The organism is Streptomyces sp. NPDC127084 (assembly GCF_042724175.1).
Lineage (GTDB): Bacteria > Actinomycetota > Actinomycetes > Streptomycetales > Streptomycetaceae > Streptomyces.
Genome location: NZ_JBHXFA010000025.1, coordinates 1 through 57,671 on the forward strand (window position 1 = coordinate 1; position 57,671 = coordinate 57,671).

Annotated in this window: 42 protein-coding genes and 2 CRISPR repeat arrays (1 of these 44 running past the window's edge); of the genes, 40 read left to right on the top strand and 2 right to left on the bottom strand. The window is 67.5% G+C overall.

From position 1 onward, the window contains the following. The first annotated feature begins 372 nt into the window (after positions 1-372). A CRISPR array of direct repeats spans positions 373-1,315; the repeat unit is 29 nt; unit sequence CTGCTCCCCGCACCCGCGGGGATGGTCCC. A gap of 389 nt (positions 1,316-1,704) precedes the next feature. The 30 genes from cas3 to ACFWI9_RS08950 all read left to right on the top strand — a co-directional run bounded on the left by cas3 (position 1,705) and on the right by ACFWI9_RS08950 (position 45,720). Then, the gene (gene cas3, locus ACFWI9_RS08805) at positions 1,705-4,494 is read left to right on the top strand and encodes a CRISPR-associated helicase Cas3' (RefSeq protein WP_387160089.1); all 2,790 of its coding nucleotides are present in this window, start codon (positions 1,705-1,707) and stop codon (positions 4,492-4,494) included. Then, the gene (gene casA, locus ACFWI9_RS08810; RefSeq protein WP_387160025.1) at positions 4,487-6,214 is read left to right on the top strand and encodes a type I-E CRISPR-associated protein Cse1/CasA; all 1,728 of its coding nucleotides are present in this window, start codon (positions 4,487-4,489) and stop codon (positions 6,212-6,214) included. The genes cas3 and casA overlap by 8 nt, the downstream gene beginning before the upstream one ends. Beyond that, a complete protein-coding gene (gene casB / locus ACFWI9_RS08815; RefSeq protein WP_387160027.1) occupies positions 6,211-6,900 on the top strand; it encodes a type I-E CRISPR-associated protein Cse2/CasB in 690 nt (229 codons plus the stop codon). The genes casA and casB overlap by 4 nt, the downstream gene beginning before the upstream one ends. After that, on the top strand, positions 6,897-8,111 hold the full coding sequence (gene cas7e / locus ACFWI9_RS08820) for a type I-E CRISPR-associated protein Cas7/Cse4/CasC (protein ID WP_387160029.1): 1,215 nt from the start codon (positions 6,897-6,899) through the stop codon (positions 8,109-8,111). Before casB ends, cas7e begins: the two co-directional genes overlap by 4 nt. Continuing rightward, complete coding sequence (gene cas5e, locus ACFWI9_RS08825) at positions 8,108-8,839, top strand: type I-E CRISPR-associated protein Cas5/CasD (RefSeq protein WP_387160030.1); 732 nt, start codon at positions 8,108-8,110, stop codon at positions 8,837-8,839. Before cas7e ends, cas5e begins: the two co-directional genes overlap by 4 nt. Beyond that, a complete protein-coding gene (gene cas6e, locus ACFWI9_RS08830) occupies positions 8,839-9,615 on the top strand; it encodes a type I-E CRISPR-associated protein Cas6/Cse3/CasE (RefSeq protein ID WP_387160031.1) in 777 nt (258 codons plus the stop codon). Before cas5e ends, cas6e begins: the two co-directional genes overlap by 1 nt. A gap of 4 nt (positions 9,616-9,619) precedes the next feature. Beyond that, complete coding sequence (gene cas1e, locus ACFWI9_RS08835) at positions 9,620-10,597, top strand: type I-E CRISPR-associated endonuclease Cas1e (RefSeq protein WP_387160032.1); 978 nt, start codon at positions 9,620-9,622, stop codon at positions 10,595-10,597. Beyond that, positions 10,594-10,953: a type I-E CRISPR-associated endoribonuclease Cas2e gene (gene cas2e, locus ACFWI9_RS08840; RefSeq protein WP_387160034.1), complete on the top strand. Its 360-nt coding sequence runs from the start codon at positions 10,594-10,596 to the stop codon at positions 10,951-10,953. The genes cas1e and cas2e overlap by 4 nt, the downstream gene beginning before the upstream one ends. A gap of 80 nt (positions 10,954-11,033) precedes the next feature. Then, positions 11,034-11,916: a CRISPR direct-repeat array (repeat unit 29 nt; unit sequence CTGCTCCCCGCGCCCGCGGGGATGGTCCC). A 925-nt stretch (positions 11,917-12,841) separates the two neighbouring features. Next, positions 12,842-13,576, top strand: a complete 735-nt coding sequence (locus ACFWI9_RS08845; protein WP_387160036.1) for a hypothetical protein — start codon at positions 12,842-12,844, stop codon at positions 13,574-13,576. Between the two features lie 940 nt (positions 13,577-14,516). Further along, complete coding sequence (gene fxsT / locus ACFWI9_RS08850; protein WP_387160038.1) at positions 14,517-18,041, top strand: FxSxx-COOH system tetratricopeptide repeat protein; 3,525 nt, start codon at positions 14,517-14,519, stop codon at positions 18,039-18,041. A 407-nt stretch (positions 18,042-18,448) separates the two neighbouring features. Further along, positions 18,449-19,714: a ParA family protein gene (locus ACFWI9_RS08855; protein ID WP_387160040.1), complete on the top strand. Its 1,266-nt coding sequence runs from the start codon at positions 18,449-18,451 to the stop codon at positions 19,712-19,714. Beyond that, positions 19,711-20,853: a ParB/RepB/Spo0J family partition protein gene (locus tag ACFWI9_RS08860; protein WP_387160042.1), complete on the top strand. Its 1,143-nt coding sequence runs from the start codon at positions 19,711-19,713 to the stop codon at positions 20,851-20,853. Before ACFWI9_RS08855 ends, ACFWI9_RS08860 begins: the two co-directional genes overlap by 4 nt. 283 nt (positions 20,854-21,136) lie before the next feature. Continuing rightward, positions 21,137-22,594, top strand: coding sequence for a DUF2637 domain-containing protein (locus ACFWI9_RS08865; protein ID WP_387160043.1), 1,458 nt, complete (start codon positions 21,137-21,139; stop codon positions 22,592-22,594). Between the two features lie 455 nt (positions 22,595-23,049). After that, on the top strand, positions 23,050-23,946 hold the full coding sequence (locus ACFWI9_RS08870) for a hypothetical protein (protein ID WP_387160045.1): 897 nt from the start codon (positions 23,050-23,052) through the stop codon (positions 23,944-23,946). Between the two features lie 51 nt (positions 23,947-23,997). After that, positions 23,998-24,264, top strand: a complete 267-nt coding sequence (locus tag ACFWI9_RS08875; RefSeq protein ID WP_387160047.1) for a hypothetical protein — start codon at positions 23,998-24,000, stop codon at positions 24,262-24,264. Then, positions 24,261-25,385, top strand: a complete 1,125-nt coding sequence (locus ACFWI9_RS08880; RefSeq protein ID WP_387160049.1) for a conjugal transfer protein — start codon at positions 24,261-24,263, stop codon at positions 25,383-25,385. Before ACFWI9_RS08875 ends, ACFWI9_RS08880 begins: the two co-directional genes overlap by 4 nt. A gap of 15 nt (positions 25,386-25,400) precedes the next feature. Beyond that, positions 25,401-25,688, top strand: coding sequence for a hypothetical protein (locus tag ACFWI9_RS08885; protein ID WP_387160050.1), 288 nt, complete (start codon positions 25,401-25,403; stop codon positions 25,686-25,688). Next, positions 25,685-26,302, top strand: a complete 618-nt coding sequence (locus ACFWI9_RS08890) for a hypothetical protein (protein ID WP_387160052.1) — start codon at positions 25,685-25,687, stop codon at positions 26,300-26,302. The genes ACFWI9_RS08885 and ACFWI9_RS08890 overlap by 4 nt, the downstream gene beginning before the upstream one ends. A gap of 1 nt (position 26,303) precedes the next feature. Further along, positions 26,304-28,847 (top strand): ATP-binding protein, encoded by a 2,544-nt coding sequence (locus ACFWI9_RS08895; RefSeq protein ID WP_387160054.1) that lies wholly within the window; start codon positions 26,304-26,306, stop codon positions 28,845-28,847. Then, positions 28,844-31,135, top strand: coding sequence for a hypothetical protein (locus ACFWI9_RS08900; RefSeq protein ID WP_387160055.1), 2,292 nt, complete (start codon positions 28,844-28,846; stop codon positions 31,133-31,135). Before ACFWI9_RS08895 ends, ACFWI9_RS08900 begins: the two co-directional genes overlap by 4 nt. After that, a complete protein-coding gene (locus ACFWI9_RS08905; RefSeq protein ID WP_387160057.1) occupies positions 31,132-32,271 on the top strand; it encodes a C40 family peptidase in 1,140 nt (379 codons plus the stop codon). The genes ACFWI9_RS08900 and ACFWI9_RS08905 overlap by 4 nt, the downstream gene beginning before the upstream one ends. Before the next feature lie 633 nt (positions 32,272-32,904). Further along, positions 32,905-37,731 (top strand): polymorphic toxin-type HINT domain-containing protein, encoded by a 4,827-nt coding sequence (locus tag ACFWI9_RS08910; RefSeq protein ID WP_387160058.1) that lies wholly within the window; start codon positions 32,905-32,907, stop codon positions 37,729-37,731. A gap of 40 nt (positions 37,732-37,771) precedes the next feature. Continuing rightward, complete coding sequence (locus ACFWI9_RS08915) at positions 37,772-38,440, top strand: hypothetical protein (protein WP_387160059.1); 669 nt, start codon at positions 37,772-37,774, stop codon at positions 38,438-38,440. Positions 38,441-39,253: 813 nt separating this feature from the next. After that, positions 39,254-39,505 (top strand): hypothetical protein, encoded by a 252-nt coding sequence (locus tag ACFWI9_RS08920; RefSeq protein WP_387160060.1) that lies wholly within the window; start codon positions 39,254-39,256, stop codon positions 39,503-39,505. A 194-nt stretch (positions 39,506-39,699) separates the two neighbouring features. Further along, complete coding sequence (locus ACFWI9_RS08925) at positions 39,700-40,164, top strand: hypothetical protein (protein ID WP_387160061.1); 465 nt, start codon at positions 39,700-39,702, stop codon at positions 40,162-40,164. Next, positions 40,161-42,329, top strand: coding sequence for an ATP/GTP-binding protein (locus ACFWI9_RS08930; RefSeq protein ID WP_387160063.1), 2,169 nt, complete (start codon positions 40,161-40,163; stop codon positions 42,327-42,329). Before ACFWI9_RS08925 ends, ACFWI9_RS08930 begins: the two co-directional genes overlap by 4 nt. Positions 42,330-42,342: 13 nt before the next feature. Then, entirely contained in the window at positions 42,343-43,287 is a 945-nt protein-coding gene (locus ACFWI9_RS08935; protein WP_387160064.1) for a replication-relaxation family protein, read from the top strand. Positions 43,288-43,311: 24 nt separating this feature from the next. Further along, complete coding sequence (locus tag ACFWI9_RS08940; RefSeq protein ID WP_387160065.1) at positions 43,312-43,686, top strand: hypothetical protein; 375 nt, start codon at positions 43,312-43,314, stop codon at positions 43,684-43,686. Between the two features lie 1,092 nt (positions 43,687-44,778). Next, entirely contained in the window at positions 44,779-45,258 is a 480-nt protein-coding gene (locus ACFWI9_RS08945; protein WP_387160066.1) for a hypothetical protein, read from the top strand. Positions 45,259-45,306: 48 nt separating this feature from the next. Beyond that, positions 45,307-45,720, top strand: a complete 414-nt coding sequence (locus ACFWI9_RS08950) for a hypothetical protein (protein ID WP_387160068.1) — start codon at positions 45,307-45,309, stop codon at positions 45,718-45,720. Positions 45,721-46,240: 520 nt separating this feature from the next. Here ACFWI9_RS08950 and ACFWI9_RS08955 read toward each other — a convergent pair. Further along, positions 46,241-47,518: a PQQ-binding-like beta-propeller repeat protein gene (locus tag ACFWI9_RS08955; protein WP_387160069.1), complete on the bottom strand. Its 1,278-nt coding sequence runs from the start codon at positions 47,516-47,518 to the stop codon at positions 46,241-46,243. A gap of 470 nt (positions 47,519-47,988) precedes the next feature. Here ACFWI9_RS08955 and ACFWI9_RS08960 point away from each other — a divergent pair, with 470 nt between their 5' ends. The 10 genes from ACFWI9_RS08960 to ACFWI9_RS09005 all read left to right on the top strand — a co-directional run bounded on the left by ACFWI9_RS08960 (position 47,989) and on the right by ACFWI9_RS09005 (position 56,454). Continuing rightward, complete coding sequence (locus ACFWI9_RS08960; RefSeq protein WP_387160071.1) at positions 47,989-48,870, top strand: hypothetical protein; 882 nt, start codon at positions 47,989-47,991, stop codon at positions 48,868-48,870. A gap of 418 nt (positions 48,871-49,288) precedes the next feature. Continuing rightward, positions 49,289-49,816, top strand: coding sequence for a hypothetical protein (locus tag ACFWI9_RS08965; RefSeq protein ID WP_387160073.1), 528 nt, complete (start codon positions 49,289-49,291; stop codon positions 49,814-49,816). Positions 49,817-49,902: 86 nt separating this feature from the next. Beyond that, complete coding sequence (locus ACFWI9_RS08970; protein WP_387160074.1) at positions 49,903-50,730, top strand: ATP/GTP-binding protein; 828 nt, start codon at positions 49,903-49,905, stop codon at positions 50,728-50,730. Between the two features lie 37 nt (positions 50,731-50,767). Next, positions 50,768-51,454 (top strand): SAF domain-containing protein, encoded by a 687-nt coding sequence (locus ACFWI9_RS08975; protein ID WP_387160076.1) that lies wholly within the window; start codon positions 50,768-50,770, stop codon positions 51,452-51,454. A 2-nt stretch (positions 51,455-51,456) separates the two neighbouring features. After that, positions 51,457-52,326 (top strand): hypothetical protein, encoded by an 870-nt coding sequence (locus tag ACFWI9_RS08980; RefSeq protein WP_387160078.1) that lies wholly within the window; start codon positions 51,457-51,459, stop codon positions 52,324-52,326. Continuing rightward, complete coding sequence (locus tag ACFWI9_RS08985; RefSeq protein WP_387160079.1) at positions 52,319-53,878, top strand: CpaF family protein; 1,560 nt, start codon at positions 52,319-52,321, stop codon at positions 53,876-53,878. Before ACFWI9_RS08980 ends, ACFWI9_RS08985 begins: the two co-directional genes overlap by 8 nt. Positions 53,879-53,966: 88 nt before the next feature. Then, a complete protein-coding gene (locus ACFWI9_RS08990; protein WP_387160080.1) occupies positions 53,967-54,890 on the top strand; it encodes a type II secretion system F family protein in 924 nt (307 codons plus the stop codon). After that, on the top strand, positions 54,887-55,783 hold the full coding sequence (locus ACFWI9_RS08995) for a type II secretion system F family protein (RefSeq protein ID WP_387160081.1): 897 nt from the start codon (positions 54,887-54,889) through the stop codon (positions 55,781-55,783). Before ACFWI9_RS08990 ends, ACFWI9_RS08995 begins: the two co-directional genes overlap by 4 nt. Before the next feature lie 23 nt (positions 55,784-55,806). Beyond that, positions 55,807-55,995 (top strand): LPXTG cell wall anchor domain-containing protein, encoded by a 189-nt coding sequence (locus ACFWI9_RS09000; protein ID WP_387160083.1) that lies wholly within the window; start codon positions 55,807-55,809, stop codon positions 55,993-55,995. A gap of 36 nt (positions 55,996-56,031) precedes the next feature. Then, positions 56,032-56,454 carry a TadE/TadG family type IV pilus assembly protein gene (locus ACFWI9_RS09005; RefSeq protein WP_387160084.1) on the top strand — a complete coding sequence of 141 codons (423 nt, stop codon included), beginning with the start codon at positions 56,032-56,034 and terminating at the stop codon, positions 56,452-56,454. A 25-nt stretch (positions 56,455-56,479) separates the two neighbouring features. Here the strand turns inward: ACFWI9_RS09005 and ACFWI9_RS09010 are convergent, their stop codons facing one another. Next, positions 56,480-57,671, bottom strand: the 3' portion of a protein-coding gene (locus ACFWI9_RS09010) for an RNA-guided endonuclease InsQ/TnpB family protein (RefSeq protein WP_387160086.1). It continues 5 nt past the right edge of the window; the window shows 1,192 of its 1,197 coding nt (coding positions 6-1,197); the start codon falls outside the window, past its right edge; the stop codon is at positions 56,480-56,482.

Here is a 57,671-nt window from a genome sequence, read left to right on the forward strand (position 1 = left end):
CAGCTCCACTCCACAACCGGAGGCCTTCGTCGTCAGCCAGATTCAGACCGTGTCGTCGCACAAACTCGACCAACCTGCCTGGGCAGTACATCTAGAACAGCGCTGAACGCCGTCGGCCCGGCAATGTTCACGGTGCCGGACCGGCCAGTACGACCGGTGAGCCAATACCCGAGGAGAGCGAGTGCGGAGAGCAGACTCCGCGACTGCGAAAGTAGCCTCTGGGGCACTTTCAACGCTGCGGATGGAGCGGTCATTTAATGGAAACGGCCTGGCAGAACGGAGGTACTAACGAAGTAGATGACCGAAATGTCGATTTCTGCGGAAGTGCGTTAAACCAGCGTCCCCTGGCGTCGAACATGCAGGTCAGCCAGACTGCTCCCCGCACCCGCGGGGATGGTCCCGCGGGTGGGCCCCCACTGCCGTGAGGGCCCACCTGCTCCCCGCACCCGCGGGGATGGTCCCGGAGGTGGGGTCCCCGAAGTCGGTCTCGGTCACTGCTCCCCGCACCCGCGGGGATGGTCCCGACTCCCCATGCTGGTTCTCAGCCGGATGATCCTGCTCCCCGCACCCGCGGGGATGGTCCCGGCAACCCGCTCCTCGACGACGGGCCCCGCCTCTGCTCCCCGCACCCGCGGGGATGGTCCCTTCAGCGCCAGCAGCGCGAGCGTCTCGACGACCTGCTCCCCGCACCCGCGGGGATGGTCCCTCGCCTGGATGTCACTGCTGGTCGAACACACCCTGCTCCCCGCACCCGCGGGGATGGTCCCATCAGCAGCGTCTACGGCGGGGGCACCGCGCTCTGCTCCCCGCACCCGCGGGGATGGTCCCTACTGGCTGTGCAAAGGGGACTGAGGGTGGCACTGCTCCCCGCACCCGCGGGGATGGTCCCCCGCCGGAGCCGACCTCGCACAGTGGGAAGCCCTGCTCCCCGCACCCGCGGGGATGGTCCCGCCGTGCCGCCCTGCTGGCCCAGCCTCTGAAACTGCTCCCCGCACCCGCGGGGATGGTCCCACCACGGACGGCATGGAGGCTGACGACGTGGGCTGCTCCCCGCACCCGCGGGGATGGTCCCAAGCTCGTCCGCAAGGTCACCACGTGACCCTGCGCTCCCCGCACCCGCGGGGATGGTCCCGACGCGCTGGTGGACGAGGCCGCCACGCTGCGCTGCTCCCCGCACCCGCGGGGATGGTCCCCACGTCGAAGAGCCACCACGACAGGATCGACACTGCTCCCCACACCCGCGGGGATGGTCCCCACTCGCCCACGCTGCGGATTTCGGTGTGCTGCTGCTCCCCGCACTCGCGGGGATGATCCCACCACCCGTGCGAGAACGGCACTCGGAAGTGTTGCTCGACTCACCGCGGGAGACGGTTCCTGCCGGTAGTCCGAAGCTTCGGATTGCAGCGACTGCCGTGTCCGTGGGGGGGTTCCCGCCTGCCAGGAACTGGTCAGGCGTTCTTTCTGCTCCGCGCGCCCGGGCGGGCGACAGCCCACTAACTCATGGACTACCAGGGCGTGGGGCGGCGTGCGCATTCCAGTTGAAACGCTGCTTTAGGTGCCTTCTTTCCTGTACCTATCTTCAGATAGGACGCTATTGGGGGCGAGTTGAGGTCTGGTTTGAGCGCGCGGCTCAGCGGCGTGGCCCGGACGGTGTGGGCCAAGCACGACCGGGATGGGCAGGGCTGGCTTCCGTTGTGGCGGCACATGGAAGACAGCGCCGCAGTGGCGGCGTTGCTCTGGGACGAGTGGCTGCCGGACAACGTGCGGTCCCTGATTTCAGGGGCGTTACCGGGTGGGCCGGATGATGGGCGTTGTCTGGTCGTGTGGCTGGCGGGGGTTCACGACATCGGGAAGGCGACGCCAGCGTTTGCGTGCCAAGTCGAAGAGCTCGCCTACGCCATGCACCAGCAGGGCCTGGAGATGAAAACCCACGGTCAGTGGGGGACGGATCGCCGGATGGCTCCGCACGGTCTGGCGGGACAGGTGTTGCTGTCGGAGTGGCTGGAGCGACGGTGTGGCTTCACGGTGCGGCAGTCGGGACAGTTTGCGGTCGTCGTGGGGGGGCATCATGGAGTGCCGCCGGAGCACGGTCAGATCAAAGGGCTCTGCGACCGTGACGACCTCCTGCGGACTCCGGGAGCAAGCCGAGCACTGTGGCTGCAGGTGCAGGAGGAGCTGCTAGACGGGTGCGCAGAGGAGTTCGGGGCGGCGGGGCGGCTGGACGATTGGCAGTCAGTTAAGTTGCCGCAGCCCGTGCAGGTGCTGTTGTCGGCAATGGTGATTGTCGCCGACTGGATCGCCAGTAACCCAGACTTGTTCCCGTACTTTCCGCAGGCCGCGCACCTGGCCAGCGAAGAGCGTGTGGAGGCTGCCTGGCGGGGTCTGCGGTTGCCCTCACGCTGGTGTGCCGAGGAGCCGTCTGGGACCGTACAGGAGCTGTTTGCGTCGCGGTTTGATCTGCCTGCCGGTGCCAAGGTCCGTCCAGTGCAGGAGTCGGCCGTTCGGCTGGCGCGCACCATGCCGGAGCCCGGTCTGCTGGTGATCGAGGCGCCGATGGGTGAGGGGAAGACGGAGGCCGCGCTGGCGGCTGCGGAGATCCTGGCGGCCCGTTCGGGTGCGGGTGGGGTGTTCTTCGCCCTGCCGACGATGGCGACGGGCAGTGCGATGTTCCCGCGGCTTCTGGACTGGCTCGAGCGACTGCCTACCAGGGAGGGCACGCGGCTCTCGGTACTCCTGGCGCACTCCAAGGCAGCCTTGAACGAGGACTACATGGACCTGCTGCGGGCGAGCGCGCAGCGGTTTGCGGCCGTGGGGGTCGATGAGAATGATCTGATGCCGCGACCGGGGCGTGAGCAGGTTTCGGCGTCGGCGGAGCTGGTGGCACATTCCTGGCTGCGTGGCCGGAAGAAGGCGATGCTCTCGTCGTTCGTCGCGGGGACTGTGGATCAGCTGCTGTATGCGGGGCTGAAGAGCCGGCACCTGGCCCTGCGGCATCTTGCTGTCGCAGGCAAGGTCGTGATCATCGACGAGGCGCACGCCTACGACGCGTACATGAGCACCTATTTGGACCGGGTGCTGTCGTGGCTGGGTGCTTACCGGGTACCGGTTGTGGTGCTGTCCGCGACGCTCCCCGCGTCGCGGCGGCGGCAGCTCGCCGAGGCTTACGCGGGCGAGAGCGCGGCTGGCGCTGCCGACGGGTTTGACGCGGTGGAGGAGGCCAATGAGTATCCGCTGCTGACGGCAGTCGTGCCTGCCTCGGTGCCCGTCGTGGAGGCGCCTTCCGCGTCCGGTCGCGCCAGTGAGGTGCAGCTCGAATGCTGCGAGGACGATCTGGACGTGCTCGTGGCCCGGCTGGAAGCCGAGCTGGTGGATGGCGGGTGTGCCCTGGTTGTGCGCAACACGGTCCGACGAGTGCTGGAAGCCGCCCGGGTGTTGCGAAAGCGCTTCGGTGAGGACGCGGTCACGGTCGCCCACTCCGCCTTTATTGATGTGGATCGGGCTGCCAAGGACAAGGCGCTGCTCTCGCGGTTCGGTCCTCCGGGCAAGGCGGAGGAGCGGCCGGCCGGGCGGCACATCGTGGTTGCCAGCCAGGTAGCCGAACAGTCCCTCGACGTCGACTTCGACCTTCTGGTCAGCGACCTGTGCCCGGTGGACCTGCTGCTGCAGCGCATAGGGCGACTTCATCGACACCACCGCGGTGAGGGACAGGCGGACCGACCGTTGAGGTTGCGCACGGCGCGTTGTCTGCTCACCGGCGTGGAGTGGGCAGATGTTCCAGCACCGGTGGCCGGCTCGGTCGCTGTGTACGGGGAGCACTCACTGCTGCGCTCTGCAGCTGTGTTGCTGGACCGTCTGGATGGGAACCGCCGTCCGGTGCATCTGCCGCAGGACATCAGTCTGCTTGTCCAGGGTGCGTATTCGCAGGACACTTCGGCGCCTGCAGGGTGGGAAGAGGCGATGGCCCGGACACAGCAGAGAGACGCGGCCTTTCGGCGGGATCAGGCCGAGCGGGCGGCCGTGTTCCGGCTCGATCAGGTGGGACGGCCTGGCCGGCCCCTGATCGGCTGGGTTACCGCAGGGGTGGGCGATGCGGATGACACGCGTGCCGGGCGCGCCCAGGTCCGTGACGGTCGGGAGAGTCTGGAGGTCGTTGTGGTGCAGCGGCGCGTCGACGGAACCTTGGCCACCGTTGACTGGCTCGAGCGCGGACGAGCTGGACTTGAGCTGCCTGTGGACCGGGCGCCTGATCCGCGGGCGGCGAAGGCCGCGGCGTCCTGCGGCCTGCGATTGCCGTATCAATTCTCCTTCCCTGAGGTCCTCGATCGCGCTATCGGTGAGCTGGAGCAGTTCTGCCCGCAGGCATGGCAGGGCAAGGAAAGCCACTGGCTGGCAGGCGAGTTGATTCTCGCCCTCGACGCCGATTGTCAGACCCGTCTGGCAGGGTTCCAACTCCGCTACAGCGACGTGGACGGACTTGAGGTGACGCATGACTGACACCCAAAGCATGGGCGGCTTACCGTCGTTCGACTTGACCTGTGAACCGTGGATTCCGGTGATACGCCGGGATGACAGGCAGGGCGAGTTGTCCCTATGCGATGTCTTCGCCCAGGCCTCGGGTCTGGCGCGGATCGTCGGTGATCTGCCCACGCAGGAGTTCGCGCTGCTGCGACTGTTGCTGGCGATCGCGCACGACGCCCTCGACGGACCGCAGGACGCTGACCAATGGGCCGAGTGGTGGGAGGACGAGAGATGCTTCGATACGGTCCCTGACTACCTGGAGGATCACCGGGACCGGTTCGATCTCCTCTGCCCCGATGTGCCGTTCTACCAGGTGGGTGGTCTGCGGACATCTCGGGACGAGGTGTTCCCGCTGAACCGCATCGTCGCCGACGTCCCCAACGGGGAGCCGTTCTTCACCTCGCGCATGCCGTCTGTCGTGAGGCTCGGCTTTGCTGAGGCCGCACGCTGGGTGGTCCACGCCCACGCCTACGACACCTCGGGGATCAAAACCGGCGTCGTCGGAGACAGCCGAGCCAAGAACGGCAAGGCATACCCGCTCGGTGTCGGCTGGGCCGGCAATCTGGGAGGGGTGTTCGTCGAAGGCGACACGCTGCGCGAGACGCTGCTGCTGAACATGGTCGCCCGCCATACGAATCGGCACCATTCTGACCCCGATGACCGACCGGCCTGGCGGCGCGAGCCTTGTGGTCCGGGCCCTGCACCCGAGCGGCGGCCGGTAGGCGTGCGGGACCTGTATACCTGGCAGGGACGCAGACTGCGGCTGCATTTCGATGGCGCCGGCGTGCACGGGGTGGTGCTCACGTACGGCGACCCGCTGCCCCTGCCCAACTTGCACGAGCGTGAGCCGATGACTGTGTGGCGGCGTAGCAAAGCCCAGGAGAAGAAGCTCGGCGAGCCGCAGGTCTACATGCCCAAGGAACACAAACCAGAGCGTGCCGTGTGGCGAGGTCTGTCCTCTCTGCTTGCCGAGCGCCCGACAGCGTCCCAGACCACCGAGGCCGCCCCTGAACTTGGTGCCGGTGTCCTGGAATGGATCGCCCAGCTGGCTACCGCTGAGGGAATACTGCCGCGTGGTACTCGCTTCCGGGCCCGGATCGTAGGGGCCGCCTACGGCACCCAGCAGTCCGTTATCGACGAGATTGTCGATGACCGCCTGTCCATGGCCGTGGTCTTGCTGAACCGCCGGGATCCCTGGTACGCGCAGCAGGCGATCCGCGCGGTAGCGGACGCCGACGAGGCAGTGACTGTGCTCGGCGACCTGGCTGTCGACCTCGCTCGAGCCACCGGAGCAGACACCGAGGGGCCTCGTCGCCGGGCGTACGAGCGAGGCTACGGCGCGCTGGACGCCCCATACCGGTCCTGGCTCGAGAAGCTGGGCGGCGCCACTGATCCGGATCGACACCGTTCCCAGTGGCGATCCGACGCCCATCGCATCATCCGTCGCATAGGCGAACAACTGATCGCGGACGCCGGGAACGCGGCGTGGCAAGGCCGCACCATCAACACCGGCAAAGGTGACCTGTGGCTCAACTCAGCTTATGCCGAACGTTCGTTCCGGTTCCGGCTCGGCAAGGTGCTCGGGCACCCGCTGGACTCCATGAGCAATGCATCCACCCTGGATACCCAAGACGACGGCGGTGGCGGCCCCGAGTCCACATCCCATGCAGAACAAGCAGAAGGTGCCCAGACATGACCACCGCTACCTCTGCGAAGTCCATGGCCGACCGAGTCAGGGATCTCGTAGCCGATGAAATCGGCGCGATGCAGCACGCGCTTCTGCGTGACGACCCCAAGGCTGTGGCGACGCTTGCCAGGCTGCGCCGTGGAGCGGGCAAGCAGCCCTACCAAGTGCCCGACATGCTCGGGCTGATCAACATGGGACCGCTTTACGACGCCTTTGACGGGCGACCTCCCGGCGAGAGTACGCTGACCCGCGCCGAGGATGCCGTGCATGTCGCGATGACCATGTGGGCGCTGCACCAACAATCTCGCAGCACAGGCATGCACCAGTCCCACCGCACGGACGCACCGTGCGGGCTGGGAGCCGCTGTGCGACGTCTGGTGGCTGAGAGGGTCGCGAGCGACGCCGTCCTGAAGCGATTCGTTCGCATCGGCACCGCACCGGACCTCCCGCTGCTCGCGCAGCGACTGAGAGAGATCGTCCTGCTGCTGCGCGATGAGGACATCGTCCTCGATTACGCGCTCCTAGCCCGGCAGCTCTACCAGTGGCAGTGGCCCCAAGGCCCTGAGGTAGTTCGCCGTGCCTGGGGCAGCTCCTTCCACGCCTACCGTGCCGCCCTCCATGGCGATCGCTCCACCGACGCTCCCGGCTCGGGCAACCCTTCCGACTCCGACACGACCCTCAAGGACGCTTCGTGAACCGCATCTTTCTCGACGTGCACGCCCTGCAGACCGTGCCGCCCAGCAACCTCAACCGAGACGACACCGGAGCGCCGAAGTCTGCCGTGTATGGCGGAGTTCCACGGGCACGAGTCTCCAGCCAGGCGTGGAAGCGCGCCACTCGCACTTACTTCAAGGACGCACAGCTGCTTGATCCGTCAGAGCTGGGCGTCAGGACGAAGAAGGTCGCCGAACTCCTGGCTGCCCGCATTGTCGGACTCGACGCCTCGATCGCGGAGACCGACGCGGTGCGCCTGGCAACCGCCGTCATCGAGGCGGCCACCGGCATGAAGCTCGCTGTCCCCGAGCGCAAGACACGGGGCACCAAGGCCAAAGCTGCTGCGGAGGCGGGCGAGGCCGAGGAGACACCCAGGTCAAAATACCTGATGTTCCTCAGCGCTCGGCAGCTCGACGGCTTGGCAGCCCTGGCCATTGACGGCGCCACCGATATCGCGGCCTACCTGAAGGACAAGGACAACAAGGCGCGCGCCAAGCAGATCGCGGACACTGGCCACTCCGTCGACATCGCCCTGTTCGGCCGTATGGTCGCCGATTCAACCGACTTCAACGTCGACGCCGCCTGCCAGGTAGCCCACGCCATCAGCGTGCACCGTGTGGAGACCGAGTCCGACTACTTCACCGCCGTCGACGACGAAAACACCGATGCTGAGAGCGGTGCAGGCATGATCGGCACCGTCGACTTCAACTCCGCGACTCTCTACCGCTACGCCTCCGTCAACGTCCACCAGCTCGCCGCCAACCTCGGCGAGGGATTGCGCGACGACCAGACGATTTCCACCCCCGTACGGCGTGCGGTGGAGGCATTCGTGCACGCCTTCATCGCCTCCCTGCCCACCGGGAAGATCAATACCTTTGGGCACCACACACTGCCTAACGCCATCGTCGTCACGCTGCGCACCACCCGCCCTATCAGCTTCGTGGCCGCCTTCGAGGAGCCCATTATCGCCGGGGCCGGTAACGGACACGTGCGTGAAGCCTCCGCCCGGCTCGCCGCGTACATCCCCGAAATCGAACGAGCCTACGGCGAGGAGTCCACCCGCACCTGGGTCCTGCGTGTCGGCTCTGCCACAGAAGGTCTGGCCGACATCGGCGATCAGGCTTCCACGATGTCCACGCTCATCAAGGCCATCGGCAGCGCTGTCGCCGAACGCATGGAGAAGCCCGCATGAGCGTGCTCACCCTGCGCCTGGACGGCCCATTGCAGGCGTGGGGAGCCTCGGCCCGTTTCGCTCGCCGAACCACCGAGTCCGCCCCCACCAAGAGCGGCGTCATCGGCCTACTCGCCGCCGCCCGTGGCATGCACCGCGGTGACGACACTCAACTGATGCAGCTCGCTGCCCTCCGCTTTGGCGTCCGTATCGACCAGCCCGGCACCCGGGTACGCGACTACCAGACGGCACAACATCAGATCACGAAAACGTCCATGCCCATCTCGGAGCGGTACTACCTGGCCGATGCCATCTTCGTCGCCGCCGTCGAGGGCCAAGACGAACTCATCAACGAACTAAACGCCGCACTGAGCGCTCCCGTTCACGCACCTTTCCTCGGCCGGCGCTCCTGCCCACCGGCCCGCCCCGTCCAGCTCAGCGTGCACCGAGACGCAGACATCACCCAGGCGTTGCGGGACGAGCCATGGCAGGCAGCACACTGGTACCGCAAAGCACGCGGTTGGCAGAACCCCGTCTCCCTGACCGCTCTGATCGAGGCCCTTCCTGACGACGATGGCGCGGACCTTCTCCGTGACCAGCCCATCAGCTTCGCAACCGAGCACCGCCGGCACGCCCTGCGCCCCGTGATCACCAAGACCGTGGAAGTACACGCCGAAATGCACCTCCCGACGGCCGCGCCTCACGTGCCTGAGCACGACCCTCTCACTGCGTTGGAGGAGAGCAACTGATGCACCTGACCCGCTTTCGATTCAACACCGCACGCCCTGGGGCCCGGCGTCTGCTCACCTCCCCCCAGTCGCTGCACGCGGCAGTGATGTCATCGTTCCCTCACCTGCTGCCCACCGACAGCGGCATAGGCGACGGACCGCGGGTGCTGTGGAGGCTGGACCGCAACCCACCCGCCGAAGTTCTGCTGTATGTCGTCAGCCCCGACCAGCCCGACATGACCCACCTCGTCGAGCAGGCCGGCTGGCCCGCGGTAGCCACCGCCGAAGCCCCCGGCTGGCAGTCCCGCCCCTACAGCCCTTTCCTCGATCGATTGAACGAAGGCAGCAACTGGGCCTTCCGCCTCACTGCCAACCCCGTCCACCACATCCGAAGGAAAGACGGCGAACCGACAAAGCGGACCGCGCACCTGACCACGACCCACCAGATCGGCTGGCTGCTCGACCCGGGACGCCAGGAGCGCAGCGGATTCCTCATCCGCGAGAAGCCCGCAGGCAAACGTCTCCTGCCCGCTGGCACCGGCCACCGGAACAGTCAGCACGGCGGCGATCAGTACGAACTGACCGTCCGAGACCAGCGCAACCTATCCTTCACGAAACACGGATCGGACGCCGCCTCCCGACAGCACCGAGTCACGCTGGTCACCGTCACCTACGACGGTCGGCTCACCGTCACCAACCCCGAACGGCTACGCGCCACCCTCACACAGGGGCTCGGCAAAGCCAAAGCGTATGGCTGCGGGCTCATGACACTCGTTCCCCTCACCACAGCTGAGTGAGCCCATGAGCACCGTAGGGCGGCGTCCCGCGCTCACCCCCAGGTACTTGACGCGCACCGGTGAGCGCCTGTCCTTCGTGTACCTGGAACGGTGTGTCATCCACCGTGACGCTAACGCCATTACGGCTGAGGATGCCGACGGTACGACCCACATCCCCTCGGCGACCATCGGCACACTGCTCCTGGGCCCGGGGACACGCATCACCCACCAGGCGATGAGCGTCCTCGGCGAGACAGGAGCGGCCGTCGCCTGGGTCGGTGAGCACGGCGTGCGCTACTACGCGTCAGGTCGAGCCCTGACGCGCTCAGCGGCGCTAGCCGAGGCCCAGGCCTCCAAGTGGGCCAACCCTCGCACCCGACTTGCCGTCGCACGCGCCATGTACCAACTCCGCTTTCCCGACGAGGACCCTGCCGGCTTCACCCGGCAGGAACTCCTCGGCCGGGAAGGGCGCCGGGTGAAAGACTGCTACCGGGAGCATGCGGCGCGCACAGGTGTCTCCTGGCGAGGCCGCCATTACATCCCCGGCGACTTCACCAGCGGCGACGCGGTCAACCAAGCCATCACCGCCGCCGCTCAGTGCATGTATGGCGTTGCCCATGCCGTTGTGGCCTCTCTTGCCTGCAGCCCAGCACTGGGATTCATTCACTCGGGACATGAACTGTCCTTCGTCCTCGACATCGCCGACCTCTACAAGACTGAGGTCGGCATCCCCATCGCCTTTGACATCGCCGCCGAGGACGACCAAGACATTGGCGCTCGTACCCGCCGGGCCCTGCGGGACCGCATCAACCAGACCTCCCTGCTGGATCGCTGCGTTGATGACATCAAGACCCTGCTCTTGCGGGATGCCGTGGGAGGGCGCACGGGCGCCGACCCCGATATGGACCGTGTCGCCCTCCACAGCGACGGCGGGCGACGAGTGCCCGCTGGCCGCAACTATGACGACGCAGACACCCGGGACATCGAAGAGGTGCTCTGGTGACCGTCATCGTCCTGACGAACTGTCCGCCTGGCCTTCGTGGGTTCCTCACCCGCTGGCTCCTGGAAATATCAGCTGGTGTCTTCATCGGCAACCCCTCCGCCCGCGTCCGCGACGCTTTGTGGGACGAGGTCCGCCAATACGCAGGCCAAGGCCGCTGCCTCCTCGCACACACCACCAACAACGAGCAGGGCTTCACTTTCCGCACCCACGACCACGCTTGGCACCCCGTGGCCCACGAAGGACTCACCCTCATCCGACGCCCCAACGCTGAAACACAGCAGACCGCCGGTACCCCCAAGCCAGGCTGGAGCAAGGCTTCAAAGCGACGCTACTACGGCAGACGTACCCAACGATGAATCATTTGTCCACATTGTCGGAATCGGCAATAGTGCAGAAAAGTGACTCCTCATAGCATCAAATGTGCAGGTCACGGAGTCTGCTCCCCGCGCCCGCGGGGATGGTCCCCATTCCATTGCTGAATCAGGCGGGGCTCATTGCTGCTCCCCGCGCCCGCGGGGATGGTCCCCAAGAACCCACCGCCACGATGCGGATCAGAGCCTGCTCCCCGCGCCCGCGGGGATGGTCCCAACGCACTCGCTGCGGAAGCCCTGGTCCACTCCTGCTCCCCGCGCCCGCGGGGATGGTCCCGAGTTCTCCTCGAACTGATACGGGAAGGGGATCTGCTCCCCGCGCCCGCGGGGATGGTCCCTGCGGCCAGCACCTCTACGGGGTTCTCCCCCGCTGCTCCCCGCGCCCGCGGGGATGGTCCCCGGGACCGGGCGCTTGAAGTGCTCGAAGTGCTCTGCTCCCCGCGCCCGCGGGGATGGTCCCGACGGAGCCGAGGCCATCAAGGTCTGGACACACTGCTCCCCGCGCCCGCGGGGATGGTCCCTCTGATGAGGCTGTGGCATGGCTCTCGACCCGCTGCTCCCCGCGCCCGCGGGGATGGTCCCTGACGGCGTGGCGGTAGCCCAGGCGTAGTTCCCTGCTCCCCGCGCCCGCGGGGATGGTCCCAAGGAGCTCTTGCCGTGCGACGGCTGGTAGGTCTGCTCCCCGCGCCCGCGGGGATGGTCCCACCACGGCGGAGGCCGGGTCGTCCTCGAAGAGCTGCTCCCCGCGCCCGCGGGGATGGTCCCAAGCGTTCCTTTGAGGCCGCGTACATCACGGGCTGCTCCCCGCGCCCGCGGGGATGGTCCTTCATCGTTCGTCATCCGCACTTTGGCTTCATGCTGCTGCCCGCGCCCGCGGGGATGGTCCCAAGGACAGGGGGCCGTCAGGTTGTCGCACGAGCTGCTCCCCGCGCCCGCGGGGATGGTCCCAAGGAGCCGACTCAGCCGGAGCTGGAGCGGTTCTGCTCCCCGCTGATTACGGCGTAATCACACGTGGACGCCGCTGCTCCCCGCGCCTGCGGGGATAGTTCCTACCCCAGCCACTGACCTTATGACGCAGCATCCGGCACCCGGCACCCGCGGGGTGGTCCCTGCTCCCACGCGCCGCAGGTCGCGAAAGCGCTGCTCCCGCGCCTACGGGATGGTCCCAGCGCCCGTCGCAAGGATGGGGCGCACGAAGGCAGTACTCCCCCGCGCCTGCGGGATATCCCGTCCTGGCCGTCGACGGACCCGCCGGGCACCGCTGATCCCCGCACCCGCAGGGTTAGTCCCCGACAGCTCGAAGCGGTGGCCCGACGTGATTACGGCGTAATCACGCGTACGGCTCCGTGAGGTAACCCGCGCGTCTGCCGCCTCTAGGGCAGCGATTCCGGGGCCATGTCCGCCACGGGCCGTCTGTCGGCTAGACGACACGATGCTCGGCATAGCGCAAAGAGGCGGTCAGCACACTTCGGGCACCGGAAGGCGGCCCGAGCTCCCGAGCGACCGCGACTCCCCCATGGGCGTCACGCTGATCCACCCCTATACGTCTTGGCCCTCGAATGGCTGCGCGAGCTCCTGAATGGCCGAGTACATGCCGCGCTCGTTTCGGTGCGGGCCAGCGGGTGTCTTGTACGAGCACAGACGGGGGGCCGCACACGAGCGCAACCCGGTACCTGTGAGTCCCGCAGACTGCGCGTTGCAGGTCAGCGGTCTGCTCGTGGCTGTGAGCGTTGACGCTTCTACAGCATCTGCTGCGCGTTTCACAGACTGTGAATCTGCCCTGTCGGGCACAATCACGGTTATGCACAAGAGGCGACGGGCGGCTCAGCGAGCGGACGCTCCCCTGGTTAGACATCCAGTGCGCGTGGGGTCAGTGGACGTCACAGCAGCGGTTGGGGAGTTGCGTGATGTCTTCGAGAAGGCAGGAAGCGCGGATGGCATGCCGGGAGACGACGAGTTGTATGGCGCGCTTCTTTGGGCGGAGAGGAACGTCGGGGTCCTCAACGCCGCTACGGATGCTGTCCGGCGATCTGCCGCCCTCACGAGGGTCCGGCTGTGGCAATACCTGCGTGAACAGATTGATCAGCACCAGTTGCGAGCGGTGGACGATGCGCGCAACGCTCGTGCCGAGTGGGCCGATCTCGCAGCCCCTCTGGCTGTCACCGCAGCGAGCGCGGCATACAACAAAGCCCAGCGGATGAGGACCGCGACGCTGGCCGATCCCGAGCTGGGGGCGGGAAGAGTCCGCCGTACTCCCGAAGCTGCTGCTCTGGCGCAACGCAGGATCGCTGCCGCCGAGTTTGCCGAGCGCCGACGTGCCGAGCGAGCCGGCCGGAAGCACGCTCTCACTCTGCGGGTTGCTCGTCAGCTCCTTATTCATAGAGGGGACTTCGTTCAGGATGAGGATGTGAACGACTGGTTGGACGAGATTGCTGCCGTCGTCGATGACTGCAATACGCCGACCCGTCAGGTCAGCCTTGGGACGTACGTTGCTGCCACCGTGCGTGCCCTCAAGGCTGTGGAGCGGCGCACCGCCCACTCGTCAGCCGGCACTGAGGAGTCACGCGCGGTCCTCGCGACGGCACTTGCACTCCTGAACGAGAACTGATGGTCACTGACTCCCCTACCTCTGGCAGCCTGGTCCCGCAGGTACTTCAAGAGCCCGGGTGAAGACATGGACACGCGGTGACGGCCCATGTGAGCTCACCAGCGCCTCCCCTATGCCGTGCTGATGTGAGGGGGCGTCCAGGTGATTACGCCGTAATCACTTGAGGGCAAGGCAGCCTCCCGGGCCGGGGTGATTACGGCGTAATCACTCGCTCATCGAGGGAGCTGCCCGTCTCATCGATCCGAGTCGTCGCAAAGAGGCCGGCTCGATGCAGGTAGGGGGAAGGACCTGAAGCCCGCCTTTGCGAGAGGCCGACAGCCCCCTGCTGCTGGCATGGCACCCGAAGAACAGCGATGACACGCTTCGCCAGGCGCAGACAGCTGGTCAAATTTGCGCAGATGTTGTCATCCGGGATCGATATCGGCGAATCCGTAGTTCCGGCTGAACTCGCTCCATAACTTCTGCATCGGACGCTGCCAGCCGGGCACAAACGGTTATGTGCTTGGGCAGCCCGAGCCGGCTGAGCGATGGGGGAGGGGTGGGTGGCGTGACACCGGGATGGAAGTTTGCCGTCATCGTGCTGGCGACGGTGGGGATCGTTTCGACACCGCTGGTGTGGTTGCTGGGGAGCCCCAACTCCGGTCAGCTCGTCGGTGCCTCGGTCCAGGCGGCGGTAGGCATCGGGGCACTCCTTTGGGCCTTGCTTTCGGGCCGGGACAACCCATCTCAACACGTAGTCGAGCGGACCGGGGATGCGGAAGCCGCCCACGGCGGCACCGCCCTGTCCGGCGCCAGGGTCCGTGGAAGGTGGTGGCGCTGGTCGGTGACAGCTCGGGACACCGGGAAGGCCACAGCCACTGGTGAGAGGAGCACGGCCGTCAGTGGACTCGACGAGAGCTGAGCTGCTGAGACAAACGAGCTAGGGGGCGAGGGAGTACCTATGGCTAGGTGGTGGAAGCGGGAGGACGATCCCGCCGCCGACCGCGACGAGCAAGAGGTCGTCATCGCGGAGCCCCAGAACCCGGACGTGGTGGTCGCAGCCACCGGTGACGCGGAGGCGGAATCCGGGGGGACCGCCGTGACGGGGTACCGCGGCCTCTTACGGGGGATCGATCCTGAAGCGATCGCCCGCGTTGAGGTGTCCGGGACGGGAGATGCGAACGCCTCCGAAGGCGCAGTCGCCAACACCGGCTACATCCACGAAATGAACGTGGGAAGCCTGACAGTGGTGCGTCAGAGTGCGCCGCGTAAGCCGGCTGCGTGGCCCCACCGTGTCGGTGTCGTTCCCCGCCGGGCGCGGTGCTTTCAGCGCCGCAGTGAAGTCGAGCGACTCCTCGCGGCGGTGGAAGGCGGGGGCACCACCGTGCTCTCCCAGGTGCTCACGGGCATGGGAGGAGTAGGCAAGACGCAACTCGCTGCCGACTATGCACACAGCGCCTGGACGGCCGGGAGTCTGGACGTCCTCGTGTGGATCACCGCGAGCAGACGCTCCGCCGTTGTCTCCGGATACGCGCAAGCCGGGGTCGAGCTGTGCGGTGCGGATCCAGCGTCTCCCGAAGACGCCGCCCGGACCTTTCTCGCCTGGCTCGCGACTGCGCCCCCGCACCCGCCCACGCCGCAAGCGGCATGCCGGTGGCTCGTCGTCCTGGACGATGTCGCGGACCCTGGCGATCTGCGTGAGCTTTGGCCACCGGACGACAACCCGCGGGGCCGGACCGTGGTCACCACCCGCCGTCGCGACGCGGCTCTGACTGGGCGAGGGCACGTGCTGCAGGTCGGGCTGTTCACCCTCGATGAGGCGGTCGCCTACCTCACCGAGTCCCTTGCCGCTCACGATCTGGCCGACCAACCCGAGGAAATCCGCGGTATCGCCGAGGACCTGGGGCATCTGCCGCTGGCTCTGTCCCAGGCCGCGGCGTACATCGTCGACACCGGGATCAACTGCGCCTCCTACCGTCGGCGGCTATCGGACCGCGCCCGTCTTCTGAGCGACGTCATGCCGGACCCAAGCGGGCTGCCGGATGACCAGGCCACCACTGTGGCTGCCGCCTGGTCCCTGTCCATCGAGCGGGCAAACCAACTGCGGCCCGTGGGCCTGGCCAGTCCCATGCTGGATATCGCCGCGCTGCTCGACCCAAACGGCATCCCAGCCAGCGTCTTGTCTTCCTCCGGCGTGCTCAGCTACCTCGACCTCCATCGCCCGGCAAACTCCGGGGTCGGCCCCAGCCCTCGGCCCCTGGGTGAGGACGACGCGTACGACGCCTTGCGCGTCCTCCATCGCCTGAGCCTCGTCGAGCACACCCCCGAGACACCGCACCAGGCCGTACGCGTGCACGGTCTCATTCAGCGCTCGGTCCGTGAGTCCATGCCTGCCGAACTGCAGAGTCCAACGGCCCGCTTGGTGGCAGGCGTGTTGATGCAGGTATGGCCTGACGTCGAGCGGGACACGGCCCTAGCGGCAAGTCTGCGCGCCAACGCTACCGCTCTGTGCACGTATGCCGGCAGCGCGTTGTGGAGCGATGGCAAAGGCCCCAAGCTTCTCAGCTACGTGGGCATGAGTCTCGGCGAGTCTGGCCTTGTCGCCGCCGCGGCTGAGCACTTCGCGGACTTGGCGGACACAGCGGCCGAACATCTGGGACCCGACCATTCCGACACGCTTACGGCCCGCGTCCACGCCGCCCGTTGGAAGGTGGAGACGGGTGAACTAACCAAAGCGATGAACGCGACCGATCGGGCGCTGGAGGACGCACTTCGCGTCTGGGGACCCGACCATCGAAGCACCCTCGTCCTGCGAGGACTCCGAGCCCGCTGCCAGGGCGAGGCCGGAGACAACCCCGGCGCTGTGGTCGCCCTCGCAGAACTGCTCAGGGATCACCTCCGTGTGCTGGGCGCCGACGACCAAGAGACGCTGACGGTGAGAGCCAACCTTGCCCGGTTCAGAGGGGAAGCAGGAGACGCAGCCGGAGCAGCTGCCGACTTTGCCAAGCTACTGGCCGATCGGCGCCGCGTGCTGGGCCCCGACCACTCGGACACCATCAGCGCCTGGGCCCGGCACGTGCGATGGCGAGGGGAGGCCGGTGATCCCCCCGGGGCTATCGCAGCCTCCGCCGAACTGGTGCGGCAGTCGATCCACGTGCTGGGGCCCGACCATCCGGAGACATTAACCAACCGGGCCAACGTTGCCCGCTGGTATGCGGAGATAGGTGATCTCGAGGGGGCAATGGCCGCCTTCGCCGAGGTGCTGGCCGACCGGCAGCGCGTACTGGGTCCCGACCACCCCAGCACGCTGACCACCCGCAACAATCTCACCCTGCTGAGGGGGCAGACTGGCGATCCGGCCGGCGCCATAGCCGACCTCCGGGAACTTCTCCGCGATCAGAAACGTGTCTCCGGTCCCAACCATCCGGACACTTTCCTCGTCCGCTACAACCTCGCTCAGTGGACCGGAGAGGCCGGAGACGCGGCAGGTGCAGCTGCCACCATGACCGAGCTACTGGCCGATCAGCGGGGCGTGCTGGATCCGGACCACGCCGTAACCCTGAACACCCTGGCCAGCCTCATCCATTGGAAAGGCAAAGCGGGGGACCCGGCCGGGGCCGCTGCCGCCTGCGCAGAGCTCCTGGAGCGGCGGCGGCGCGCCCCAGGCCCTGATCACCCCGACACCTTGGACACCTGGGCCGACCTGGCTCGCTACCAGGGCGAGGCAGGTGACCCGTCGACTGCCGCAGACACGTACGCCCAGCTCCTTCAAAGCGTGATCCGCGTACTTGGCCCTGACCACCCGCACACTCTTGTCGTCTATGGCAATGTGGCCGCCACCCGGAGCGAGGCAAGGGAGGCCGCAGGAGCCGTAACCGCGTACGAAGACTTCCACGCTGCTCAGCAAAGGGCACTGGGCCCGGACCACCCGGACGTATTGAGCACGCGAGCGATCTGGGCACGATGGCAGGCAGAAGCGGGAGACACCGTCGGCGCCCTGGCCGCCCACGTGCAACTCCGCGAGGACACACTGCGGATTCTGGGACCCGACCACACGCTCACACAGGTCATCCTGCGCAACCTCGCCCACCTGCGCGGCGAGGCGGGCCACACGACGGAAGCTCTGGCTGACTCCCAGCAGCTCGCGATTGACCGGGAACGCGTCAACGGCCCCGACCACCCGGACACCCTGGACGCCCTTGCCGACCTTGCCCGCCGGCAAGGTGAGGGACAAGACCCAGCCGCAGCCGCAGCCACCTTCACCGATCTATTGGAGCGTCTGCTGCGCGTCTACGGGCCAGATAACCCGCTGACCCTCGGGTGCCGGTTCGCCCTCGCCATACACCGTGGAGCGGCCGGCGACGCCGCGTGGGCCGCAGAGGCTCTGGCCGAACTGTTGGCAGACGTGACTCGGCTCCACGGCATCGACCACCACTTCACTGCCGCAGTCCGAGAGGGGCTCACCTACTGGAGAGCGCAGAGCTGAACGCCTGGCGAACGCGGGGCATCACGCTGAATCCACCCGGAGCGCTCGCGGCAAGGCCAGGGACGGGCATCCTGCGAGGACGTTCCCGCCGTGCTGGCTGCTCGCGTCCTCAGAGGACTTGGCGGCCGTAAAGGGGGACAGGGCGCCGACTGTCCCCGCTGCTCAAGACGACCTCGAGCTCACCCCAGTGCGTGCGGCTGCTCATGAGACCGGCAACGAAACCGACACGATGCCCGCAGAGATGGGTTCATGGGAGTGATTACGCCGTAATCACCTGAAAGTCGGCCTGCCGGACCTTGGCTGATTACGGCGTATTCACTTGGAGGGGAACGAAGCCCCTCAACGACTTGGTCTAGCTAACGTGTCGGTACTTCATTGCGATCAAGAACGTTAGTATGGTGTCTCTCATGAGTACGCCAGCCACCTCCAGCGACCGCGAGAAGGTCGTCTCCAAGCTGCCGGGATGGCTCCGGCAGAACCTCAAGATCAGAGCAGCTCAGCACGGCATCGAGATCCAGGCAGCCGTCGAACAAGGCATCCGCGACTGGTGCAGCCTGGCCTCCACCCCCGCTGCCGTCGACACAGCCGGCGCCGACTCCTTCTCCACCTTCCTGCCCCCCGGCCAGTGGGAGGAGTTCCGACAGATCGCCGCCGACCGGCGTGTCTCCCTCATCCAGGGCCTGGCCCAGTCCGTCCAGCTGTGGCTCGACGCCAACCCCGCCCCGGACATCGAACGACCTGCAGTCACGCGCCGCATCATCGTCTGCAATCAGAAGGGCGGGGTCGGCAAGACCGCCATTGCCGCCGGACTGGGCGAAGCCCTGGCCGAAGACGCCAACGTCCTGCACCCGGTCCGCATCGCCAAGGCTCTCGCCAAAGCCGTGCGCGCGAGCGAGACGCACCACAGCGACTCCGTACCGGACGACGACCCTCTCGACATCGAGAACCTGCCCGGACTGGGACTGCGCGTACTCCTCGTCGACTTCGACCCGCAGTGCCACCTCACCAACCAACTGGGCGGCACGCCCCTGCCGATGAACGGCGACAGTCTCACCAACCACATGGCAGGCGACCCCAAGGGCGAACTGCGCGACCTCATCCTCTCCGTCGACGACGAGACATTCGACGGACGCCTCCATCTCCTGCCCGCGTGCAACGACGCGTTCCTGCTCGACGTCCGCCTATCCGCCGTCCGGGCCCGAGAATCCGCTCTCGAGCGAGCCCTTGCACCCCTCGAACCCGAATACGACGTCATCATCGTCGACTGCCCGCCAAGCCTCGGCCTCAGCATGGACGCCGCTGCCTACTACGGCCGCCGACGCGATGGCGAAACAGTCGGCCAATCCGGAGCCCTCATCGTCGTCCAAGCCGAGGACAGCTCCGCCGACGCCTACGAACTGCTCACCACACAGATCGACGACCTGCGCGGTGACCTCCAAGTCGACATCGACTACCTGGGAATCGTCGTCAACCTCTACGACTCACGCCGCGGATACATCGCCACCTCCTCCCTCCAAGGGTGGGTCGACATAAAGGATCCGAGAGTGGTGGGACTCATCGGAGACCTCAAAGAACAGAAGGAGGCCGTCCGAGTGAAGAAGCCACTCCTGTCCTACGCGCCCAAATCGCAGCAGGCAGTTGGCATGCGCGCCCTGGCCAGGGAGGTCTCGTGAGCAAGGCCGACCAGTTGGGCGCCGGTCGTTTCGGCGGGGGAGTGCGACCGGTCAGCGCACGCCGCCAAGCCGTCGCCGCCGCCACCGGCGTCCCTACCGAAGGCATCGCCCCACCCACCGAACTGCCCGTACACCGGATCAGCCTCAACCCGGACAACCCGCGCTCCAACCTCGGAGACCTCACGGACCTTGCCGGCAGCCTGAAGACCCACGGCCAGAAGCAAGCAATCACGGTCATGAACCGCGACGCCTACATCAAGGCCAACCCCGGACGCCAAGCCGACCTCGAGCCCGACACCACCCACGTCGTAGTCGATGGCAGCAGCCGCCTCGCCGCTGCCCGCGAAGCCAGCCTCCCCGCGATCAAGGTCATGGTCAGCGACGACCAAGGCACCAGCCCCGAAGAGCTACTCGAATCCGCCCTCGTCGCCAACATCCACCGCCAAGACCTCGGCGAACTCGACGAAGCCCGCGCCCTGCAACGCCTCTTGAGCATCCACGGCAGCCAGCGAGCCCTCGCCAAACGTCTCCACCGCTCCCAGGGCTGGATCTCCCAGCGTCTCGCTCTACTGAACCTGTCGCCCGAGCTTCAGGCCCGCATCGGCGAAGAACCCGTCGATTTGCTGCGCGCAGTCGGCAACAAGCCCGTCGAACAGCAGGCTGCCGCGCTGGAGGAGCTCAAGGCGGAGCGAGCGCGTCAGGATGAGAAGGCGCGCGCTTCGAAACGCGGTACAAAGCAACCGAGGCCTGAATCAGGTGAGGATCACCGTCCAAGCAGCCACTCGGGTGATTACGCCGTAATCACCGATCCCGATGCTGCCCAAAGCACGGCGAAGGATGCAGGCGGTACCAACGAGTTGCCAGAGAGCCAGACCACCACCTCGCCGTCGCCGCAGTCTGCGCCAACCGGGCTAGCGGCCGGGACACCAGGAGCACACCAGACGATTCCTGAACCCCGCGACGACCAGCCACCTGGCCAGCCAGCGGACCGCCCCACCCTCAAGCGCTTTCCCTATGAGGACGGGCTTGCGGCAGCCCACCACCTGATCCACAAAATGCCGCCGAGCGAGTTCAGCAAGATGCTGGAGCTGCTCGTCAAGCACAGGGACAGGGATATCCAGGTGGTCCCCGCCGAGTGATCCTCTGCTGCCAGTGCTGGCCACGTCGCTGGCCGAGACACCGACGTGTGGGGCGCGCAGCACGCATGCCTCGGGGCTAAGGTCTCTGCCCCGAGGCATGCCGCTGAGACGATAGGCGGCTCTCAGCACTCAGCCCCGACTCCATTTGTGCCCTGCTCTGCCTCTCGCCGTGGCCTCTGCCCGGCAGGCAGCCCTTGGGCGTACGGGGATATCGACGCTCAGCACCGCGGCACAACGTAAGTTGATTGCTACACGGCGTATAGCGGGGGAGAGGTGACAGCTAGTGACCGCGGGGACGAAGAAGCCGGTACTGACCCGGTCGCACCGAATACTGATCGGCGTGGTCGTGGCCGGTGCGGTGATCATCGCCGCGATCGGCTTCGCCGGGTCGTACGCCGCCGTACGTGACCTTGCTGAGAAGAAAGGCTTCGGCAGCTTCTCCCTGGTCTTCCCAATCGGCATCGATGCGGGCATCTGCGTCCTGCTCGCGCTCGACCTGCTACTGACCTGGATCCGGATCCCATTCCCGTTGCTACGTCAGACTGCCTGGCTGCTCACCGCTGCCACGATCGCGTTCAACGGCGCCGCGGCCTGGCCGGACCCGCTCGGCGTGGGGATGCACGCGGTCATCCCCGTGCTGTTCGTGGTCTCCGTGGAGGCCGCCCGACACGCGGTCGGTCGGATCGCCGACATCACGGCCGACAAGCACATGGAAGGCGTACGGCTCACCCGCTGGCTGCTCTCTCCCGTACCCACGTTCCGGCTGTGGCGGCGCATGAAGCTGTGGGAGCTGCGCTCCTACGAGCAGGCGGTGAAGCTGGAGCAGCACCGTCTGGTCTACGAGGCGCAGCTGCAGGCGCGTTTCGGGCGCGGCTGGCGGCGTAAGGCCCCGGTGGAGGCCCTGATGCCACTGCGGCTGGCGACGTACGGCGTACCGCTCGCCGAGACCGCGCCGCATGTTCTGGAAGAGGCGGGCTTGGACTTGAGCCCGGCATTCGTCGTGGAGCGTGCCGACGAACAGGCTCTGGTTGAGCGGCCCGTGGGCGAGCATGAGCGGGCGCTGCAGTCCGGCGAGGCCGCGCCGGCCGGTCACATGGACCATGACGAGGTCGACGACACGTCACTGACCGAGCCTGCCCCGATCGAGATCGCGGAGCCGGTAGTCGATGACGGGCCGGTTATGCCGGCCGTGACCGAACCAAGCGATGTCCACCCCGATGTGTCGATGCCTGACGGCCGTCGGGACGTTGCCGAGTCGCATCCGTTCTTCGGCCCGGGGTCATCTGTCACGCAGGATTTCGCGGCGTTGCCGGTGGAGGCGGAGCCGTACGTACGTGAGCCGGTGCCCACCGCATCGGCGGAAGTTGAGCACCGAGTCGGCGGGGGAGTGGCGCAGCAGACTGCGGTGGACGTGCCGTCGCCGAGGTCGGCCGAGGCTTCCGTCAGCGAGCCGGCTGTGTGGGAGGCGTCGGTCACCGACACGGGTGCGGCCACCGCGCGGCTGCCCGAGCAGCAGAGCGACGAGTCCGACCTCGACCCGGTTCAGCAACAGATCGTGACCGTCGCCGGGTGGCTGGCCGAAGCAGAGGAAGCTGGACAGAAGCTCTCCGGCGCGGAGGTGGCCCGCCGCCTGGGGCTGTCCCCGAAGACCGGACAGCGTCGTGTGAACGCCGCTGCCGAGCACCTCGAAGAGCAGCGTCGGCGGCAGGGTCGAGCACACCTGCGGTCAGTCAGCCGCTGACCGATCCGCCGTTCCCGTACGTGGCCGATGCCGTTCCCGGCATCGGCGACCGTCATGTCCGCACCCGCAGGCCGTGCCCGATTCTCCTGTGACCGATGGCCGGTGACCGATCCCGGACGGCGTGACCGATGGCCGATCTGGCCGCATCGGTCATCGGTCATGACCGATCCGCGCGCGTCGGTCACCCTCGCCCTGACCATCCGGCAGGGCCCCATCGGGCGACTTCCGCATGCCCAAGACCAGGCTTGCCCACCCATGAAGAGGCTTGCCCGCAAGTTGCATCGGCCGGTCACGGAGGCTTGCCCAGCGCCCCGCCAGGCTTGCCCAATCGGCCCCGAACGGCTTGCCCATCGCATGGGCAAGCCACCCACCTGCGCTTTTCGGGATCTGGGCAAGCCATCGGGCAAGCCTGCCTGAGGAGAGTTCACGGCACGAGACCCGAAAGGAGACGTGCCGTGCTCGACGTACCGCACCCCGCCCCCACCACCGGCGGGATCTTCGACCGCCTGGATGCGGAGTGGTCTGCACTGTGCGCCGACACCGCCGTCCAGGCCGCGGTGACCGATTGGCTGGTGACCGATCGCCTGGCCGACGACGTCGCGGCCGTGACCGATGCCTGGGTGCGCACGCTCGGCCCCGCCCAGCTGCTCGCCGCTCTTAGGCCACGCGACGAGGCCATGGCCGACGCGCTGACCGACGCAGTCCTGCGCGCCTTGCTGCGCCGTGCGGCCGGTCATGACCGATCGGCCACCCTCGCCGCGCGCATCGTCATGCAGGCGATGATCCCGGCCGCTGTCCGTATGACCCGCGGCCAGGTCCGTCCCTTCGGTGGCCGTTCCTTCGATGAGATCGCTTCCCTGACGGTGGCCGCCCTCTACGAAGTCGCCCGCTCCGGACGCATCCACACCCGCCCCGGCCGTCCCGCCGCGAACCTCGCGTTGGACACGCTGCGTCACGTCTGCCGCGGCCTCGCTGCCGACCGCGAGGAACGCGGCGAGGACCTGGCCGTCGCCGAGGACCTTGCCGACAGCGCGCCCGGCCCGGCTGAGATAACCCAGACCCAGGCCGTCGACGCGGCCGCAGCAGCCGCAGGCCTCAGGCCCGCTGCGCCTAACGAAGGCCAAGCCAGCCGTGCACGCCTGGAGCTCCTCGAGCTGGTCCTGGACGCGATGGAGACCGGCACGCTCTCGCCGGCCGACGGCCGCGCCATCGCCTGGCACTACACCACCGATCCGGTCAGCGACACGGCCGCCGCTGCCCGCGTAGGCACGACGGCCGGTGCCTGGCAGCGCCGCCGCTCCCGCGCCATAGCCCGCCTGACGGCCTCGCTCCAACTCAGGCCCGCTGCCTGACCCGACTCGTCACCTGCCAACTGCCCACCCGCTCCCCAAGGAGGAGAACCGATGCCCCCAACGGCCAAGGCGTCTCTGGACATAGACGAAGAGCGTGTCACCCGCGCTCAGCGACTGCTCATCCAGCTCGGCGCCGAGCTGGTCTCGCACCCCTTCGACACCGACACGCATGACCGGCTGCGGGCCTTCCTCGCTGACGACGTCGGCGACGTCCTCGCCTCCCTGGAGGTGCTGCGGCAGCGCCCGGAGACCGAACTGCGCCAGCGCATCGCCGAGCTGACCGGCCACACCCGTCTGCCGGCTGGAGGCTCGGCATGAAGCGCGCATGGAACCGCCGTCCGGCCAAGGACCCGGCCGGTGCTGCCGACCCACAGGACTGGGACATCGACGAGGCGCCGCAGGATGTGGCCGGCTGGTCGACCGGTGCTCAGGCGAACACGACCGCCATCCTCCGGTGGACGGCCTGGGGGCTGCTCGTCCTCGGCCCGCTGCTCGGCGCGTTCGCGTACCTGTCGGTGCCCGCGGAAGCAGGCATGGCGCAGAAGCGGCCGACGCCCACCGCGCCAGCTGCGACCGGCTCCCAGGGGGCTGCCGGCTTCGCGCAGCTCTTCGTCGCGGCCTTCATCTCGGCGGGGGAGGGCGACCAGGACCGGCTCGCCGGCTACTACCCGGGGGCTACGAGCCTGCGCCTGGAAGGGGAATCGGACCGGCGACGCGGTGAGCAGCTGACCGTCGTCCGTCTGCGGCAGATCGACCGCGGCGTCTGGTCCGTGACGGTGGCAGCCCGCATCACCGCAACGAAGCCGACCGCCCCACCGGCAGACGGCGACCGGCCCGATGAGAAGAAGGTCGCCAAGGCCGCAGCCGCCCAGGCGGTGCGGTACTTCCAGGTCCCGGTCGCCACCGCGACCACCCCGGGCGGGGCGAGCGGATACACGGCGCTGGCCATGCCGGCCGAAGTCGCCGCCCCCGAGCGGATCAAGGCCCCCTCGCTCGTGTACGGGCCGATGCGGCCGGCCCTGCCTGCAGACCCCCGCACCCAAGCGACCACGGAATTCCTGACCGCCTACCTCACCGGCACCGGCGAGCTCGACCGCTACCTCGCCCCCGGCACGCACACGACGGCCATCACCCCCACCCCGTACAGCGGCATCGCCGTCGACTCCCTCGCCGTCGAAGGCGAGAAGGGCACCGAGCCGGTGACAGCCGTCCCTGGTGACGGCACGACCCTGCGGCTGCTGGTCGCACTGCGCGCCACCGGCCCGGACGAGATCCGCGTCCCGCTCACCTACGCACTGACCCTCAAAGCCCGGGCCGGCCGCTGGGAGATCGCCAGCCTCGACGGCGCCCCCGCGACCGCTCCCGTCGCAGCCCCCACCCGCGGTGCCGACACCACTGGCTCCACGCCGGCAACGTCCGACACCGCGCCCACCCCCTGACAAGGAGAGAACGTCATGAACGAAACCGTCACGCTCGCCGCCGGCTGGATCCAGACCGGCACCGGCCTCGGCAACGACATCAAGGACCTGATCTTCAACGTCCTCATCCCGGTGCTGTGCGGGGCGTTCGTCGTCATCGTCGGCTTCAAGACGAAGGCACCAGGGCCCACGATCATGGCCGTCATCTTCGCGGCCATCGTCTGGGGCGGCTCCGCGAACATGGACACCCTCAAGAACAAGACCACCGAGGACATCACCCAGTACGACGGCGGCGGCCAAGGCGGCGCGGGCGGCGACCAGTGACCACCCACCTCGTCGACGCGGCCGAGACCGATGGCGAACTGATTGGACGCTGCTACACCAAGGCCCGCCGCGCGCCGTTGGTCCATGGCGTCATCCGGGACGTGAACGGCGGCCGGGGGATCCGGCTGCCGGGCGGCCCGTACACGCTCACCCAACTCGCCGCGATCGTGACCACGTTCGTGATCCTGATCCTGACCCGGGCGATCTGGGGCGGGCACGGGCTCATCGACGTCGGCGTGCTGCTCGTTCTGCCGTTCGCGGCGGCGTTTGTGCTGCGGCACCTCCACATCGACGGCCGCAACCCGGTAGCGGCTCTAGTCAGTGTCGCGACGATGCTGACCGGCCCGCGGTGGGGGCGGCTACACGGCCGTCCTCTCCGCCCAGCCCGCCCCATCAGAGGCGACACGCACATCACCTTCACCGCCGACGGAGCTGCGGCTTCACGGCCGGAGCCCGACACGACAGCACCCCGCCCTGCGCGGCCCACCCGGAGCTCGGCCCGGCAGGCGGCTGCGGTCTTGCCGAATGCGCCTGCCGACACCCCGGTGGCGTCCGGTGTGCAAGCCCTGCTCGCCCGCCGCACCGCATCCGCACGAACAGAGACGGAGGAGTGAGATGCGCCTGCCGATCCGACACATCGAGGGCAACCTCGTCTTCACCACCCACGGCGCCACCTGGGCGATCTGGCGGGTGGCGGCCGCCAACTACTCCCACGCGCCGCAGGTCGCCAAGCAGCGCCGGCTGAAGGCGCTCGAGTCGCTCTTCAAGTCCCTCACGGGCGAGCCGATGCTGCTGTCCTTGTGCCCGCAGGTCGACCCGATCGCCGTGGTGAGGGCGATGGTCGCCGACGTCGACCTGAAGAGGTCGCCGCGCTACGAGCAGCTCGGCCAGGCCGTGCTGGACCAGCTCGAGACCATGGAACTCACGGGCCGCACCGACTGGCTGGCCATCCCCCTCCCGCCGGCCTCCCGCAAAGACGCCGTCCTGTCCGCCCTCTCCGCAGCCAAGGCCGACGTCGCGCTGCAGCTCGGACTGATCCCCGCCCCCATCACCTCTGGCGAAGTTGAGCGGCGCACTGAGCAGGCCCGCCGGATGCACGCCCAGTGGCCCACCGGGGTGTCGATGCGACCGGCGACCGAGGCGGAAATCCTGTGGATCTACGGCCACTCCGCCAGGCGCGGCCTGGCGGAGCCGTTCCTCCCCGACGGCACCGAACCTCGGGTGCGTGGGCGCGGCCGCACTGCCGCAGCGCTGGGGGAGATGCTGCTCGCCGAGGGCGGCGCAGACTTCCACGACCGAAGGAGCGTGCCGGGCAACCCGTTCGAGCGCCGGTACGTGCAGGTGTCCTCCGAGTGGGGTGACTCCTACCAGGCCATGCTCGCCCTGGCCGAGATGCCGGAGGCCTTCGCTCTGCCCGGCGCCGCCTATCTGCAGCAGCTGGACGACCTCGCGTACCCGGTCGACTGGTCCGCCCGCCTGGTCATCACCCCCGGAGCCAAGGCCGAAGCCAAGACCCGCAAGCGAGCCCGGCACTTGAAAGCCCAAGCCGCTGAGTACCAGGGCGACCCGGCCGGCCCGCCAGCCTCGATCGCGAAGCACGAGGCCGACAACGACGAGTTCCGCGACCGGATCACCGCATCCGCCCGCGAGGTCGAGATCCGCGCCATGGTCACCCTCGCCGTTTGGGGCTCCACACCTGATGACGCCCAGGACCGCGCGGCGTCGCTCGCCTCCGACTTCGGCTCCACCGACTACACCTTCGCCCGGCCGGTGGGGGAGCAGACCAACCTGTGGCACGCCATGCTGCCCGGCTGCCGTACTCCCCGCGTGCTGACCGGATACGCCCAGTACCTGCTGGCCCGGGACTTCGCGATGGCCATGCCCTGGTGCGGCTCCCAGCTCGGGGACGAACGCGGCGGCCTGTACGGTCTCCAGCTCGCCTCCGGCGGCGCCCGGCCGGTCCTGATCGACCCTGCCCGCGGCCCCCGCGAGAACGCGAGCGCGTCGATGGCGTTCCTCGGCGAGCTCGGCGCCGGCAAATCCGTCGCCCTGAAGTCGGCCGTCTACAACGTCCTCGCCCGCGGCCACCAACCCGGCCGACCGAACTCCCGCGGCCGCGCGGTGATCGTGGACCGCACCAAGGAAGAGGAGTGGGCACGGCTCGCGAAGGCCTGCCCCGGCACCACCCAGCTGATCCGCATCGACCAGAGCGCCGAAGTGTCCCTCGACCCGCTACGCCTGTACGTCAACGACAGCCCGAAGGCGGCCGCCCGTTTCTGCGAGTCCTTCCTGACCCTGCTGCTCGGTGTGAAGCCGATGGACCTGGAAGGGGTCGCTCTCTCCGAGGCCGTCCAAGCCGTTCTGGAGCAGCCCGAGCCATCCATGACCGCGCTGATCGACGAGCTCACCCGCCGCGGGGGAGAGGACGTACCGGCGCGGAACCTGGCACGCAAGCTGAAGGCCGTCGCGCGCAAGGACCTCGCCGCGGTCGTCTTCGACGAGCGCCTGCCCGTCGTCGACACCGACCGCGCCGACAGCGTGGTCTTCCTCGTCAACGCCCTCCAGCTGCCGAAGAAGAGCGAGCTGGCCTCCGAGCACAGGATCGAACGCCTCGAATTCGAGAAGGTCCTGGGCCGCTCGCTCATGTACCTGATCGCCGCGGTCGCCCGCGAGACGGTCATGAAGTCCAAAGACGAATTCGGTGTCGCCGTCTTCGACGAGTGCTGGTGGCTCACCTCCAGCGACGAGGGCCTGGAGCTGCTGCTCGAGCTCATGCGCGATGGCCGTAAGCACAACGCCGCCGCCTACGTCGGCAGCCACGACCCGGACGACATCGGCCCGGCCGACTCGGAGAAAGGCGCCATCATCCGCGGCCTCATCCCGCACCGGCTCCTGTTCCGCCAGACCACCCGCTCCCTCGCCAGCCGTGGCCTGGAGTTCCTCGGCATCGATGCCACCGACCCCGACCTGCTGGACCTGGTCACGGCCGGCCTGTCCCCGATCGACCTGCCCGAGGAGGAAAAACTCGCTCGCGCCGGCGAATGCCTCTACCGCGACCTGGCCGGCCGCATCGGGCTGATGAAGGTCCTCATCCCCGAAGACGACGCCATCACACGGGTCATCCACACCACCCCCACCGCCTCCCGGGCCGCAGCATGACCACGACCCTGACCTGGTGGCTGCGGCTGCGCGCCCTTGGCTCCGCGCGGCTGCGCCTCGCGCTGCTTGTTGCCGCGCTGGCCGCCACCACTCTCACGCTGCTGACCTCCCTGCCCGCCCACGCCGAACCCGTCCCTGCTCCGGCTCCAACTGCCCCGGGACAGCGCGCTCCGACCCCTGAAGAGATGAAGGAGATCGAGCAGCTCCTCAAAGAACAGGGGGAGCGCCTCAGCAAGGCGCAGCAGGAGGCGAAGCTGAAGGCTGAGAAGGAGCGCCTGCGTAAACAGCTGCCGGACGAGGGTGGCGTCCTCGGTGTCTTCAATGTCACCGACAAGAACAACCTGCCCATCAGCGTCTACACCGTCACCTCCGACACCGGCGGGCTCCTCGACTGGGACCTGGGCATCCAGAACCTGCTCACCGAGATCTCCTTCATGGTCACGAAGTGGCTGATCGCGTTCTGCTGCTGGCTCATCGCCTGGGCGCTCTCCTTCGGGCTCGCCAAGCTCCTGCTCGTCCCCGTGCTGTCTGTGGCCAACTCCCTGCACGCGCGCGTGATTCTGGAGATGGGCCTGCCGGGCCTGTTCCTGGCGGTCTGTGCGCTGGTCTGTGTGGCGCGGATCTTCTTCGGCGACAAGGCCCGTGGCTGGGGCGACGCTGCCCTCTCCCTACTTCTGGCAGCGTTGACGACAACCCTGCTGGCGTCACCGCCTCAGACACTGCTGGGGGAGGAGACCGGGGCAATCGCCGTCACCCGCGGCCTGGCCCTGGAAGTCGCCGACGTCATTCTCGACGCCAACCCCGCCACCCCGAAGGAGAACAACGACGTCACCACCGAGGCGACCGGCACGGCGCTGTCCCGCCCGCTGACGAACGCGCTGACCGACGCCTTCATCGTCAAACCGGCCATGCTCCTGCAGTACGGCCGTGTCTTCGACGATGACTGCGCCACCCGATACACCGAGGCCCGCCTGCAGCAGCTGGCCTTCGACCGCGCCGTGCACGCGCGCACGAACGAGCTCAAGAAGTACTCCAGCTACACCGACTACCTCAGCCCCAGCTCCTGGGTGGGCTTGCCAGGAGCCTCGGACAGCATCAACGCCGGTATCGACCTGGCGACCCGCTGGGCCGTCGACCACTTCGGCAACCCCCCGATGGAAGGCTTCGAGGAAACGTGTGTCCCCGGGGACGTGGACGCGGCAAAGAAGGCCTCCCTCGACAAACTCGGCGGCGGCCTCTTCCTCCTGATCGCCGCCCTCATCGTCACCATCCTGATCGCCGCCCTCGCCGGCAGCTTCCTCGTCGCCCAGTGCGGCATCGCCTGGGACGCCGTGCGCGGAGAACCCGCCCTCATCGTCGGCCTCATCCCCGGCGCAGGCCGGGCATTTCTATGGGACTGGGCCGCCTCCGTGCTGCACCGCCTCGGCCAGATACTGGTGTCCGTCATCGGACTCGCGGTGCTCATCCTGATCATCGAAGCCGTCCTCGACCCCGTACACGACGACTGGGGCAGAGAACTCACCCTGCGGTTCCTCGTCGTCGACGTCGTGTGCATCGGCGCAATCAAGAAGCGCAAGAAGCTCGCCGAACGCTCCAAACAGGTCGCCGCCAACTTCCGCAGCAAGATGTCCCAGGCCCGCGTTGGCGGCACACACGGTTCCATCTTCACGCCGCCTGCCACAGCCACCGTTCCGAAGAACCGCCACATCGTCCGCAAGGCCGCCCGCGGCGCCGTACGCACAACGCTGGTCGGCGTCTCCCTCGCCCAGGGCAACCCACTGGGCGCACTCGCCTACGCGATGCCTCAAACCGTGGGCGCCACCGTGCTGGCCTCCCGCCTCAACGCCGGCCGACACCACCGCAATACCCGAAACGCTCGTCCTGCCGGCCGCCCCAGGCCGCGCCCCATCCCCCAGCCCGGCCAGCCGAACGGCCCGCACGGCGTGAACCCGTCGCCGCAGCCCGAGAACGCACCCCCCAGGCCCCGCATGGCCGACTCCACCGGCCCGGTCCGCTCGCCCCGTCCCTCAGGCCCGGGCAGGATTCCCCGCCGGAACACCGGACCTATGCCAGTACGCGATGGTGCGCCTTCCACCGGCCAGCTGGCCGGGCCCCGCCCTGGCGCCCCGCGTCGGCACGCCCAAGCCCACCGTGCCGTACAGCGCCGCGCCCAGCGCACCAACACACCACCCCCGAGCCGGGCATCGGACGGATTCGACGACTGGCTCGCTGACCGCGAAGCGCAGGAACTGGCACGCCGCCGCAGGCCTCCGCGGAGGCCCCGGTGAGCAAGAAGCACAAGCGGCTGGCCGGCGGCGTGAGCCTGATCGTCCTGGGGATCATCCTCATAGCGGCGATCGCCGCGCACGTCGTCGGCATCGGCCAGAGCGAAGCCGAAGCCGCCGCTGCACAAGCACAGTGCACACCCGATGCCGGCCTGGACAAGGACACCGCGCAGGTCGCCCAACAGGTCAAAGCGGCCTTGGCCGGCAGTACCGGCGACGTCAAAGTCTCCGGTCTGTCGGCGCCCAAGGAGCAGCTCCCGCATGCCAAAGTCATCGTGGCCACCGGCGTGCAGATGAAGATCTCGGCCCGCGGTCAGGTCATCGCGCTCGCCACCGCCCTGCAGGAATCCAACCTGCGCAATCTCAACCACGGGGATCGGGACAGTATCGGCCTGTTCCAGCAGCGCCCCTCGCAGGGTTGGGGGACCCGCGAGCAGATCCTCGACCCGGTCTACGCCTCCACCAAGTTCTATAAGGCGCTCAAGTCGCTCAAGGACTGGGAGAGCATGCCGGTCACGGTGGCAGCACAGAAGGTGCAGAAGTCCGGCTTCCCTGACGCCTACGCCAAACACGAACCGCTGGCGACCGCGCTGCAGCAGGCCATCGCACCCACCCTCGGCACAGCCGCGGCAGGAGCGCCCGCACTCGCCGCCGGATTCGGCAACGACTGCATCCCCCAGGCCGACACGAACTACGGCGACATCCCCGCGGGCACTCTGCCCAAGGGCTACCAGATCCCCGTCACCGCGCCCATACAGGTCCGCAACGCCATTCGCTGGGCCCTTGGCCAGCTCGGAACCCCGTACCAGTGGGGAGGCACCTGCACCAACCCCCACGGATCCAACCCCCGGGACCGATGCGACTGCTCCTCCCTCATGCAGCGCGCCTACGGCATCGCCGGAGTGAAGATCTCCCGCACCACCTATGACCAGGTCAACGAGGGCCGGGCGGTCCCTGCCCGCGCCGTGCAGCCAGGGGATCTCGTCTTCACTCGCGGCAGCGCGGCACGGCCCGAGCACGTGTCCATGGCGATCGGAGGAGACCTGGTCCTACACGCTCCCCGGACAGGGCGGACCGTGGAAGTCGCCAAGCTCTCCACTCACGGCCAAGTCCTCACTGTCCGCCGACTGGTCGGCTGACTGCTGGTGTGGCGCTCCGCAGGAGGGATCCCTCATGGCTCGACAGCGGCTACCAACGTGTGCGTGACTTCCAGCCAACTTGTGGCGGAAATCAACTCCACCTACACACTCTCCACACTTTACCCACACATGCAACTCCCCGCATGAGGCCGCGATTTGAGCCCGAGCTAGCGAACCGTACTTGGCTGACACAGGCGGGGCGCCGAGGTTAATGACCTTGCTCAGAAATGTTGACCTGTGGCTAAGGTGAGCGCCGCGCGTTCAACAGGGGCCTTGACCACCCCACTATGACGCGCTCACGTCATTCGGCGGCCGGGGGCTGTGCTGTCACGGGGGAGGGGTGCGTCGTCATGCCGCGATGTCGGCTCACTGTGAAATCCGCAGCGGCCGCTGCTGTCTGCCGCCCCTGGCTCCGCGCCGGGACAGCTGGCTGATCCTCGCGTATCGCCACCGTTCCTCTCGGACGGCTACCTCCGCCTGCCTTTGTTCGCTGTGAAGGATGCTTCTTTGCGATTCAGACCGAGGCTGTTCAGCCTCAGATCACGATCATCGACCACTCTCACCACTGCCGTCAGCTCGATCGCCGCCTTGGCCGTCCTCGGTGGCGTGGCTGTCCAACCCAGTCTGGCCCCATTGGGCGCAGAACCGCGCATGGTCGCGGTGGGTGACTCGTATGACGGTTACGACACCAAAACGGCCGAGCAACTGCGTGAGGATCAGTGCCTGGCCGGTGAAGCCCTGCGCAAGGGTGGACCGAAAATGTACGCGCTCGCGCAGGAGGCCCTCGCGCTGCCGCCTGATCAGCTCCACAAGAAGCTCGAGCGGGACCTTCTCAACGACAAGACTCCGCTGCACCAGGCTTACCGCGCGGACAGCGACAGCAAATCCCAGTGGGTCGAGAAGGTCCAGAAGCAGGGGTATGCGTGGTCCGATGCCACGAGCGGGTTGAAGTTCTACCCCGGGGCGCCGCGTGGCGAGACGGAGATCTTCAACGAGATCGGGTTGCTTCCGTGGCTGTGGCAGTCGTATTCCAATCCGGAACTTGAGGTTCTCAACCCGTTCTGGGACTCGTCGCCCACTGCTGACGCCAAGACGAAGACCGCCGCGCTCGCGATCGGCGACCCGCAGTACACCAGCGGAGGGACGCCGAAGGAGCGGGAAGCCTGGGCGCTGTGGAAGAAGAACTCCGGGAAGGTCGAGCCGAACCAGTTCTTCGTGCCCCGGGTCTTCGCAGATGACGCCCGTATCTTCCTCGCCTCCGGCGGCTTCCCCCGCACGGCTCCTGCTCTGGACACGCCGGAGTACCGCATCGCGGTCGAGGACTTGAAGACGCGCTTCGCCTCGTGTGCGTGGCACGACCCGATCGATCCGAACCGAGTTCTCGGCAAGGAGGTGGCGCAGGCGTCCGTCGAGTGGCAGCAGGAAATCACCTCGCAGGCCACACAACGGCAGCAGATCCTCGGCGCCAGTGCCACCGCGACGAAGGCGTTGCAGGACGGCACGTTCGCCCTGGGGCTGATCGTCGGCCAGTCGTGGCTCGCTGACTACTACACCCGCTGGCAGGACTACTGGTCCTCGGGCGGGCTGGGCTGGATCGGCGACAGCTACGTGACCATCGAGGTGCCCGGCGCGAAGGGCCAGTGCCTGGACGTGGAGACCGGTGGGACGACCAGCGGCGTAGAGATCCAGACCACCACCTGCAACGGCGCGTCTGACCAGAAGTGGACGCTTGAAGGCAGCGCGGACGACCTCCACCTCCGCAACGTCCAGTACTCGTCCAAGTGCCTGGATGTGGCGGGGAACGCGTCGGCGAACGGCACGAAGATCCAGATCTCGGACTGCTACAAGTCCAAGGGCCAATCGTGGAAGGGCGACGTCCGCGCCGCCTCACCACTGAAGAGCATCTCCACCGGCAAGTGCCTGGATCTGAGTGAATTCACCACCGGTACGGACGCGCGGCTGTGGGACTGCAAGAACACCAGTGCGCAGAAGTTCCTGATCAAGCCGTCGGGTCACGAGGGCACTGACAGCCCGGGCTACCCGGACAAGGCGCAGTTCGACCAGGCGAAGAAGGGCGTCACCGACACCCAGACGGCGGCGAAGAAGTACCTCGCCACGCTCAAGACCCAGCTGGAGAACGCCAAGAAGTCGGCCGTCACCTCGGATGCCGCCGAGCAGGCCGCCTACGCGATCGCCGACAAGAACGGGGCCCCGCGAGGTCGTGGACTGATCGTCGGTCAGCAGAAGGCGCAGGTCACCAAGGGCACCGTCGCCGCGCTGACGGCGATGGTGAAGGCCGGTGAGACCGCCGAGGCCGCCACCCGCGCCTCCGCCGGTGACAGCGAGACGATCGCGCAGCGCGCTTTGGCGCAGGCAGCTCAGGTCAACGCGGAGTTCCGCAAGGAGGCCGCGCGCAAGGCCGAGTTGCAGGCGAAGGCGGCGGCTGATGCGGCGAAGCTGCACCGGGACAACGCGAAGAAGGACAAGGAGACGGCGGAGGCGAAGCTTGCCCTCGCGCTCAAGGCCGAGGGTGACGCGAAGACCGCTGCCGCCGACGCGCACGCCAAGCGGCTCGCGGCCGAGGCCGAGGAGAAGACGGCCAAGGCGGAGAAGGAGACCGCAGCCGCCAAGCAGGCCGAAGCAGCCCAGCACAAGCAGACCGCGCAGGCCGAAGCGGCCAACGCCCAGGACGCCAAGGCAAAGGCCGAGGCTGCCGAAGCCACCGCCGTCGCACGGAAGAACGACGCTCTCGCGGCTCGCGACAATGCCAGGGAGAAGCGGGACGACGCCTGGGACGCCGAGCAGAAGGCGGAGGCGGCGCGTGCCAAGGCTGCCGCGCATGACGCTTACGCCGACTCCCTGGAAGCGGGCGAGGCGGCAGACGCCGCACGCGCCGCCGCGAATGAGGCCAACAAGCACGCGGCCGACGCCGAAGCCGCGGCCGGCAGATCCCGAAGCGCCGCCGATGCCGCAACCGAAGCGGCCGCCGAGGCGGACGCCGCAGCCAGCCGCGCGGAAGCAGCCGCCAAGCGCGCCCGCTCACATGCGGACGCTGCCCAGGCCGCCAAGCTGCGCGCCGACGCCGCGGTCAGGACCGCAACCAGTGCCGCGGCCGACGCCATCGACGCCGCGCAGCATGCCGCCGACGAAGCAAACCTCGCGGTCAAGATGGCCGACCAAGCGGAACAGGAGGCCAAGACCGCCAAGTCCGAGGCGGACGAGGCGAGCAAGGAGGCCATTAAGGCCCTGACCTCGTCGGCGAAGGCCGCTGGCTTCGCGCACGTCACGGCGCAGGCCGCGGTCGACGCGGGCAACGCCGCAGCCCAGGTCGCCAAGCCGGCCAACGACGCCATCCAGATCGGCTCCCCGTACATCACCACCGACTCGGCCGCCAGCCTGGTCGTCCTGACCGGGCAGGCCTCGAAGACGATCGCGGACCAGCAGAAGGCCGTCGCCGACGCCCACGCCAAGAACGCACAGGCCGAAGCCGCAGCCGCCAAGAACCTCGCCGACCAGGCGTCCGGCGACACGAAGCTCGCCTACCAGTACGCAGCCAACGCCGCCGAACATGCTGCGGACGCCCGCACCTACTCCAAGGAAGCACTGGGCTACGCGGCCAGCGCCGCCAAGACAGCAGCCGCCGCCTCCGCGTCACAGGCCCGCGCCATCGAGTACGGCCAGCAGGCCACCGCGGACGCCACTGCCGCCGACCAAGCGGCCGGACGCGCCGAGGGCTACGCCGAGCAGGCCCGCGAATCCGCCGACCAGGCCGCACTCGATGCCCAGGCCGCCCGCGAAGCCGCTGCCGCGGCCGAACAGGCAGCCAAGGACGCCCGCGCCGCCGCCGACCGCGCCGACGCCGCAGCCACCGAAGCCGAACAAGCCGCCAAGGACGCACTCAAGTACGCCCAGCAGGCGCAGGAAGCGGCCGACAGAGCTGAGAAGGCTGCGAACGCGCAGCAGATCGTCAGCGGAACGATCGTCGACGCAGACGGTGCCATCGGCGACATGTTCTACGTCATCAACCACATCGAGAAGGTCGGCGAACCCGAGACCACAAAGAAGACCGACGCCTGCGACAACTGGATCGACAAGCTCTTCTACAAGGGCGACTGCACGATCACCGCGAAGATCCAGTACAAGGCCACTCTCGATCTCTACATGTGCAGCGGGCCGGCTCTCGACCCGACCATGTGCCCCACCAGCTCAGCCATATACCTCGGCGAGCACACCACGGGCGTGCTGGACCACCTCGTCACGCACACCATCACGATGGCCGAGTACCAGCAGGGCATCGACCCGATCGACATCCTCTTCGGCAGCTGGATCAAGTGCGCCCAGAAACTCACCCCCGGCGGTGAAAACGGAAGCTGGGGCGGATGCGCCTGGGCAGCCGTGGACGTCGTAGCCCTCTTCGCAGGCAAGATCATCAGGCCCATCGCCGACGCCGTCAGAGCAGCAGACGCCGCAGCCCGGACCGGCATTGGCTTCGCCGACGCCTTCAAGGCCCTGCGTGCCCTGAACCTGCCAGAAGCGGCCGTCGCCAGCATCGCCAACTCATTGCTTCAGAGGCTGCGCGCAGCGTGCAAGAACAGCTTCCCCGGCACCACACGCGTTCTGATGGCGGACGGCACGACGAAGCAGATAGGGGAAATCAGGGTCAGCGATGAAGTCCTCGCAACCGATCCCGAAACCGGCCGTACGGAAGGCCGTACCGTCACCGACACTATCTATACGCCGGATGACACCGAATTTGCCGACATCACGATCGACGCAGGCAACGCACGGATCACCTCAACCCGGCACCACCCGTTCTGGTCACCTAGCGCGCACCGCTGGATTGACGCTGGTGACCTCAAGCCCGGCCAGTCCCTGCGCACCAGCAACGGCGAAACGGTCACCGTTGCACGCATCCACCGCTACCGGCAGCTCCAGTCCGCCTACAACCTCACCGTCGCCGATTTCCACACCTATTATGTGATGGCAGGGGCCACGTCGGTCCTAGTTCACAATGTCAACGACAGGTGCCTGAACCCTGTCAGGGAGCTGGGCGTTTCCGGGAGCGCGAGCTATTCGCGAATCCAGACTGCCCTGCTCAACGCCACGAGTCGCACGGCGGCAGAAGTGCGGGCTTCACTCAGCCCTGAGCAAATTGCTGCAGGGAAGGCCAAGCCTTTCCTGCAACGAATGTTCTACGGCTCCTCGGTGGAGAGCGCCATCGCGGCAGACCCAGCCATCCTTGCTGATGGAAACATCGTCCATCTCGGAAATTCAATGCCCGGCCAGGCTGTCGCCGACTTCAACATAGCGGCCGACGGTAAGACCTTCGGTGTAGACATCACTGGCCCGAGCGCGTCTTCATGGGCAGAACACATGAATAGGCCGTACATCACAAACCCCTATCAGATCCTCAGGTATGAGGCTCCGTCCGACGCATTTCTCGCTGAGGTGTTCAAGTAGAGTGACGGACATCGTGAGGATCGTGAGGAGGTAGGGCGTCATGGCAGTTCACATCGAAGGCCAGGCGATACAAGGGACTAGACTCGTCGGCTCGCGGCAGACATACACGGGAACCGAGTTGGTCGACAGTACACTTACCGCGTGTGTTCTGGCACAGTTCGACGACTCAAGTTTCAGTCTGGTCGTCAGGAACACCCGGGTCCAGGGCTGCACGGTGGACCGATGTCAGGTTCAGGGAGTGTACTTCCAGAATGTGACGGTTGACGGACTGAACACCAAGCAGCTCCATCGGGTCTACGGATGCGTTCTCGATCGTGTGACACTGCGAGGCAGGATTGGGCCAGTGATGGTGATGCCACCCCATTCCGCCCTGGCGGACCGAGACCGCCACATTGCCGGGATGGTAGAGAAATATCAAGAGGTACCATGGGCTCTTGATATTTCTGAGGCTAGCTTCGTAGACGCAGATTTCTATGGAGTTCCTGGAGACCTAGTCAAATACGATCCGGAAACTCAGGTCCTGCTGCGGCGCGAGAAGTTCGAAGAGATCTCCATCGAGGACCTTCCGACCTATGCAGGAATCTGGGTCAGTAGGTTCTCCGAGACTCCATTTGAATCGCTGGTCGCTGTTGCACCGAAGCGCTCGAAGAGATTTCCACAGTACATGCATGATCTTGAGTGGCTGCACACTCAAGGACTTGCGGGGTAATAACTTCCCATGCGGATAACCCGTGTTCTGCGTTACATAGTTCACGGGTAGCGCAGCCAGTGGCCTTCGACTCCACACGCTCTCGTGGAGTCGAAGGCCATTCTTCATGTAGGGCTTTGGAGGAGCTGAACCACAGCGAATGAGGGCGAGCCCAGCCGCTGGTTCGCCGGGCCTGCTTCACCAGTTTCACGTCCGCGACCAGCTCCGGACTTCTGTGAGACCGCGCGCTCGGCCCACCCGGGCTGCCACCACGCCTGACGGCGGTGGCGATCGCGTTAGTGCCGGGCGAATGCCCGCATACGACCTGGCTCGTCAAGCCTTCCGTGAGAGTGGCAGCGCTGGAGGCTTCGCGGCCGTCACCACCGGGGAGACGAACGGACTGGTCATTGTCCTGTATCAGCGAAGTCAGCGCCCGGATCTCATGGACCTGCATGGACTGGATTGGGTGAGACACCTTCGTGAGGCATCGGTGCGGCCGTGGAGCGCGGGCCAGCAGGTTGGAGGCCGAGTGCGGGTGCCCCGCGGAAGGCGTTCGACTTGCCGCTTAACCTCTTCTCTGTTGAGGGGGGAATTGTGGAGAAGAGGATCTTGGTCGAGTCCATCAGATACTCCGCTGAGTGCCAGGGGTGCGGTGCCGAGGCAGAGTGGTTCGGAGTCCAGGCGCTGGTGGGTGAGACGCTGCGGTGGGATGTTGAGTCGACGTGTTCGACCTGTGGATTCGCCCTGGCCGTTTGTGGCGGTGACCTGCCGGATGGAGTGCGTAGCCGACTGCTCTCCGAGCACGGTCGCGCGCGGTTGCGGGTAAGCGGGCCGGTGAGCAACGCCACCGTCATGCGGGTGCTGCGGGCGGAGCTCGGCATCGGCTTGGACGGCGTCAAGGCCGTGCTGGAGCAGGTCCTCAGCGGGCAGTACTCAGGGACGCTGCCCGAGATGGAGCTCCTGGCCCGCAAGCTGCGGGCATCGGGGATTGACGCGGTGGTACAGCCACCCAGAACCCCCAGTGCGATCGCCTGCACGCCTAGGTTCACTGAGACTGAAGGCCGAACGACTGGGTTCGGTGAGTAGACGCCTCGATTGGACGAGAGCGGTCATGAACGGAGTTCCGTTATCCCAGCATAGTAAAGGAGAGGTAAAGCATCGTCGGCCGTGTCTGAATCGGCCTTCCGGTCTGACTTGGTCCAGGTGAAGGGAGTTCTTCCCCGACCTGACCAGGAGGCCACCGTGCACGCAGCATTCCGTACGACCGTCCGGCAGTCGGCATGACTGTCGCCGACCTGCCGGACGCCGAGGTGCTCGCCGACATCGTCGGCTGGGTCAGCGCCGCTGCTCCCTATCTGTCCGCGCTTCCGCCGTTCGCGTTGGCCGTCTGGATCTTTGTAGCCGTGCGCCGCGCCCGACTCGTCCGTGATGCCCTTGCCGACCGTGCCGCCGTCGAAGTGGTGCCCACCTCCACCTTCGACCCGAGTGAGGGCGAAGTCGGCCGGTGGGCGCGCCAGCTGACCAGGGTCCAACCCTCGACCGATGGCGTCCCGGCCCGCGGATCGGCCGCGCGGCTGCGCTACAGCGCCGAGGACGGCAGGATGCGCTGCTTCCTCGAGGGCCCCGTCACCGCGGCCGCCGTCCTGGCCATGCCCGGCTTCGCCGAGGTCGAAGTCCGCGCCCACCGCGCCCAGAAGGACATCCAGCCGGTCCGCTTCCCCCAGCTGCCCGCGGAGGCGAAGTGAGTGCCGCCGTCGACTTCACCAAGCCCACCGACACCAGCGGCGACCGTCGGCCGTCGCGCCGATACGTGCAGCGCGTGGAGCTGGCCTTGGCGTTGCCCGACCAGAAGCCGCTGGCCTCCCTCGGCTTGAACCCGGATCCGCTCCAGCAGCTGGCTGCCGCGATGGCGTCGGTGCGCACGAAGGACGGCGAGCGCGCTGACGTTGTCATCGACCTCGTCCCGATTCGCGAACGCTGGCTCGCACGGCGCCGTCGACGCCTGCTCGCGCAGTCCAAGCGTCGTGGCCCGTCCGCGTACGGAGAGCGGCTGACCGGTGGCATGGGTGGGGGAGGGGCGTGGGAGTCGGTCCTTGCCGCGTGGTCCGGCGGCAAGACCGCCGGCGGCGGCCGCGGCGAGCGGCTGCCGCGCATGACTGACCTGCGTGACGGGGTCGGCAAGTTCGACCCGGCGGTCGGCGCGGTGTTCGCGGTGCAGCTGCTGCTGCGGACCGAGGCCCGCCACCCGCAGATCGCCTTGGCCCGGATGAACCAGCTGCTCGCCGCGTTCTCCGCCACCTCCGGTGAGAACTACCTGAAGCCCCGCCGGCCGCGCACCCGCTGGCGGATCGCCTCCTTCGACCGGCGTTTCGCCACCGGTGAGTTCGCGCCCCGCAAGCGGCAGTGGCTGACCGTGCCCGAGCTGGCCGGCTTCCTCAAGCCCCCCACCGTCAAGTGCCGCGCGTCCAGCGTGGTGCGCTCCGGTGGCCTTGTCCCGCCGGCACCGTCGGATCTGCCCGTCTATACCGGCCAGCGGGACCTGGTGCCGCTCGGCGCTGTCACCTACGCGGACGGGCGCGAGCGGATCGGCGCGGCCAGAGTGAAGGACCTCCTCTTCGCCCTGCAGCTGGGCAAGAGCGGGCACGGCAAGACCGAGGCCGCGCTGGTCCAGTGCATCGCGATGGCTCACAGCGGGTACGGCACCTGGTTCCTCGACCCCCATGGCGAGGGCTGGATGCGGGCCAAGCCGTACCTGGCCCACCCGGCGATCTCCTCCCGGGTGTGGGAGATCAACCTGGCTCACTCCGAACCGGACCAGCGGGGCGTCTCGTGGAACCCCCTGTCGATGGAAGGCCGCACCCTCAGCGCCGTGAAAGACGTCGTGCGCTCGGTCACCGAAGGGATCGCCGCCGCCCAGGACTGGGGCGACAACGCCCCGCGCGCCCGAACTATCCTCGCCCGCGCCACCCAGGCCATGGCCCTGCTCAACTACGAAGCCGTCAAAGACGGCCGCCCAGAAGCCCAGTGCACCCTGTTCCAGCTGCGGACCTGGCTGACCGATGACGACTGGCGCGCGGCTCTGCTGCCCGCGCTGCCCGACCGGGTTCAGGACTTCTGGGAGAAGACCTTTCCCCGGATGGCCTCCGACGCTGTCCCGACCGTCACCTACGCCATCGACCGGATCGACACCTCCCAGGCACTGCAGGCGTTCTTCGGCTCACCGCGCTCGGCCTACGACATCCGCAAGGCGATGGACACCGGCCGCATCGTCTTCGTCTGCCCCAGCGGAAGCGAGTCCGACGCACTGGTGTCGTGCCTGCTCATCCACGATCTGCACCGCGCCGGCCTGTCCCGCCAGGACACCCCGCGCGAGGACCGCCGCACGTTCTGGGCCTGGGGCGACGAGCTCACCGCCCTGGACGCCTCCAGCAAGGGATTCCTGGCCGCCATCGCCGAGCAGCTGCGCAAGTACGAGGTCCGCTTCATCGGCATGACGCAGATGGCCCTGCGCCTGAGCGCCATGACCCGGCAGTCCCTGCTGCAGAACCAGTCCCTGCTATCGACATGCGCGGCCGACTTCGACGAGGCCGCCTTCGTTGCCCGCCGATGGAACGGCCACGTCACCCCCGAGACGATCGCCGAGCTCCCGAAGTACCACTACGTCATGTCGATCACCCTCAACGGCAAGCCCACCCAGCCCTTCCGCGTACGCGGCCTGCCGGTCGAGGAGATCTTCGCCCACTACAACAACCCCGACGGCGTCCCCGAGCTGGACCAGGCCATCGACACCAACCTCCAGCGCCGGACCGTCGCCGAGATCCTCGACGAACTCGAGAAGCTCGACGCCGTTGTCCTCGCCCACCACGCCCCCGGCGCCGTCACCGACGACCCCACCACCCGCATCGACTGAAACGGAGGCACCCGTGCCGTACCCGCACGTCGGCCCCAAGGGCCTGGGCCAGGTCGCCCAGCAGGCCGCCCAGGTCCTCTACCAGCACCGCTTGGTCTCCACCCGGCAACTGCACTACCTCATCACCCCGCACCACACCCGCAACGAGTACCTGCGCCGCCAGCTTCACACGCTGCGCGAGACGGGCATGGCCGAGGCCGTGGGGCGACGCACCACCGGGCAGACTGAGTTGCTGTGGTGGCTCACCGAGAAGGGGGCACACGCCGTCGAATCGGTCGGACTGCTGCCCCAGCGGCCCTACCGGATGAGCCCTGAAGCGGCCCTCGGCCCGCTGCAGGAGCACACCCTCGCCACAGTGGAAACAGGGCTCGCGTTCGTCAACTGGGCCCGCCGGCTCGGCCACGAATGCGGAGCGCTCGACTGGGCGCCCGAGACCGCCCACTACTACCGCGACGACGCCCGCCCCGGCGAAGACCTCAGTCTCGTCCCCGACGCCGTCCTCAACTACGTCCACACCGACACCAAGGCCAAGCAGAGGACCCTGCTCACCTTCTTCATCGAGGTCGACCGCACCCAGATGACCATCGCCCGCCTCGCGCAGAAGCTCCACGCTTACGCGGCCTACCACACCTTCACTCCGCCGCAGCCCTCCAGCCGCGGCACAAAGGCAGGCCGACGCACTGCGGCAACACCGGCCTGGCGCTACCGCTACCCGGCCTTCCCACGCCTGCTCCTGGTCCTCACCGGCGCCTCCGAAAGCCGCTTGGCTGGACGCATGGCCGACCTTCGCAGCCTCGCAGCCAGCGACCCGGCGCTCACCAATACCGGGCTGCGCGCCGGCGTGACCACCCTCGACCTGCTCCGCGACCGCGGTCCCTTCGAGGCGATCTTCACCCCCGTCCTCGGACCCGCCGGTCTGACCGACGCCTGGCTGCGCCCGCAAGCTCTCGCCGCCTGACCCGAGCTCGGAAAGGAAACACTCGTGCTCCTCACACGTCTCTTCAGGAAGTCAGCACCCGCCTCAGCGGCCGGGATCGTGCCGCGCGAGCACCGAGCCTGTGACGAACTCGGTGCCATCACACGGCCCTTCTCCCCGCTGATCGCAGAGCTCCTCGCTCTGTACTGCCACACCCGTCCGATCGGTGCGCTGTCCCAGGCCGAGAACTGCCGGGATGAGTACCAGATGACCGCACGCCAGATCGTCCACCATCTGTTGGAAGGCTGGCAGAACCAGACCGGTGGCCGCGGCACGATAGATGATCTTCTGATTCTGCCCAGAGTTCCCCACCTCGCGGGAGCTGCGGAAGCCCGAGCAGCAGCCCGTTCCGGCACGGGGGAGCACAGTTATGCAGACTGACTACGCTGGCTGCGCCTGGAGTGGATCAGGGATGGTTGGAGCATCTGCGAGATCACCAGCAGGTCGAAGTACCGCATGGCTCTTGGTGTTGAACTCGATGGCCGGTCTCCCAGAAGGAGTCTCGTCCATTGAAGTCATCGCGCAAGCGCGATCCGGGGGCGGCCCCGGACGCCGCCAGCGCCCAGGCGGCGCTGGACCCGCCATGCGCTCGAGCTCCCCGCTACGCGGGTCATCGAGCGCTATTGAGAGGCGTGGTAAATGTCGGTGGGTGGCTGATGGAGGCACACGTGGCGCACGCCTGCGTCCGTGCGGGTTTCGCCGTGGCTGACTTTCGGTGGCTGAGGCCCAGGACTCGTGGTGACAACATGCTGACACTTCGGCTGACTGCTCACAGGTAGTAGCTCATGGGCCCCTGACGGCCAGGCAGCACGATCTTCTTTACAAGAGGTGCCACACCTGTTCAGCATTCTGACCAGCAGGTTTGATCCGGTGATGTTGTCGCGGGGAACACATTCGACAGTGCGAGATGTATAGCTAGCGGACACATTCCCCCCAGGAAATCAAGGACAGGTTGACTTTTGGGTGACGGCAAGCGGTGTGGGCGGAAGTGCAGGTCAGAGCCGCGGCGCGCACGCCGCGGCCGAGTGCCTCAAGTCTGCAACCCCGGTCGAGATGTGCTGAGCCTGCGACACATGAAATCAACCTGTAGTTGAGTTATGACGCACCTTGTGGTCCGTAACTCAACCTGGCGTGGATTTCCGAGCACGACTGTCAGACAGCGCCCGCCGGAACGCCCGCCCGGCGCGCCCCGGCAGCAAAAGACAAGCGCTCATTGATTTTCAGATAGTCTCGGCAACGCCTGAGTATCGAGGAGGTCATGTGACGTCAGATCCGCCCGCAGCCCGGCGGCAGTCCGGGAGCGGGCCTCGTGCCGTTTCGTCAGATTCATCCAGCAGTGCCGGTTTTGACGATATTCTGTCCATTCTCGGCAAGCAGCTCGGGGATGCAGCCCAGAAGGAGGACTCTCGAGGCCGTCGGAAGCTCAAGAACATCACGTTCGAGTACGAGACCGACGCGCGCGCTGTCCACACCATGGCCGGCCCTTCTGGCTACAGCCTGGCGTCCAACTGGTTCACCCAGTTGCTCGCCCAACTCGCGGTGGCCAACAGCATCACCAAGTCTCAACTGTGCGTGTTCCTGTACGTGGCCGGAGGTCAGGTCCCCGGAACCGGGATCGCCCAGTACACCCAGCAGGAGATCACCGACGGACTCAACCGGCTCGCCGCGCAGAACGACGCCAAGCAGATCACTCGCTCCACGGTCAACCGCGCAATCAAAGCCCTGTGTGGCTACAAGTGGATCGAGCAGGTCGGCAACGGCAAGGTGAGGCTCAACCCCACCCTGTGGTTCCAGGGCAACAGTGCCGCGCAGCACGAAGTCCTCGCCGAGATCGCCGTCGAACACGACCACGACCCCGCAGCCTTCCCGTACAACATCGGGCCCACGCCTCGCCAGGAGGCATTCGACTTCGAAGGCACCGAGAACTACGGCAGGCAGGAGCGCACCGGTTGATAGCGCCTGCCAGAATGTTTGCGTCGCCGAGCCCCAGAAAGGACACCAATGGCTGAGGTCATGTCACCGCTCGTCGCAGAGCGCATCTGGGCGCTTCCCCTGTCGGGATCCGCGGTGAAGTTTCTCCAGTACCTGATCTACCGGAGCGACTTCGGAGGGCAGCTGCCCGTACGGCAGAAGGACATGGCGAAGGAGTACCAGATCACCCCCCAGGCCGTCAGCAACCTGATGGCTCCGCTGTGCGATCTCAACATCGTCCTGCGACCACGCAACGAGGGCCGGCAGGGCAACAGCTACCGCCTTCACCCACTCGTCGCCAAGTATGAGAGCCATGCCGACATGGAAGCCAGCTTCCGGCATGCCCTAAAGAGCATCAAAGCCGGCGAAATGCCCAACCTCAAGCTGCCCTCGTACGCCTCGGTGCCCCCGCCGGAAGGCCAGCCAAAACTGCACGTCGCATAAGCAGCAGGAGAAAACAGAAGCCCCGCCACGAGGTGGCGGGGCTTCTGCGCCTGAGTAAGAGGTTCAGCTCGCACTATACCCACGATCAGTGCACCCCGCCGCCCGGCGACCAGCGGAAGGCAGAGACCGCGGCCACCAGCGCGCTGCCGTTGGCCCGTAGATCCCGCAGGTGCTGCACGTGCCGGTGCCGGGGCATCGCCGCGGACCGGCATCCCTCATTTGGGCCGAACGGGCGTCGCTCCCGACGCGCCGGGAACGCGAAGCCGTGCCGGACGGGGCCTCTTCGCAACCCGATGACTCGGACGAGCAGAAGACGGACCGCTCATGATGGCTTCCGCATGAACGGAGCCACCGCCAAGTCGACCCTTCCGGGGGCTGATGATTGCATGACTGGTCTGCCACGGGATCTGGCATCTGTGCCTATTGGCGACGTGAGGGATTGAGAGACCCCAGGCGGGGGCGCGACGTGCATGCGGGCCAGAGCGGAGGATCTCTCCCTGCCCGCGCGGTTACCGCACCGTCAGCCGGTGGTGCGGTAGGCGACGATGCTGTTGCCGTCGAGGCCGATGCCGGTGTAGCCGTTGACGATGGCGGGGGCGAGTTTGGGGGTGGCCTCGATGTCTGCGCCCGTTCGGGCGTCCAGAAGGATAGGGCCGTTCTCGGTGGTGCCGTAGACGATCCCGTTGCGCACCGTGCTGACCGCCGGCGCGACTCGGTTGTGGGCCGGATCGGGCAGCTGCCAGAGCAATTCGGCGCTGGCAGCGTCGACACCAAAGGCGCGGGTGCCGCTGGCCGAGGATCCGGAGCAGACGGTGACGGACTTGCCGTCGTAGGTACAGGTCACGTTGGAAGAGCCGTATTGGTTGCCTTCGATGGTGCTCTTGACCTTGCCGGTTCGGGCGTCGAGCAGTTGCGCGAATTGACGGCCATTGCCGTAGTCGCGGCCGCTGAACAAAATGAGGTTCGGGCTGGCAGAGGCGCCAGATGTTGTTTCGTAGCTGGCGTTTTTGGTGGTCCACAGGGGTTCGCCGGTGGTCAAGTCGTAGCCTTTGAGGCGCTGCTGATCGCTGGATCTCTGGCTGCTCAGACCGGCCACGACTGTGCCAGAGACGGCGGTGGCGGCGACGTCGTTCTGCCAGATGATCTTGTGTGTGGCGATGTCCACGGCGTAGGTGATGCCGTGCGCGTCGTCGGAGACCTGGATGACGGCGATGCCGTTCTGGGCGCCGATGATGGTTCCGGCCAGCTTTCCGTAGGGTTCGTGGGCCCACTGCGGCAGCGTGGCGTGGGCACGCCACTTCGGTTGTCCGCTCGCCGCGTCCATGGCGACGATCTCCACGGCTGTGTGGCCGGGCGTGGTGCCGGACCCGGGCACACTCACAAGGAACGGCGCGATGACCAATGGCATGCCGCTGCCTTGGCTGATCGCAGGCGGCAGGGTGCGGTTCGTGCTGCCGAAGCCATCCGGATTGTCGAGCGCCTTCTGTTTCGGACGCACGGTGGCGAACACTTCACCGGTGGTGGTGTCGACGGCTTGGAGGCTGGCCGGTGCGGCGTAGGCGGTGGTCCGGTAGAGAGCGACTGGCAGAGGGCTGGCAATCGTCCCTCCCATGGTGACCTTGCCCGTGCCAGCTTCGTCGGGGAGCGGGATGGCTGGGGTGAGGCTGAACGAGCGAGGCGGGTCGTGACTGACTCGTGAGGGCGCTGCGTGAGACGTGTTGGGCTTGCCGCCGTCCTGCGTGGTGTCCTTCGATCCGTCGCCGCTGCAGCCGGATGCCAGCAACAGCGAGGCGAGCACAGTAGCTGCGGTGACCGCTGTGGTCGTGGGCCGACGTAACACGTTTCCATCCCCCTTGATCCTTGGTGGCAGTAGCCCTGCCAGCGGTGATCCTTTCACGAGGAGCCAGCGTCAGGCAGGGTGCGTCGCGACGCCCGGGATCAAGCCGGACGTGCGCATGCGATCGACGCCTGACAGACCAGGCGCCGGGCGAAGAGGCGGTGGGGCGAGCCGAGCGCCCATGTCCTGAGTCAGCAGAGAGAAGCCACCCGACGACTCGCTGTCAGCAACTGCTGGCACAATCGAGCGGCAGTCAGCACAAGATCATGGGGGTAGGAATGAGCAAGCGCTGGTGCTTACTTCTGTCCGGGGTCGTTGCCGCGACGCTGGTGACGGGATGCTCGGACGGGGCAAAGCCGGTGCCGCAGCCCGGGCGGCAAGGCGCGCCTCCCAAGCAGTCAGCAAAACCTGCCGCGCAGCTACCTGAGGGCATGCATCCACTGGGCGCCAGCACGCCACTCGACGGTGACACCTGGACGCTCAAGACGACGGCACTCAAGGCGACCCAGCCCAGCGCGAAGGCCAAGGGGGTGCCCGCCGGGTGGCTAGCGGCCACGACCGACTTGGTCTTCACCAACACCAGCGACGAGATCCAGAGCCTCCCGACCGTTTCGGTCACAGGCCGGTACGGCGGCGAGGGCCGCCCCATCGAGTCCTTCACGGACGCCGGCATCGCTCCGGTCCCCGCGCCGGCACTGGGAGAAGAGCCCAGGCGGGTTGGCCCCGGCCAGGCCGTCACGGCCAGGCTCGGTGTCGCTGTACCCAGTGACGCTGCCGGGCAGCCGGTGACCTTTACCGTGCAATCGCAGGCGTACCTGAGGATGGACGAGACCGTCCACTACTTCGAGGGACGCTTTCCAGGGCGGCCGGCGCAGCCGACACCACTGACCGGCACTGCCACCATGGGCAAGAAGGGCTTGCTTCGCCTCGGGGACTGGAACGACGACGGAGTCAGCCGCATTCGCCTCTCGCGCCTCTCCACATGCGATCTCAAAGGAGGGCGACGCGAGTGCACCATCCAGCTCACGGTGCTGAACACGAGACCGCAGGTGGAAGAGATCGGCCGGACTCGGCTCGACAACACCCTGCGCATCTACTACGGAGCGACCCTTCAAGGCCCGGTCGTCGTGCCGGAGGGGCCCGGGGCCGATAGGTATGACGGGGGCGGCCCCATCGCGCCGCAGCGCGCAGCCACACAGACTCTGCGCTTCGCCCTGCCGCCCAAGGCTGTACCCGGACCTTTGACGATTGAAGTCACTTACCCCCATGGGGGCGGCACCCGAGCCACCTACCAGGCACAGGTGGGAGGCTGACGAATCAGCAACTCATTGAAGCTGAAACTAAAGAAGGCCTGTCTCGAGCCAAGACCTGCAAGAGCCCGACGAGTCGCAATCGTTATCGCTGGCGAATTTCGTCATGTCGTTCCCTCCAGGCGGGTAGCGGGAGTCGAATTTCGGCTTGAGATCTCCCGCCGTGCGGGATTGTCACGATTTGCCGCCTGCTTCGAAGTTCTGAACTGCTGAAACGGGCTGGGCCATTGGAGAGTCATTGCGTAACGTATGGGAAGCAGTTGACCACCTGGGGTGGCTGAGGCCGCGACGGGGACATGCCCCTGCGCACTATGCCGCAGGTCGTCTGACGCCGTCGAAAACGCAACGGGGAGGCGTGGTGGAACATTCAGTACGACCGGAACGATCAGCGTTTCGCGACCGGAACCGAACACGTACCTCCGTGGTGATCCTCGCGGCGTGTGTGATCGCGGCCGCGACCTCCTGCAGCTCCGATACCGGGACCAACTCCAAGCCCGCTACCTCTACCCCGCCGGCGTCACCAACGAGCGACCCCAAGGAAGAGGCAGCGCGTGCCAGCGCGCTGGCCGCCTACAAGGGAATGCGGAGTGAGCAGGTAAAGGCCTTCGCTGCCGGGACTGCGGTCGACACCAAACTGCGGACCTACGCTTACGACCAAGCCCTCGGCAAGATCAATTCTGAGCTGTTCCAGATGAAGCAGGCCGGCGTCGTGTACAAAGGCCAGCCGACCAGTGAACTCAAGGTCACCGCGGTAAACGTCACCGGAACCCCGCCTGCGGTCACCATCCAGGAGTGCTTCGACGTCACCAAGTGGCGCGCCACTTTGAATGGCAGAGACGTGACCCAGAAGGGACAGCCCACCCGGTACGTCGTGAACGGCACCGTCCGTGAGATCAGCAAACAATGGATGGTCACCGACCTGGCCAACGACAAGGCCCGGGCATGCTGACCCGGCGCCTCCTGGCAACTTGTGCTGCCGTAGTCGCGACAGTTTCCTTCGCATCCTCCGCGCGTGCTGAGGGCGAACCGGTTGTCGTGGATAAGGGCTGCGGTCAGAACGACGTGTGCTGGGACATCACGGACCCAGGAAGTGGCGGGAATCCTGGCAAGCCGGGCACCACAGGTGGTGGCAAGGGAGGTGGTGGTGAAAAGCGCAAGTGCTTCATTCGCGGCGTAGAGGCAGCGTGCTACGACCCGGACTGGGGCTATTACATGAACGGCTGCTACTACCGTCTCGCTACCCCACAACCGCCCGCCACCGATCCTGCCTGGGCCGGCCACAAGCCTGGTGACGGTGCCATTTACGACGCAACGTGCGTCACCGCCGCAGGCGTCCAGACCAACCAGGGCTGGCTCCAGAACCCGCCGCCGGGAGCAGGCACGGGCCCCACGCCTGCGGAGCTCGCCCAGCAGGCCCTCGCGAAGATGACCCTGCTAGGGCCCGATATCGGCATCGCCCCCAAGACCGGCGGAAAGGGCGTCGTCGGCATGCCGGTATGGATGTGGGCCAACGACACCCCCAACCACTGGGGACCTGTCACCGCGTCAGCGACCGCCGGGGCCGTGACCGTCAACGCGACCGCGAAGGTCTCCAAGGTCGTCTGGTCGATGGGCGACGGCACGACGGTGACCTGCACCGGCGCGGGAACCCCCTACCAGGCGGCATTTGGGAAGAAGACATCTCCGGACTGCGGCCACCGCTACCGGGCGCCCTCGTCGACACAGCCCTCCGGGAAGTTTCCGGTGAGCGCCACAGCCACGTGGACGATCGACTGGCAGGGCGGCGGAGAGACCGGACAGCTCACTGAGATCCGTGACAGCGACGTGGCCATCACCGTCGTCGAGGTCCAGGTCCTCAACTAGTACGACTCATCAAGCACTTCGAGAGGCACATCACCGCATGGAATCTCCCGCTGCGCCGACGGTGCCGCGCCCGGCCTCACCGGCACGCCCCGAGGTCCCCATCACCACCACCGCTCCGGTCAAGCGGGAGCGCCGATGGTCGGTCGCCGCCCTGTGCATCGTCCTGGCCATGCTCGCCGGCCTCGGCGCGGCCGCAGCCGTCACCTCTGCCAGTGACCGCACCAAGGTGCTGGCCATCGCCCGCGACGTTCCCGCAGGGCAGGCGCTGACTGCCGCAGACCTGGTCGTGGCGGAGGTGAGCGCGGACGCCGCCCTCACCCCCGTACCGGCCTCGCAGAAAGCCTCCATGGTGGGCAAGCGGCCTTCCGTCGACCTGCGCAAGGGCGGTCTGCTCACGACCTCCCAGCTCGCCGAGGGCACCGGCCTGGGCGACGACAAGCAGCAGGTCGGCGTCCAGGTCAAGAAGGGCCAGGCCCCGGCGGGCACGCTCTCCCCCGGAGACAAGGTCCTCGCGGTCACCACCCCCGCGCAGGGAGAGCAGCAGACAGCCAAAGAGGCCGATGCTCCACCGTCGACCGTCAACGCCGTCGTGGTGACCGTCTCCCGCCCGGACGCCTCCGGCAACGTCGTGGTCAACCTCGCCGTCGCCACCACCGACGGCCCCCTGCTGGCGACCCGCGCCGCTCAGGGCCGCATCGCCCTCGTGCGCGAACCGCGGAACTGACCATGCCTGTCACCGCACTCGTCTCCGCCAAGTCCTGCGGCGTGACCACGTCCGCTCTCGCCCTCACCCTCGCCTCGAAGCGCCCCTCGCTCCTCGCCGAGTGCGACCCCGCCGGAGGCACCATCCGGGCCGGCTTCCTGGAAGGGGAGGTCGGCGCCGGGTTCGGCCTCTACCACCTGGCCGCCGCCGAGCGCACCGGGCCCGACGCCCTCGCCCACGCCTTCGCCAACCACCTGTGGAACATGGACGAGGCCGGACACCGTCAGCTGCTGCCCGGACTGACCGACCCCGCCCAGGCCGCGGCCCTGGGCCGGACCTGGCCCGCGCTGTCGGAAATCATGCACGTCATGGCGGACGACGCCGGATACCACGTCTACATCGACGCCGGCCGCATCGCGCTCGAGTCCGGACGCCTGCACACCACGCTGACCCCCGCTCCGCTGCTCCACCAGGCCGACCTGGTCCTGCTCGTCGTCCGCGGTACCGAGCAGTCCCTCGCCCTGGCCAAGCACACCATCGGCCCCCTGCGCACCGAAATGGACGAACGCGGCAACGGTGCCGACGCGCTCGGGCTGCTTCTCATCGAAGACGGCCCCTACCGCGCCCACCAGGTCGCCGAAGCGCTGACGGCCCCGGTCCTGGGCGCGCTGCCCTTCGACCCAGGCACAGCCGAATTCTTCGCAAAGGGAGGCCGCCCGCCGCGCGGATACGGCCGCAGCCCCTTCCTGCGCCACGCCCGCACCACCACCGAACACATCGAGGCCGCGGCCGCACGCCGCGCCATACAGCAGCAGTACCCGCACAAGCCGGCCAACCCGCAGCTGGCGGGCGTTCTACAGCGACTGAACGAGAGGGGAGGACAGCGTGGCTGACATCCAGCACCGCCCCGGCACCAACGGACAGCCGGCCCTTGGCCGTGAGGACCTCGCCGGGCTGCTCGCCGAACGCATCGGTCAGCGCCGCCCCGCCGGCCCCGCCCCAGCCGCCCCTCTCCCCGTCGAGACGGTCACTGTCCCCGCATCCGCGTCCCATGCCGCCGCCGTGCCTCGGCTGGCCGGGCTCCCCGGTGAACTCCCGGTGAGCTGGGACGTCATCGAAGACCTCCAAGCACAGGTGTCCAAGCAACTCAGCGCCGCGGACCCCGAAAGACTCCTCGAAGAAGACGACCGCCGCGCACTGGCGAAGTCGCTGGTCCGCACCGCGGTCGCCGACTGGGCCACCAAGTACGCCCACGGCAACACCCCGCTGACCGCCGAACAGGAAGCGGCGATCGGCACCGCCGTCTTCGACTCCATGTACCGGGGCGGGCGCCTGCAGGCGCTGCTCGACCAGGACGGCGTCGAGGACGTGATGGTCGACGGCCTGCGTGCCCACGTCGAGTACTACGACCGGCCCCGGCAGACCATTGAGAAGGTCGCCGACAGCCACGAAGAGCTGATCACCTGGGTCAACCGCATGGCGCGCCTGTCCGGGCACGGCGAGCGGTCCCTGACGCAGGCCACTCCCATGGTGGGCTTCCGCATGCCCGACGGCTCCCGTGTCACCTCCACCCTGCTCACGTCCCGGCCCTCGGTCGTGATCCGAAAGCACCGGGTCCGCGATCACGGCATCGCCGAATTGGTGCAGTGGGGCTCCCTCAATCCGATACTCGAGCGCTACCTGATCGCGTGCGTCCACGCTCGGAGGAACATCCTGGTAGTGGGCGACATGGGCGCGGGAAAGACGTCACTGCTCCGGGCGCTCGGTCGAGAGATCCCTGCTTCGGAGCGGCTGGTCACGCTGGAGTCGGACCGCGAGCTCTACCTGGACGAGCCCGGCCCCAAGCCCGGACCGGTGACCTTCGCGTTCGAGGCCCGGCAGTCCAACGGTGAGACCCGCGGCGGGCAGAATGCCGGCGAGGTCACCATCTCCGACATGTTCGCCACCGCCCTGCGCTACAACGCCACCCGCGTCATCGTCGGCGAGGTTCGCTCCACCGAGATCGTGCCGATGCTGCAGGCGATGTCCGCCGGTGGTTCCGGCAGCATGTGTACGCTCCACGTCCGGCGGCCGCACGCCATCATCAGCCGCCTGGTCCAGCTGTGCACCGAAGCAGGCATGCAGACCGAGGCCGCCCACCACCTGATCGCCTCCTCCATCGACATGATCGTCTACCTGACCTACCTGGACGAGACCGCGATCGGCGGCCGCAAGCACCGCTTCATCAGCCACGTGTACGAGGTTCACGACGTCGTCGGAGAAGGCGGACGCCCCGTCACCACCGAACTGTTCGCGCCCCAAGGCGGCGAGGTGCGCGCCATCTACAAGAACATGCCCACGTTCATCGACGACCTGGAGCGCACCGGCAAGTTCGACCGCCAGTGGCTGACCCAGAACCCTTACGGCGCCTGGATGGGGCCGCTGCAGACAGTGGGGCGACGATGAACCAACCAGACCTGAAGCAACTGACCAACCGAGGGCACGCCGGTTTCGACCGCGCCTGGCTCACCGGCGCGACACGCACCTGGGGGCCATGGTGAACACATCCCAGCTTGCCCTGGTCGCCGCCTGCTGCGCCGTGCTCGCCCTGCTGGCGATCAACGGGGCCGTCCGCGAGATCCGTGGCCGGGTGCCGGACCCGACCAAGCCCAGGTCCCCCATGGCTGGACGGATCCAGCGTGCGAAGGCTGAGCTGCCGGAGACGTGGCAACGCCGCTGGCGGCACCTGGTCATCACTGCGGGCATCGTCGCGTTGGTGGTGTGGGCGTGGACCGGCTGGCCCGTGCACGGTCTCCTCGCAGGCGCCGCCGTCCTCGGCCTGCCCTACGTCCTCAACCCGGGCACCGCCGCCCAGGCTCGCATCGAACGCCTGGAGGCGCTTGGCCAGTGGCTTAACCACCTGGCCGGTGTCCACCAGGGCGGCATCAGCCTCACCCAGACGATCCGTTCCTCCGCGAAAGCCGCACCCAGCCCCATCGCCCCGAACGTGCGAGCACTGTCCGACCGACTGCGCTCCGGCATGGAGGCACACGACGCATTCGCGCTGTTCGCCGACGAACTCGCTGACGGCGTCTCCGACCACGTGACGCTGCTCTTCCAGTCCCACGCCGTCTACAGAGGCCGCGGCCTTTCGGATGCGCTCGAGGCCATGGCCGTCACCATCCATCAGCAGGCCGCCGACGCCCGAGACATCGAGGCCGACCGGGCCAAGGTCCGCAAAAGCTCCCGGATGGTGTCCATCGTCATCTGTGTCGTGGTAGTCGGATGCATGCTCAACCAAGCCTGGTCCGGCTGGTACCAAAGCCCGCTCGGGCAGATCGTCCTCGCCGTCCTCGGCGGCCTCTTCGCCTACACCCTGCGCTGGCTGAGGAAGATCGCCCGGACCCAGCCCGACCCGCGCCTCATCGACCCGCTGCCCGTACAAGCTCAGCTCACCATAACGGGAGGGGCTCGATGATCCCGCTGGAAGCCGTGCTGCCCGCAGCCGCAGCAGGCGCCCTGATCGGCCTAGCCATCCGCTCCCTCATGCCCGCCCGGCGTGACCTGGTATCCGCACTGGACCGCCTGGACGTCGCGAAGACCAGCGGGCCTCTCCTGCCCTCGGCCACCCCCAAGGGCACCGGAGGCCTGCCCGAGCGCGTCGGCACCCGGCTTCTCGGCGAGTTCGGTGAGCGCATCACCCTGCCGACGAAAGACCTCGCCCTGCTGCGGATCAGCCCGGCCGAACACCTCGGCAAGCGCTTCATGTTCGCCCTGGGCGCGCTCCTGGCGCCCCACCTCCTCAACGCCCTGCTGGCCCTGGCGGGTGCCCCGTGGCCGTTCGCCGTGCCCACGATCCTCTCGCTCGCCCTGGCCGGCCTGTTCTGGTTCTGGCCCGGCAAGGAAGTCGCCCGCGACGCTGCCGCCGCCCGCCTCGTCGTACGGCACGCGGCCGCCTCCTATTTGGAGCGCGCCGCGCTCGCGCGCATCGCCAACTCCGGCGCCGCGCAGGCCCTGACCCAGACCGCAGAGGTCGGCAACTCCTTCATCTTCGTGCGCATGCGGCAGGTCTTCCACCAGGCCGACCTCGCCGGCGTCACACCCTGGGACGCTCTCAAGCAGCTCGGGGACGAGCTCGACATCCCCGAGCTGACCCGCCCAGCCGACACCCTCGCCCTCGCGGGCGACGGCGCCGCCGTCTACACCACCCTCCAGGCCCAAGCCCGACAGCTACGCATCGCCTTGCTGTCGGACGCCAAGGCCCAGGCCAACGCAGCATCGGCCGCGATGATCCTGCCGGTCACCGCCGGCGTCATCCTCATGCTCATCTTCGTGATGATCCCCATCACGATCACCATCCTCGGAAGCTGAAAGTACGAAGGGGGACCCCATCCATGGACATCCAGACCCTGACTGTGTGGATCCGCGGCCGCTACGAGGCGCTCAAGGCCGCAAGAGACGCCGGGCAGACCTCCACCGAGCTGGCCCTGATCGCCGGCGCCCTGCTGCTCGGCGCCGGCCTGCTGGTCCTGGCCATCCGCACCAAGCTCATGGAGAAGATCGGGATCATCAACAACGGCTGACCAGCCGCTGGGACCGAACAGAAAGGCGAGGCAAGCGTGGGATCACGAAGGCGGGGGAGCCTGCGGCGTTTCATCCGCTGCCGGCTGCGGGGCAACGACCGCGGATTCGGCAGCGTCGAGTTCGCGGTCCTGGCCGTCGTCGTACTCGCCCTGATCTTCACCGCCATCCAGGTCGGCCTGTACTACCACGCCCGTAAAGTCGCCCAGTCCGCCGCCCGCCAGGGCGTGGAAGCCGGCCGCCAATTCGGTGCCAGCGAAGACGACGGCGTTGCCCAGGCTCAGAGATTCCTGAACCGATTCGGTGCCAGCGTCCAAGACGCGAGCGTGTCGTCGGCCGGCAGCACCGCAGAGGAGATCCGCATCACCGTACGCGGCAACGTGGCCACCCTGGTCCCCGGCCTGACCCTGGACGTCGTCCAGCACGCCGACGCACCCGTAGAACGGTTCACGCAGCCTTGACTTCCTCCCCTGCTGGAGGGGATTCCTACGGCTCGCGCTGTAGGGATTTCTGCTTCGTAGCCGACTGCCCCGTCCGGGAGGACTCCCGTTGAGGTCTCACACCAGCTCCACAGACGGACACCGCCAGTCCGGCGGCCAGAAGGTTCTTCGCGGCGTTCACGTCCCGGTCGTGGACCGTCCCGCAGTCGCACGTCCAGGTGCGGACGTTGAGTGGCATCTTCCCTGCGAGGATTCCGCAGTGGGAGCACAGCTTGGAGGAGGGGAACCATCGGTCGACAGCGATCACTTCCCGCCCGTACCAGGCAGCTTTGTACTCCAGCATGCTCCGGAACTCCGACCACGCCGCATCCGAGATGGCGCGGGCGAGCCGCCGGTTCCTGACCATGTTGCGCACGGTCAAGTCCTCGATCACGAGCGTTTGGTTTTCACGCACGAGTCGGGTGGTCAGTTTGTGCAGGTGGTCACGGCGGCGGTCGGTTATCCGGGCGTGAAGCCTGGCAACCTTGCGGCGGGCCTTGGCCCGATTGGCGCCATCGCCCTCAGCCTTCTTCCCGAGGCGGCGTTGCGCGAGCGCGAGGCGGGCACGGTCGCGGCGCTCATGCCGGGGGTTGGCAATCTTCTCCCCAGAGGACAGTGTCAGCAAATGGCTCAGGCCGACATCGATACCGACCACCGTGTCTGTGGCGGGGAGAGGCTGGACGGTGGGGTCCTCCACGAGGAGGGATACGAACCAGCGTCCGGCCGCGTCCTGGGAGACGGTCACCATCGACGGCTGTGCGTCTCCGGGCAGCGGCCTCGACCACACGATGTCCAGTGGCTCGCTCATCTTGGCCAGCTTCAGCTGACCGTCGCGGAACCGGAACGCGCTGGCGGTGTACTCAGCGGACTTCCGGGACTTCTTCCGCGACTTGAACCGCGGGTACATTGCCCGCTTACCGAAGAAGTTCGTGAACCCAACCTGCAAGTGCCGCAGCGCCTGCTGGAGCGGAACCGACGACACTTCGTTGAGGTAGGCGAGTTCTTCGGTCTTCTTCCAGGCAGTCAGCATCGCCGACGTCTGGTTGTAGTTAAGCCGTTCCTGCCGCGTCCACGCCTCGGTGCGAGCGGCGAGCGCCAGGTTGTAGACCTTCCGTACGCATCCGAACGTGCGCGACAGCTCGGCTGCCTGCGCGTCGGTCGGGTAGAAGCGGTACTTGAACGCCCGCTTCACGTGAGTG

Bases quoted from the DNA above. Each gene is read 5' to 3' on its own strand.
- ACFWI9_RS08950 (WP_387160068.1), top strand. From the start codon at position 45,307: ATGGCTGAGGTCATGTCACCGCTCGTCGCAGAGCGCATCTGGGCGCTT.
- cas1e (WP_387160032.1), top strand. From the start codon at position 9,620: ATGAGCACCGTAGGGCGGCGTCCCGCGCTCACCCCCAGGTACTTGACG.
- ACFWI9_RS08990 (WP_387160080.1), top strand. From the start codon at position 53,967: ATGGTGAACACATCCCAGCTTGCCCTGGTCGCCGCCTGCTGCGCCGTG.
- cas3 (WP_387160089.1), top strand. From the start codon at position 1,705: ATGGAAGACAGCGCCGCAGTGGCGGCGTTGCTCTGGGACGAGTGGCTG.
- cas6e (WP_387160031.1), top strand. From the start codon at position 8,839: ATGCACCTGACCCGCTTTCGATTCAACACCGCACGCCCTGGGGCCCGG.
- ACFWI9_RS08915 (WP_387160059.1), top strand. From the start codon at position 37,772: ATGGCAGTTCACATCGAAGGCCAGGCGATACAAGGGACTAGACTCGTC.
- ACFWI9_RS08995 (WP_387160081.1), top strand. From the start codon at position 54,887: ATGATCCCGCTGGAAGCCGTGCTGCCCGCAGCCGCAGCAGGCGCCCTG.
- ACFWI9_RS08975 (WP_387160076.1), top strand. From the start codon at position 50,768: ATGGAATCTCCCGCTGCGCCGACGGTGCCGCGCCCGGCCTCACCGGCA.
- cas5e (WP_387160030.1), top strand. From the start codon at position 8,108: ATGAGCGTGCTCACCCTGCGCCTGGACGGCCCATTGCAGGCGTGGGGA.
- ACFWI9_RS08880 (WP_387160049.1), top strand. From the start codon at position 24,261: ATGAAGCGCGCATGGAACCGCCGTCCGGCCAAGGACCCGGCCGGTGCT.
- ACFWI9_RS08980 (WP_387160078.1), top strand. From the start codon at position 51,457: ATGCCTGTCACCGCACTCGTCTCCGCCAAGTCCTGCGGCGTGACCACG.
- fxsT (WP_387160038.1), top strand. From the start codon at position 14,517: ATGGCTAGGTGGTGGAAGCGGGAGGACGATCCCGCCGCCGACCGCGAC.
- ACFWI9_RS08925 (WP_387160061.1), top strand. From the start codon at position 39,700: ATGACTGTCGCCGACCTGCCGGACGCCGAGGTGCTCGCCGACATCGTC.
- ACFWI9_RS08900 (WP_387160055.1), top strand. From the start codon at position 28,844: ATGACCACGACCCTGACCTGGTGGCTGCGGCTGCGCGCCCTTGGCTCC.
- ACFWI9_RS08875 (WP_387160047.1), top strand. From the start codon at position 23,998: ATGCCCCCAACGGCCAAGGCGTCTCTGGACATAGACGAAGAGCGTGTC.
- casB (WP_387160027.1), top strand. From the start codon at position 6,211: ATGACCACCGCTACCTCTGCGAAGTCCATGGCCGACCGAGTCAGGGAT.
- ACFWI9_RS08885 (WP_387160050.1), top strand. From the start codon at position 25,401: ATGAACGAAACCGTCACGCTCGCCGCCGGCTGGATCCAGACCGGCACC.
- ACFWI9_RS08945 (WP_387160066.1), top strand. From the start codon at position 44,779: ATGGCCGGCCCTTCTGGCTACAGCCTGGCGTCCAACTGGTTCACCCAG.
- casA (WP_387160025.1), top strand. From the start codon at position 4,487: ATGACTGACACCCAAAGCATGGGCGGCTTACCGTCGTTCGACTTGACC.
- ACFWI9_RS09000 (WP_387160083.1), top strand. From the start codon at position 55,807: ATGGACATCCAGACCCTGACTGTGTGGATCCGCGGCCGCTACGAGGCG.
- ACFWI9_RS08895 (WP_387160054.1), top strand. From the start codon at position 26,304: ATGCGCCTGCCGATCCGACACATCGAGGGCAACCTCGTCTTCACCACC.
- ACFWI9_RS08855 (WP_387160040.1), top strand. From the start codon at position 18,449: ATGAGTACGCCAGCCACCTCCAGCGACCGCGAGAAGGTCGTCTCCAAG.
- ACFWI9_RS08960 (WP_387160071.1), top strand. From the start codon at position 47,989: ATGCATCCACTGGGCGCCAGCACGCCACTCGACGGTGACACCTGGACG.